Annotated in this window: 47 protein-coding genes (2 of these 47 cut by a window edge); 30 read left to right on the forward strand and 17 right to left on the reverse strand. The window is 42.6% G+C overall.

Features of this window, described 5'->3' with window-relative positions; all coding sequences use genetic code 11:
* The 3 genes from AC1XUD_RS15150 to AC1XUD_RS15160 form a co-directional block, all read right to left on the reverse strand.
* Nucleotides 1-39: the start of an Nramp family divalent metal transporter gene (locus AC1XUD_RS15150; protein WP_483361867.1), read on the reverse strand. 1,176 nt of this gene lie to the left of the window's left edge; the window shows 39 of its 1,215 coding nt (coding positions 1-39); its start codon is at nucleotides 37-39; the stop codon falls past the left edge of the window.
* 199 nt (nucleotides 40-238) lie between these two features.
* On the reverse strand, nucleotides 239-1,237 hold the full coding sequence (locus tag AC1XUD_RS15155; RefSeq protein ID WP_483361868.1) for a Gfo/Idh/MocA family protein: 999 nt from the start codon (nucleotides 1,235-1,237) through the stop codon (nucleotides 239-241).
* A gap of 294 nt (nucleotides 1,238-1,531) precedes the next feature.
* On the reverse strand, nucleotides 1,532-2,593 hold the full coding sequence (locus AC1XUD_RS15160; protein ID WP_483361869.1) for a LacI family DNA-binding transcriptional regulator: 1,062 nt from the start codon (nucleotides 2,591-2,593) through the stop codon (nucleotides 1,532-1,534).
* Nucleotides 2,594-2,970: 377 nt separating this feature from the next.
* Between AC1XUD_RS15160 and AC1XUD_RS15165 the strand changes: the two genes are divergently transcribed.
* The 7 genes from AC1XUD_RS15165 to AC1XUD_RS15195 all read left to right on the forward strand — a co-directional run bounded on the left by AC1XUD_RS15165 (nucleotide 2,971) and on the right by AC1XUD_RS15195 (nucleotide 11,844).
* Nucleotides 2,971-4,419 carry a sulfatase family protein gene (locus AC1XUD_RS15165; protein WP_483361870.1) on the forward strand — a complete coding sequence of 483 codons (1,449 nt, stop codon included), beginning with the start codon at nucleotides 2,971-2,973 and terminating at the stop codon, nucleotides 4,417-4,419.
* A 140-nt stretch (nucleotides 4,420-4,559) separates the two neighbouring features.
* A complete protein-coding gene (locus tag AC1XUD_RS15170; protein WP_483361976.1) occupies nucleotides 4,560-5,996 on the forward strand; it encodes an arylsulfatase in 1,437 nt (478 codons plus the stop codon).
* 36 nt (nucleotides 5,997-6,032) lie between these two features.
* Nucleotides 6,033-7,586: a sulfatase gene (locus AC1XUD_RS15175; RefSeq protein WP_483361871.1), complete on the forward strand. Its 1,554-nt coding sequence runs from the start codon at nucleotides 6,033-6,035 to the stop codon at nucleotides 7,584-7,586.
* 100 nt (nucleotides 7,587-7,686) lie between these two features.
* Nucleotides 7,687-7,944, forward strand: a complete 258-nt coding sequence (locus AC1XUD_RS15180; protein ID WP_483361872.1) for a DUF6364 family protein — start codon at nucleotides 7,687-7,689, stop codon at nucleotides 7,942-7,944.
* The gene (locus tag AC1XUD_RS15185; RefSeq protein WP_483361873.1) at nucleotides 7,941-8,363 is read left to right on the forward strand and encodes a type II toxin-antitoxin system VapC family toxin; all 423 of its coding nucleotides are present in this window, start codon (nucleotides 7,941-7,943) and stop codon (nucleotides 8,361-8,363) included. The genes AC1XUD_RS15180 and AC1XUD_RS15185 overlap by 4 nt, the downstream gene beginning before the upstream one ends.
* Nucleotides 8,364-8,402: 39 nt before the next feature.
* Nucleotides 8,403-9,866: a sulfatase family protein gene (locus AC1XUD_RS15190; RefSeq protein ID WP_483361874.1), complete on the forward strand. Its 1,464-nt coding sequence runs from the start codon at nucleotides 8,403-8,405 to the stop codon at nucleotides 9,864-9,866.
* A gap of 190 nt (nucleotides 9,867-10,056) precedes the next feature.
* Nucleotides 10,057-11,844: a S41 family peptidase gene (locus tag AC1XUD_RS15195; protein WP_483361875.1), complete on the forward strand. Its 1,788-nt coding sequence runs from the start codon at nucleotides 10,057-10,059 to the stop codon at nucleotides 11,842-11,844.
* Nucleotides 11,845-11,996: 152 nt separating this feature from the next.
* Here AC1XUD_RS15195 and AC1XUD_RS15200 read toward each other — a convergent pair whose 3' ends face one another.
* Nucleotides 11,997-14,219, reverse strand: a complete 2,223-nt coding sequence (locus AC1XUD_RS15200; protein WP_483361876.1) for a GH92 family glycosyl hydrolase — start codon at nucleotides 14,217-14,219, stop codon at nucleotides 11,997-11,999.
* 225 nt (nucleotides 14,220-14,444) lie between these two features.
* On the opposite strand from AC1XUD_RS15200, the gene AC1XUD_RS15205 reads away from it, so the two are divergent.
* A complete protein-coding gene (locus AC1XUD_RS15205; protein WP_483361877.1) occupies nucleotides 14,445-14,915 on the forward strand; it encodes an OsmC family protein in 471 nt (156 codons plus the stop codon).
* A 147-nt stretch (nucleotides 14,916-15,062) separates the two neighbouring features.
* Nucleotides 15,063-16,439, forward strand: coding sequence for a Gfo/Idh/MocA family protein (locus tag AC1XUD_RS15210; RefSeq protein WP_483361878.1), 1,377 nt, complete (start codon nucleotides 15,063-15,065; stop codon nucleotides 16,437-16,439).
* Between the two features lie 78 nt (nucleotides 16,440-16,517).
* Here AC1XUD_RS15210 and AC1XUD_RS15215 read toward each other — a convergent pair whose 3' ends face one another.
* Together AC1XUD_RS15215 and AC1XUD_RS15220 are read right to left on the reverse strand one after the other, a co-directional pair.
* The gene (locus AC1XUD_RS15215; RefSeq protein WP_483361879.1) at nucleotides 16,518-16,991 is read right to left on the reverse strand and encodes a DUF1579 domain-containing protein; all 474 of its coding nucleotides are present in this window, start codon (nucleotides 16,989-16,991) and stop codon (nucleotides 16,518-16,520) included.
* Between the two features lie 26 nt (nucleotides 16,992-17,017).
* Nucleotides 17,018-17,479: a hypothetical protein gene (locus tag AC1XUD_RS15220; protein WP_483361880.1), complete on the reverse strand. Its 462-nt coding sequence runs from the start codon at nucleotides 17,477-17,479 to the stop codon at nucleotides 17,018-17,020.
* Nucleotides 17,480-18,347: 868 nt separating this feature from the next.
* Here AC1XUD_RS15220 and AC1XUD_RS15225 point away from each other — a divergent pair.
* The 3 genes from AC1XUD_RS15225 to AC1XUD_RS15235 all read left to right on the forward strand — a co-directional run bounded on the left by AC1XUD_RS15225 (nucleotide 18,348) and on the right by AC1XUD_RS15235 (nucleotide 22,467).
* A complete protein-coding gene (locus AC1XUD_RS15225; RefSeq protein ID WP_483361881.1) occupies nucleotides 18,348-19,751 on the forward strand; it encodes a lipopolysaccharide biosynthesis protein in 1,404 nt (467 codons plus the stop codon).
* 46 nt (nucleotides 19,752-19,797) lie between these two features.
* A complete protein-coding gene (locus AC1XUD_RS15230; RefSeq protein ID WP_483361882.1) occupies nucleotides 19,798-21,132 on the forward strand; it encodes a Coenzyme F420 hydrogenase/dehydrogenase, beta subunit C-terminal domain in 1,335 nt (444 codons plus the stop codon).
* A gap of 111 nt (nucleotides 21,133-21,243) precedes the next feature.
* Nucleotides 21,244-22,467, forward strand: coding sequence for a polysaccharide pyruvyl transferase family protein (locus AC1XUD_RS15235; RefSeq protein WP_483361883.1), 1,224 nt, complete (start codon nucleotides 21,244-21,246; stop codon nucleotides 22,465-22,467).
* 29 nt (nucleotides 22,468-22,496) lie between these two features.
* Here the strand turns inward: AC1XUD_RS15235 and AC1XUD_RS15240 are convergent, their stop codons facing one another.
* Nucleotides 22,497-23,801 (reverse strand): glycosyltransferase, encoded by a 1,305-nt coding sequence (locus tag AC1XUD_RS15240; RefSeq protein WP_483361884.1) that lies wholly within the window; start codon nucleotides 23,799-23,801, stop codon nucleotides 22,497-22,499.
* A gap of 396 nt (nucleotides 23,802-24,197) precedes the next feature.
* Here AC1XUD_RS15240 and AC1XUD_RS15245 point away from each other — a divergent pair, with 396 nt between their 5' ends.
* Complete coding sequence (locus AC1XUD_RS15245) at nucleotides 24,198-25,154, forward strand: GlxA family transcriptional regulator (RefSeq protein ID WP_483361885.1); 957 nt, start codon at nucleotides 24,198-24,200, stop codon at nucleotides 25,152-25,154.
* 11 nt (nucleotides 25,155-25,165) lie between these two features.
* Here the strand turns inward: AC1XUD_RS15245 and AC1XUD_RS15250 are convergent, their stop codons facing one another.
* The 7 genes from AC1XUD_RS15250 to AC1XUD_RS15280 form a co-directional block, all read right to left on the reverse strand.
* Nucleotides 25,166-28,564, reverse strand: a complete 3,399-nt coding sequence (locus AC1XUD_RS15250; RefSeq protein WP_483361886.1) for a carbohydrate-binding protein — start codon at nucleotides 28,562-28,564, stop codon at nucleotides 25,166-25,168.
* Nucleotides 28,565-28,964: 400 nt separating this feature from the next.
* The gene (locus AC1XUD_RS15255; protein WP_483361887.1) at nucleotides 28,965-29,675 is read right to left on the reverse strand and encodes a phosphocholine cytidylyltransferase family protein; all 711 of its coding nucleotides are present in this window, start codon (nucleotides 29,673-29,675) and stop codon (nucleotides 28,965-28,967) included.
* The gene (locus AC1XUD_RS15260) at nucleotides 29,672-30,757 is read right to left on the reverse strand and encodes an iron-containing alcohol dehydrogenase family protein (protein ID WP_483361888.1); all 1,086 of its coding nucleotides are present in this window, start codon (nucleotides 30,755-30,757) and stop codon (nucleotides 29,672-29,674) included. Before AC1XUD_RS15260 ends, AC1XUD_RS15255 begins: the two co-directional genes overlap by 4 nt.
* Entirely contained in the window at nucleotides 30,754-32,277 is a 1,524-nt protein-coding gene (locus tag AC1XUD_RS15265) for a xylulokinase (protein WP_483361889.1), read from the reverse strand. The genes AC1XUD_RS15260 and AC1XUD_RS15265 overlap by 4 nt, the downstream gene beginning before the upstream one ends.
* A complete protein-coding gene (locus AC1XUD_RS15270; RefSeq protein WP_483361890.1) occupies nucleotides 32,265-33,113 on the reverse strand; it encodes a class II fructose-bisphosphate aldolase in 849 nt (282 codons plus the stop codon). Before AC1XUD_RS15270 ends, AC1XUD_RS15265 begins: the two co-directional genes overlap by 13 nt.
* 43 nt (nucleotides 33,114-33,156) lie before the next feature.
* Complete coding sequence (locus AC1XUD_RS15275) at nucleotides 33,157-34,419, reverse strand: oligosaccharide flippase family protein (protein WP_483361891.1); 1,263 nt, start codon at nucleotides 34,417-34,419, stop codon at nucleotides 33,157-33,159.
* A 21-nt stretch (nucleotides 34,420-34,440) separates the two neighbouring features.
* The gene (locus AC1XUD_RS15280) at nucleotides 34,441-35,676 is read right to left on the reverse strand and encodes a CDP-glycerol glycerophosphotransferase family protein (RefSeq protein ID WP_483361892.1); all 1,236 of its coding nucleotides are present in this window, start codon (nucleotides 35,674-35,676) and stop codon (nucleotides 34,441-34,443) included.
* A gap of 483 nt (nucleotides 35,677-36,159) precedes the next feature.
* Between AC1XUD_RS15280 and AC1XUD_RS15285 the strand changes: the two genes are divergently transcribed.
* Nucleotides 36,160-36,903 carry an SHOCT domain-containing protein gene (locus AC1XUD_RS15285; RefSeq protein ID WP_483361893.1) on the forward strand — a complete coding sequence of 248 codons (744 nt, stop codon included), beginning with the start codon at nucleotides 36,160-36,162 and terminating at the stop codon, nucleotides 36,901-36,903.
* A 90-nt stretch (nucleotides 36,904-36,993) separates the two neighbouring features.
* Here the strand turns inward: AC1XUD_RS15285 and AC1XUD_RS15290 are convergent, their stop codons facing one another.
* Nucleotides 36,994-37,455, reverse strand: coding sequence for a response regulator (locus tag AC1XUD_RS15290; protein ID WP_483361894.1), 462 nt, complete (start codon nucleotides 37,453-37,455; stop codon nucleotides 36,994-36,996).
* A gap of 357 nt (nucleotides 37,456-37,812) precedes the next feature.
* On the opposite strand from AC1XUD_RS15290, the gene AC1XUD_RS15295 reads away from it, so the two are divergent.
* From AC1XUD_RS15295 to AC1XUD_RS15370, 16 genes are all read left to right on the forward strand, one after another.
* Nucleotides 37,813-39,378 (forward strand): sulfatase family protein, encoded by a 1,566-nt coding sequence (locus tag AC1XUD_RS15295; protein WP_483361895.1) that lies wholly within the window; start codon nucleotides 37,813-37,815, stop codon nucleotides 39,376-39,378.
* A 72-nt stretch (nucleotides 39,379-39,450) separates the two neighbouring features.
* Nucleotides 39,451-40,491 carry a formylglycine-generating enzyme family protein gene (locus tag AC1XUD_RS15300; protein WP_483361977.1) on the forward strand — a complete coding sequence of 347 codons (1,041 nt, stop codon included), beginning with the start codon at nucleotides 39,451-39,453 and terminating at the stop codon, nucleotides 40,489-40,491.
* A gap of 16 nt (nucleotides 40,492-40,507) precedes the next feature.
* Nucleotides 40,508-41,062 (forward strand): RBBP9/YdeN family alpha/beta hydrolase, encoded by a 555-nt coding sequence (locus AC1XUD_RS15305; protein WP_483361896.1) that lies wholly within the window; start codon nucleotides 40,508-40,510, stop codon nucleotides 41,060-41,062.
* A gap of 58 nt (nucleotides 41,063-41,120) precedes the next feature.
* Complete coding sequence (locus AC1XUD_RS15310; RefSeq protein WP_483361897.1) at nucleotides 41,121-41,723, forward strand: YceI family protein; 603 nt, start codon at nucleotides 41,121-41,123, stop codon at nucleotides 41,721-41,723.
* 120 nt (nucleotides 41,724-41,843) lie between these two features.
* Entirely contained in the window at nucleotides 41,844-42,986 is a 1,143-nt protein-coding gene (locus AC1XUD_RS15315; protein WP_483361898.1) for a glycoside hydrolase family 130 protein, read from the forward strand.
* A gap of 218 nt (nucleotides 42,987-43,204) precedes the next feature.
* Nucleotides 43,205-43,966 (forward strand): 3-keto-disaccharide hydrolase, encoded by a 762-nt coding sequence (locus AC1XUD_RS15320; protein ID WP_483361899.1) that lies wholly within the window; start codon nucleotides 43,205-43,207, stop codon nucleotides 43,964-43,966.
* 60 nt (nucleotides 43,967-44,026) lie between these two features.
* Entirely contained in the window at nucleotides 44,027-44,881 is an 855-nt protein-coding gene (locus tag AC1XUD_RS15325) for a sugar phosphate isomerase/epimerase family protein (protein ID WP_483361900.1), read from the forward strand.
* A gap of 145 nt (nucleotides 44,882-45,026) precedes the next feature.
* On the forward strand, nucleotides 45,027-45,854 hold the full coding sequence (locus AC1XUD_RS15330) for a sugar phosphate isomerase/epimerase family protein (protein ID WP_483361901.1): 828 nt from the start codon (nucleotides 45,027-45,029) through the stop codon (nucleotides 45,852-45,854).
* Between the two features lie 75 nt (nucleotides 45,855-45,929).
* The gene (locus tag AC1XUD_RS15335) at nucleotides 45,930-46,733 is read left to right on the forward strand and encodes an alpha/beta fold hydrolase (protein WP_483361902.1); all 804 of its coding nucleotides are present in this window, start codon (nucleotides 45,930-45,932) and stop codon (nucleotides 46,731-46,733) included.
* 152 nt (nucleotides 46,734-46,885) lie between these two features.
* Complete coding sequence (locus tag AC1XUD_RS15340; protein WP_483361903.1) at nucleotides 46,886-47,908, forward strand: aldose 1-epimerase family protein; 1,023 nt, start codon at nucleotides 46,886-46,888, stop codon at nucleotides 47,906-47,908.
* Between the two features lie 59 nt (nucleotides 47,909-47,967).
* On the forward strand, nucleotides 47,968-49,182 hold the full coding sequence (locus AC1XUD_RS15345) for a class I mannose-6-phosphate isomerase (RefSeq protein WP_483361904.1): 1,215 nt from the start codon (nucleotides 47,968-47,970) through the stop codon (nucleotides 49,180-49,182).
* A gap of 151 nt (nucleotides 49,183-49,333) precedes the next feature.
* Nucleotides 49,334-50,368: a sugar phosphate isomerase/epimerase family protein gene (locus AC1XUD_RS15350; protein WP_483361905.1), complete on the forward strand. Its 1,035-nt coding sequence runs from the start codon at nucleotides 49,334-49,336 to the stop codon at nucleotides 50,366-50,368.
* Between the two features lie 179 nt (nucleotides 50,369-50,547).
* Nucleotides 50,548-51,711 (forward strand): Gfo/Idh/MocA family protein, encoded by a 1,164-nt coding sequence (locus AC1XUD_RS15355; RefSeq protein WP_483361906.1) that lies wholly within the window; start codon nucleotides 50,548-50,550, stop codon nucleotides 51,709-51,711.
* 97 nt (nucleotides 51,712-51,808) lie between these two features.
* On the forward strand, nucleotides 51,809-53,296 hold the full coding sequence (locus AC1XUD_RS15360) for a sugar ABC transporter ATP-binding protein (RefSeq protein WP_483361907.1): 1,488 nt from the start codon (nucleotides 51,809-51,811) through the stop codon (nucleotides 53,294-53,296).
* 153 nt (nucleotides 53,297-53,449) lie between these two features.
* Nucleotides 53,450-54,367 carry an ABC transporter permease gene (locus AC1XUD_RS15365; RefSeq protein ID WP_483361978.1) on the forward strand — a complete coding sequence of 306 codons (918 nt, stop codon included), beginning with the start codon at nucleotides 53,450-53,452 and terminating at the stop codon, nucleotides 54,365-54,367.
* 110 nt (nucleotides 54,368-54,477) lie between these two features.
* Complete coding sequence (locus AC1XUD_RS15370; RefSeq protein WP_483361908.1) at nucleotides 54,478-55,140, forward strand: thiamine diphosphokinase; 663 nt, start codon at nucleotides 54,478-54,480, stop codon at nucleotides 55,138-55,140.
* Between the two features lie 88 nt (nucleotides 55,141-55,228).
* On the opposite strand, the gene AC1XUD_RS15375 is transcribed toward AC1XUD_RS15370, so the two are convergent.
* Together AC1XUD_RS15375 and AC1XUD_RS15380 are read right to left on the reverse strand one after the other, a co-directional pair.
* Nucleotides 55,229-56,866 carry a M1 family metallopeptidase gene (locus AC1XUD_RS15375; protein ID WP_483361909.1) on the reverse strand — a complete coding sequence of 546 codons (1,638 nt, stop codon included), beginning with the start codon at nucleotides 56,864-56,866 and terminating at the stop codon, nucleotides 55,229-55,231.
* A 374-nt stretch (nucleotides 56,867-57,240) separates the two neighbouring features.
* Nucleotides 57,241-57,671: the 3' end of a Kelch repeat-containing protein gene (locus AC1XUD_RS15380; protein ID WP_483361910.1), read on the reverse strand. Its footprint extends 550 nt past the window's final position; 431 of the gene's 981 nt are visible here — the last part of the coding sequence; the start codon falls outside the window, past its right edge; it ends in the stop codon at nucleotides 57,241-57,243.

Genomic DNA, 57,671 nt, shown 5'->3' on the forward strand with positions numbered 1-57,671 from the left:
ACGCGCCCAGGATAACAGGTTGTATTTAAGTTCTTTCACTTGATTCGGTTGAGTAGGTTAAAGTTGGGAAACTGCAAGGGACTCTAAGAAATCAGGTTATAACCGTGGCTTTCACCTTGGCCAGTGTTGCCACAAGACTATTGTCGATACTAGCAAAGTCCCGTGAGGACACGAACCAAGGTTTATTGATATTGAAAATCAGTAGTTTACAACATGTTAATGTTTCAAAAACCAAATATCACTTAGCTTTCGCCAGTACCTGGGCTAACTCAACACTTTTTCCGCCTCTCCGTTTGCTCTCATCAGCCGCCTCCATGAACGTGAATATCTCGATCGTTTCCTGTGGCGTTACCGGCACTTCTCCTGTTTTGAAATATTTAATGATATCCACCAAGAGTGGTTCATAGCCAGCATATGGGCCTAGTATCTTGTTGCCGTCCTGCATAAAGACGGTTCCGCCGTAATCGTGTTTTCCGGTTCTGGTTCCTCTGAAAGTTCCCGTCCGGCCATCAGCCCATATACCAACGACAATATCGGTATCAGGAGTGCTCACTCTTGTCACGCTTTTGCAACCAGTGCCCATAACGGTATATAGTGTTTCAACTCCATGAATGCCATACCAATAAAGATCAGGGTGGGTCTTTTCCAAAGTCGCAGGACTGTACGTATCTGCTCCTAAAACTTTTGACTTATCTATACTCTCGATTCCTTTAATATAGCGAAGCGACGAGGCCGAGAATATGGGTATCCCATACTTTTCAGCGGCTTTAAAGATCTTAAGCGTATCAGAAAGCGAAGCGGCTACCGGCTTGTCTATAAATACTCGCTTGCCAGCTTTTAACACTTCCAAAGCCTGCTCCAGATGCAGACGACCGTCATTGGTTTCCAGTAGAATGACGTCGGTTTTTGATAAAAGCTCCTGAATGGAACTTGTGATCTCGACGCCAGCCTTTTTTACTTCATCAATATATCCCGGTATTCTTTTGGTGCTTGATTCAATATCCTTGCTGCCATAAGGATAGGCGGCAGTGACTTTATAGCCATCATATACCGGATCAGGTTGTTCAGCGTTCAACGCTTTCACAAAAGCAACGCTGTGTGACGTGTCCAATCCGATGATACCAACGCGCTTCCCATCCAATGAAAACCTGGCAAATGATTGCGCGTCAACCAGCCCGATTCCAGCACCAGCCAAGAGAGATGATTTGACAAATTTACGTCTGCTTAATGAAGTCATTGGTCGAAAATAAAGCGGTTAGGAATAGTTGATTATTAAATTTCGGGTACGTACCCGTAAATGTACAAACAAAAATATAAATTGAAAGTTAATGATTAAATTGTTTGCTTAAAATTTCGGATATTCTTTACAACACAATCATAAATTCTGCTGGACCAGTTTTTGGCTCGGATTGCAAAACTTTATCAATATTAAAATTGATGACTTGTCGTCTTCGACCCCGTCCTGGAATAGCCTGTATAAAATTTGACGCCGAAGGCCAAAAGCTCACAAAGCAAGCTTCCCCTTTATTTCCTAATTCTGATAAAATGCCTGATTCTCCTTCGTGATAATGTCAATCGGCATATAATTTACTTTCTCAACCGGTGCACCCACTATGAGTGCCTGATAGAGGAGCATAATCCCACGATATCCCTGGTCTTCCGGTTTGTGACAAATAAGGAAATCGATGTGTCCGGCATTTAGATGGTCAATATTATCCGTCAGAAAATCATAGCCGACCAAAGGAATATCTGTTTTTTGACTGTTGAACAGAAAAGTCGCGACAGAAGAAACACGGGAGTTGGTCACAAAAATCGCATCAATGGTTTTATGAATATGCAAAACATAAGTCAAATGCCTGGCAACGGAAAGATAGTCCGTGTCGCTGATATCAATCCTCACCACTTCGTTTGGTATCTGATGATCATTGAAATACGCGCGGAAGCCTTCCTCAATTTTCAGATAATTATAATTCTCAACTTCCTTGGAGATATTGACAACCAATATCTTATTGGTTGTTTTTAGTCTGTAAGTGAGCAATTTAGCGCCAAGATATCCACTTTGGTAAAGATTTGGACCGATATAGCTGAGCTTGCCGACATCAGGAATATCTGAATCAATAAACACAAAAGGGATCTTGGCTTTCTCGCATTCATTGGCAATATGAATCGATTGTTCCACAAAAGATGGAGCCATAACAGCGCCGTTAACAGCACTTTTCAATAATTGTTCACCCGCTTTAACAAAGGAAGAACGGTCGTCGAGATCAAAGAAAAAATAACGAAACTGTACCCCGTAATTCTTGATTTCAGCTTCCGCACGTTGGATTCCCTTTAAAGGTGCCTCCCAAAACGTCGTTTCTTTGGAAACGCGCGGAAGCATAATTCCAAGGGTAATGATTTTGCGGGAAGCAAGCCGGCTGGCAAGTATATTGGGTTGATAATCAAGATCTTTAATGATCTCGTTGATCTTGTTTTTTGTTTTTTCAGAAACGCCGGTCCGGTTATGGATCACCCTGTCCACCGTTGCGATGGATACATTTGCCCTTCTGGCAATCTCCTTTACTCCAAATAACGTCGGTTTGTCACTTCCCATTGATGAGAGATTTCGCCTGAAACTTGTAATTCGGCTATTCGCCGGCGTTTTTTCAAAATGATTATAAATACCGAAAGTAGAATATAGAGGACAATATACCAAAGACAGAGTTGCTAATACCATCTGTCACTTAAATCAGACATGATGGAACCTTTCAAATAGGAGCTAAAATTTCAACCATGTTAATATATATATTAAGTAGATTTTTCGTTACTTGGTCTTGAATTGAAAACACGAGGAGGAATGAGGCGAAGAGAACAAATGTGGAATGCCCGGACAATCAATTGGTATGTCTTAATATTCATCTTTCATATTCAGGTCGGTCGCGAAAAAGGTATAAATTTGGCCTCCCGGTTAATTCTTCTAAACTCTTAATTATGTCTCTTTTTAAAAAACTTAGAATTCTTATTCCAATTCTATGCGTATTTGCGCTTACGATTTTCATAGCTGCGCGTCCGAAAACAAAACCTGCAAAGTCGCCCAATATCGTTATTTTCTTTATTGACGACATGGGATATGGTGACATATCTGTGAATGGAGCGATGGGTTACAAAACTCCGAATCTCGATAAAATGGCGGCAGAGGGAACGCGTTTTACCAATTTTATGGCGGCGCAAGCCGTTTGTACTGCTTCCCGGGTTGGTCTGCTGACAGGCTGTTACCCCAATCGGTTGAGTATGTCAGGTGCTTTGGGGCCGGAATCAAAAGTCGGTCTGAATCCGAATGAAGAAACGATTGCAGAGGTAGTTAAGAAAAAAGGATACAAGACAGGGATTTTCGGAAAATGGCACTTAGGAAGCAAACAGGCTTTTTTGCCATTGCAGCAAGGTTTTGATGAATTTTATGGAATTCCATATTCCCACGATATGTGGCCATTGCATCCATGGCAGGACAAAGCGCATTATCCTGATCTATATTGGATCGAAGGAAATAACCCAGGCAAGCAGATCAAAGATTTGAACGATGCGAGTGAACTTACACCTACCATCACGGCAAAAGCCATTGATTTCATCCAACGAAACAAGAAGAATCCGTTCTTTTTGTATATCCCGTCGCCTATGCCGCACGTACCCTTGGCAGCTTCCGCCAGATTCAAGGGCAAAAGTCAGGCAGGAATTTTCGGCGATGTGATCATGGAGCTTGACTGGGCAGTAGGTGAGGTAATGGCTGAATTGAAAAAGCAAGGTTTAGACGATAATACACTAGTTATTTTCACAAGTGATAACGGTCCGTGGCTGAATTACGGTACCCACGCAGGGTCAAGTGGCGGGTTTCGGGAAGGTAAAGGAGTTTCGTTTGAAGGGGGGCAACGGGAGCCATGCATCATGCGCTGGCCAGGGGTAGTTCCTGCCGGAAAGGTTTGCAATAAACTGCTTTCGACGATTGACGTACTTCCAACGATTGCAAAAATAATTGACGCTCCATTGCCGGATAAAAAAATTGACGGTATTGAATTTACAGAATTATTGAAAGGTGATGAGTCTAAAACCCCACGCGAAACTTTCCTGTACTATTACCGCAAAAATAGTTTGGAGGCGGTCAGAAAACATGACTGGAAGCTTGTATTTGCGCATCCTGGCAGAAGTTACGAAGGACAATTGCCAGGAAGAGACGGCAAACCGGGACCGGCACCGGAAGACCATCAGTTTCCGCAAGCGCTATACGATCTGACCCACGATCCGGGCGAAAGATATGATGTTCAGGAACTTCACCCTGAAATTGTAACGGAGCTGAAAAAAATAGCAGCTGCAGCACGAGAGGACCTGGGCGACGATATCGAGAAAGTGAAAGGAAAAAATGTGCGAGAGCCAGGCCGTGTTGAATAGGTTACTCAAACGCCGAGTTTAAGAAAGTATACTCGGAGTTTCGCTGATATTTTTACCGCGTAACTCCGCGTAAAACTCTCAAAACTCCGCGTTTAAATTTTATATTAGTAACACCTGATATCCATACCAACGTGAATAAAATCTTCGTAAAAAGTCTGAGTATAATCTTCTTCTTGTGTATTCCCGTTTTGGGAAATGCTCAAAAATCAGCCCCACGTCCCAATATTGTGTTAATTGTCGCCGATGATCTTGGTTATGGCGATGTAGGTTTTAATGGCCAGAAACTGATCCGGACCCCTAATATTGACAAATTGGCTAAGGGAGGAACAATTTTCACTCAGTTTTATGCAGGTACAAGCGTGTGCGCGCCGTCACGTTCTTCCCTCATGTCAGGTCTGCATACCGGACACACTTATATCCGTGGGAATAAGGGTGTTGATCCGGAAGGGCAGGAGCCGATCGCTGATTCAGTTTTGACTATTGCCGAGGTTCTGAAAAAAGCGGGCTATAACACTGGGGCATTCGGGAAATGGGGACTTGGCCCTGTTGCATCAGAAGGGGATCCGGTCAAACAAGGTTTTGACCAGTTTTTTGGATATAACTGTCAGAGTATGGCGCATCGGTATTTCCCGGATCACCTTTGGGATAACGACAGGAAGATTGTGCTAGAAAAGAACCAGAATCTGAAATTGACAGAGGAATACGCACCAGACATCATTCAGAAAGAGGCATTGAAATTTGTTTCCAATCAAAAGAAAGATCAGCCGTTTTTTCTTTTTTTACCTTACATATTGCCCCACGCCGAGCTGAAGGCACCCGACGACGAGATCTTGCAAAGTTACAAAGGGAAGTTTCCCGAAAAGCCTTACAAGGGAGCTGATTACGGACCAAATGCAACCGATGGAGGGTATGCTTCGCAGGAATATCCACACGCAACTTTTGCAGCCATGGTAACCAGACTTGACGCATACGTAGGTCAGGTGGTTGCTAAACTGAAGGAGCAGGGATTGGATAAAAACACATTGATCATTTTCACGAGCGATAACGGACCGCATGTTGAAGGCGGAGCTGATCCTGTTTTCTTCAATAGCGGAGGCGGTTTGCGTGGGGTAAAAAGAGATTTATATGAAGGTGGAATCAGAGAACCTTTCGTTGCCAACTGGCCGGGAGTGGTTAAAGCAGGACAAAAAAATGACTATATCGGCGCTTTCTGGGACCTCTTACCAACCTTCGCGGAACTAGCGGGAGTAAAACTAAACAAACCGGTTGACGGCATATCGATTGCCCCAACACTCAAAGGAAAAGCAACGCAGAAAAATCACGATTATCTATACTGGGAATTCCATGAGCAAGGTGGGCGACAAGCGGTTCGGCAGGGCAAATGGAAAGCAGTAAGGCTGAAAGCGGCCGGAAATCCCGATACCCCAGTCGAATTGTACGATTTATCAAAAGATCTCGCTGAAAAAGACAATCTGGCAGCAAAATTTCCTGATAAAGCCAAAGAACTAGGGAATTGCATGAATCAATCTCATACCCGTTCGGCGATATTTCCTTTCGATGCGAAGGCGTCGAATTGAGGAGAGGCTTACACCACTGATAATAAGTATTTCAAGATGAAGCGAACGTTATTCCATGTATCCATTTTCTTCCTTTTATTAGGTTTTTCTTCCATAGTTTTCGCGCAAAAGTCGGCCAAAAAAGAACCCCCGAAACCTAATATCATTGTCTTTCTGGTAGATGACATGGGATGGCAGGATACCTCTGTTCCATTTTGGAAAGAGGTGACGCCGCTGAACAAGCGTTTCCATACGCCGAATATGGAGCGGCTGGCAAGGGAAGGCATGAAGTTCACCAATGCATACGCCATGCCGATATGCACACCGACCCGGGTTAGTTTGCTCACAGGCGTTAACGCGGCGCGAACGCACGTAACGCAATGGACGAGCCCTGATTCTGAAAAAAGCACCGACCATCCTGACTCGCTTTTTAACCCAGTCGACTGGAATATTAACGGATTCAGCCCAACGCCAAATGTGGCGCATACTTATTACGCAACGCCATTGCCTGCTATTTTAAAAGAAGCAGGTTACTATACCATTCACAGTGGAAAGGCGCATTTTGGTTCAAAAGGAGGACCAGGAGCGGATCCCTTAAATGTTGGATTTGATGTGAATATTGCCGGAAGTGACATAGGCCATCCTGCCAGTTATCTTGGAGAGCAGAATTATGATAGTCCTCGCGCCGGAAAACCGAATCGTAATGCGGTGCCTGGACTGGAAGCATATCATGGTACCCAAGTTTTCCTCTCTGACGCGATTACAACGGAGGCTCTGAAATCTGTGGACGTGGCGAGATCGTCTAAAAAACCTTTCTATCTGTATCTGGCCCATTACGCCGTGCATTTACCATTCGATGTTGATAAAAGATTCATTGACAAGTATTTAAAAATGGGTTTGGATAGCACCGAAGCCAAATATTCAGCATTGGTGGAAGGGATGGATAAGAGTTTGGGAGACGTGATGGATTATCTCGACAAAAATGATCTTGCTAAAAATACGGTTATTTTGTTTATGTCAGATAACGGCGGATTGACAAATCCTCGTTCGAGGGGAGGGCAGCCCGGTACTCATAATTTACCTTTGAAGGCAGGCAAAGGATCGGTATATGAAGGTGGTATCCGTGAACCGATGATCGTCAGATGGCCTGGACAGGTGAAGCCTGCGACGGTAACAGATCAGCCAGTAATTGTAGAAGATTTCTTTCCGACTATTCTGGATATTGCGAAAGCACAACAACCCAAACTGATCCAAAAACTGGATGGGCGAAGTTTCTATTCTGTTCTTGAAAACAAATTGGACAAGCAGACGGAACGCGAATTGGTTTTCCACCACCCAAATCGATGGGTGCCATTTGAGGGTCCGAAGATTAACTACGCCAGTGCATTTCGGAAGGGTGATTGGAAACTGGTATATGGCTATGCAGAAGGCAAACTTGAGCTTTATAATTTGAAAGAGGATATTGCGGAGCAACAAAATTTAGCGGATAAAAATCCTGAAAAATTAAAGGAATTAGCCGCCGGTTTCACCAAAAAGCTGAAGGATATGAATGCTCAGATGCCCACGTTTAAAAAGACAGGGAAAGCGGTGCCTTGGCCGGATGAGCTTTGATGAGGTATTGTAATGAGCAAGAAATCATAATCAGAAAAATGTTTGAATAATTGTTGTACGTGCAAATTTATTATATTTGTACGTACAACAATTGATGGTTATGGTGACGAAACTAACCTTGAAACTAGATAAGGCTGTTATTGAGGGCGCAAAGCAATATGCCTCACTTCAGCACAGAAGTTTGTCAGGTATTATTGAAGCATACTTGCAATCTTTAATTAATCCGCAAAAAAGCGTGGGTAGCACAGCGATTGAAATTTCTGATTTTGTGAAGAGTATGTCTTCCAAAACGGATATGCCTTCTGATCTCGATTATAAGGCAGAATATTTTGAACGATTGGAGGAGAAGTATAAATGAAAACCCGACTGTTTTTTGATACAAATATCGTCCTTGACTTATTAGCAAACCGTGACCCCTTCTACGAATCAGTTGCCAAAGTAGCGACCTTGGCGGATCAAGGCAAAATTGTAATCGTAGTTTCGGCTCTGTCTTACTCAACATTAAATTACTTTCTGACTAAGTACGAAAATGCTCAGGTAGCGCAGGATAAGTTAAGGAAATTTAGAGTTATCTCGGAGGTATCCGAGTTGGATGAATCCATCATTGATAAGGGTTTAAATGCCAGTTTTCGAGATTTCGAGGATGCATTACAATATTTTTGCGCTGTAAAATCATGCTGTGATATTCTGATAACGCGCAATTTAAAAGACTTTAAAGAGTCACACATTCCTGTGATGACCGCAGAGGAATATCTGGCCAGCATCGGTCGAAATTGATATAAAGTAGTAAGCAACGATATAATGGACGGCAAACTAATGAAAACCAAAATCATTACCATTTTCGCAATCCTTCTACTATGCTACTCACTCATTTCATTCAACAATAAAACGGCACCAGAGAATTTCCAAAATCGCGTTGCGCGCAAACCCAATTTCCTTTTCATATACACCGACGACCAGCGGTATAATACCATTCATGCGTTAGGCAATTCGGAAATTATTACACCCAATCTGGACAAACTGGTTCAGAGTGGAACTTCATTCACTCACGCATTTAATATGGGCGCCTGGCATGGAGCGGTATGTGTTGCGAGCCGTTCGATGTTAATGACTGGCATGTCGGTGTGGGATGTGAAAGAGGAGGAGAAAGATTTTTCTAAACTTCAGGCAAGGAACGGGTTCTGGTCTCAGTATTTGAAACAGGCTGGATATGAAACTTATTTCTCAGGAAAGTGGCATGTCAATATTGATGTCAACAAGGTTTTTGACCATGTCCGGAACGTACGGCCTGGTATGGCGGAACAAAATCCGGCAGGATATAACCGTCCTCTTTCGCCTCAGGATACCTTATGGCAGCCTTGGGATTCAAAACAGGGAGGTCAATGGCAAGGTGGTAAGCATTGGAATGAAGTATTGGCTGACGATGCAGAATTGTATTTAAGTGAAGCCTCAAAAAGCGATAAACCATTTTTAATGTACCTCGCTTTCAACGCGCCGCATGATCCCAGACAGGCACCCAAACGATGGATTGATCAATATCCGTTGGGTAAAATCAGTTTGCCTGAGAATTTCCTGGAGCAATATCCATATGCAGTGGAAATGGGCTGCGGGCCCGACTTGCGGGACGAAAAATTGGCTCCGTTTCCGCGTACGGCTTTTGCTGTGAAAAAACACATTCAGGAATATTACGCCAGCATATCCTATATGGACGAGCAGGTTGGCCGAATCCTTAATGCACTGAAAAAAAGTGGTCAGCTTGATAATACCTATATCATTTTTACTTCCGATCATGGTTTAGGACTAGGTCAGCATGGGTTAATGGGCAAGCAAAGTATGTTCGATCACAGCATGCGCCCGCCGTTGATTATCGCCGGACCAAAAATTCCGAAAGGAGAGAAGCGGGATCAACTGGTTTATTTGCAAGATGTTATGGCTACTACATATGACATTGCGCATATTAAGAAACCACAACACGTATATTTTAAAAGCCTGCTACCTTATATCTATGATAAAGGGCGAAAGAGCAGTTATCCGGAAATATATGGTTGTTATATGGACGCCCAACGTATGATCCGGACCGACCGATATAAAATGATCGTGTATCCAAAAGCTTCCAAAATCCTGCTGTTTGACCTCAAAAATGATCCACTGGAAATGACTGATATAGCAGGTATAACTGCAAACGCAGCAATTTTAAACGACCTGAAAACGAGGCTCATTCAACAACAAAAGCAACTCAATGACCCATTGAATTTGACAACGTTTTTGCGGGAAATATAAGGTCTTTTAATCCAAGAGAGCAAGTAACTGAATGTATACAAATCTCTTTATATTCATTTGGCTGGCCATGGTTAACGAGTTAGTAGGAGAAATTCGGGTGCGGTACGACTTGTCGCCTGCTGGAGGAGGATAGAGGTATAATAGATAGAGGAGACTCTTTACCTAGTTCATCGCAAAACGAAACCCAGCCATGTTGCAATTGTCTATCCATCAATGGAATCTGATGAGCTCGAGATATAGATTCAATTATTTAATCACAGCAATTTTCGTCCTGCTTTTTTCTGAAACAATTTTAGCACAGAACAATGCCTTGACTGCAAACCAGGCATATGATTACCTGCAGGATCAGCGAGCCGCTGCGAGACCATTTTACAATAATATCGAAAGGCCGTCGATTGACAGTTTAAAAAAAGCTGAGCAGATTTTGCTGAACGCACTGGATTATTATAGTCGTCCGGAAGTTCTAAAACTTGCTGAAAAGGATCAATCCTTATTTTATCGGAAAGGAGATATATCTTTCGATTTGGCCTATGTACAGGCAAAAATGGGGAAAGCTGCTTCGGCGGCAAGGATTTTAGAGTATCCCTTGAACGGCAAGTATGGCGCATCCTATGCTGAAATGATTTTTAAGGAACCCGCTTTTCAGGAAGTCAGGAAGGATTCGGCTATATCTTCAATGATCGGAAAACTTCTTGCCATAAAAAGGGTGTTCAACAGTGAAGCACTGAAAACGCCTTATCAGGTCAATATCAGTGAAGATGAGAAAGTGGCAGGTTTGTCAAAATTCTGGTCGGAAGTAAAGTATAATTTTGCATACTTTGACCATATTCCGGAAGTGGATTGGGACAGGCTTTATCTGGAATATTTGCCAAAGGTGAGAGCCACCAGATCGACAGTGGAATATCTCATGGTTCTAAAAGCTTTTTGCGCGCAGCTTCACGATGGGCATACGGATGTATATCCTCGCGATAAAGAATTAGTAAATCTTACTTCTTACAGCCCTCCAATTGCCCCTGTTTTAATCGGTGGAAAAGTTTTTGTGCAAGAGGTTTTTTCAGATAGTTTGGAAAAGACCGGAATATCACCCGGGTTGGAAATAATTAAGATTGATGGGACGCCTGTCAATGAATATGCCAACCAGTTTGTTCGACCTTATCAAAGCGGATCGACCATTCAGAATGTGGATGTGCAGACGTATACCTTTCACTTGCTTCGCGGATCGAAAAGCCAGTCAGTTAAAATTGAATTTCGTGATGCAAAGGGTAAAGCTCTCGAACGAAGTCTCCCTCGTTTTGGATATCGAAATGTAAAGCCTAGATCCGCTTTCGGATTTCAGATTTTGCCGGGTAATATAGCCTATGTTCAGCTCAATGAATTTGAAAGTAATAAGGCGCTGGATGGTTTCAAGGCCGCTTTTGACTCGATTTCCAAAACAACTGCCTTAATCATTGATGTGAGGAAAAATGGGGGCGGGAACAGCAGATATGGTTTCGAAATTCTCGGTTTTCTTACAGATAAAACTTTTTTTACAGGCTCGTATACATCCAGAATATACAGCCCGGTCAGAAGAGCTCGGGGTGAGTCGGTGCTGTTTGAAAAAGTGAATGACATTGAAAACGGTGTGGGGCCGAATGGCAAACATTTTTATCAAAAACCGGTCGTTGTTTTGACAAGTGGGCGTACTTTTTCTGCTGCGGAAGATTTTGCAGTAGCCTTCGATTCAATGAAACGGGGAACCATTATCGGTGAAGCAACTGGCGGCAGTACAGGGCAACCCTTGGGATTTTCATTGCCGGGAGGTATTGAGGCCCGTGTTTGTACTAAGCGTGATGCATATCCGGATGGGACTGAATGGAACGGCAAAGGTATACAGCCCAATATTGTTGTAAAGCCAACTGTCAATGATTTTCAATCCGGAAACGACACAGTTTTAAACGCAGCAATCACTTTTTTAAAGACAAATAATAAGTCTGAATAATAATAAAATGGGGATATATGGGTTTCAAGCCCATATATCCCCGTTTTATTCGTCGAAGTCAGTTAACCGTTGAACCCTTGACCGTTGACCCTTTTTTTCTTGACAACAGCGACCCTTTCCTCCCTTCATCCCTCCTCCCTTTCATCCTTCCCTCAGTCAATTCCCCAACTCTTATTAGGCTTCGGTCCCATTTCAAGCTCAAGTGTGCCGCCGGCTTGTAATTGGGCGTGGGTGAAAGTTGGAGTATTCAATGGCTTTCCATCGAATTTTGCGCTTTGGATATACTTGTTAATTACTGACGCCTGATGAGCCAGTACAGTAAATTTTTTGCCGTTTTCAAGGTCAATTGTAGCTTTTTCGAAAAGAGGGCTACCAATGGTATATTCAGGTTTCCCCGGCGTGATAGGGTAAAAACCTAAAGAAGAAAATACGACGAATGCAGTCATGCCACCACCATCTTCATCTCCCGGAATTCCGAAAATGTTGTCTTTAAACCATACATCCAGCAAAAAACGAATCTGCTTTTGCGTTTTCCATGGAGCAGTATAATTGTACAAGTATGGAATATGAAAACTCGGTTCATTACCCATCGAAAATTGACCAATCAGTCCGGTCGCGTCGGGAAATTTAGCCCAGAATTCATATTTACTGCGTCCCAAATCCTCTCTGAATAATTGATCCAGATCCGCTTCAAATTGTTTTTTGCCACCCATTAGCCCTATCAAACCCGGTATATCGTGTTGCACCTGCCATTTGTAGGTATATCCATTATTTTCGTCATAAAATTCTCTGCCGCCCATTCCCCCATCAAACTTCGGATCGATTTTAATCCATTCGCCTTTGCTGTCTTTGGGGATAAACATATGCTGGTCATTGTTCCACAGGTTTTTGTAGTTTAAAGCACGCGCTTCAAACACTTTAAAATCAGCGTCTTTTTTCAGGTCTTTGGCCATTTGCCCAACTGCCCAGTCGTCATATGCGCCACCAAGTGTCACTGCGACTGCCTGACGTTTTTCGAAAGGGGTTACCAACTCAACGGTTTCCTTTTCATCTTTTCCAAGTGCAGGGTAAAATCCGTTTTTGTGGTAAAAATCATCCAGCTCGCATTTCGGGCCGTTCACCCACGGCAACATCGTTGCTTCGTTCGCATTCTTGAGCATGCCTTCATATGCTTTCGAAACGTCAAAATTCTTCAATCCTTTCCGATAAGCGTCCAGAAAAACGATGGAGGAATGGAAAGCGTTCATACAAGGACTGTCCCCAAAAAGGACCGGGAAAGTAGGCACCCAGCCACTTTGCTTATACATTTCAACATACGACTGAAGCATGTCTTCTTCCTGCGCGGGATGCAGTATCGTGCGCAACGGGTGATGGGCCAGATAGGTATCCCAGCTCCAATCGTCCACGAAAAATGGTCGGGTTGTCTGATGGATTTTTTTGTCGTAACCGCTATAATATTGACCGTCCTCGGTGATATCCACCATACGTTCATAAGTTCGGTAAAGCGAAGTGTAAAAAGTCCTTTTCTGCGCTTCGGTGCCGCCTTCGATATTAATCTGACCTATCACTTTCGACCAGGCAGCTTCCCCATTTTTTTTCAGACTTTCAAAATCCGTTGATCGCAATTCGTTGTTGAAATTCTTCCGGGCCTGATCAGCAGAAACAAACGAAATGGCATATTTGAATTCTATTTTACCGGTTTTGTTGTCAGGGAAGCTGATATAAGCTTTCGCCTTTTTACCTTTAATGCTCTGGTCAGTTGCCAGGCCACCGTTTTGATTGATGCCGGCAGCTCCTTTTTCGCTGAACTTTCCATATAAGTAAATCGGTATATCGCCATTATATAGCTCTGTTCCAAGCACTTCTTTTCCGTCCACAAACTGCCAGCTTCCTTCGCCATTATAGAGATCGAAGAGAATACTTTTGTTTCCATTTTTTGGAAAATCAAACTGAAAAATACCGGTTTTTTTGCCGGGCACATAATTGACGGTTACATCATCATCAAACAGATAGGTTGAATAAAACCACGGGCGAATTTGCTCTAAATCATGATCGTAAGCGAGTTTTTGTGACCAGATGGCGTTATCCACAGGTTTCACGGAAGGCTTAATGGAAAATGCCTCTCCCAACCGATGCGAAACGATGGTCAGCGGAAAGCTTGAAATCTGATCGTCCAGATAATTGGCACGGATTGGTGCCATTCTGATCATCTGATTCGGAAGTTGCACCGTCGGCCGGGTCGGCTCGAGAAGCTGTCCGACATTCCCGATTTTTGGATCGATATACTTTAAATTTCCGGAAATATTTTGTGCCACACTCATCGCCGAAACCGATAGCGAGAGAAGAAACGTCTGTTTTAAGATTTTGTCGAGCATGGGTTTGGGATAGGTATTTCAGACTTAAAATCGAATGAAAAAGCGCTCATCAGATGAGACCGAAAAACGTTTGGATTTGAAATCAGGTAAAATTTAATAGTCATTAAAAACGAAAGTGCGAAGAAAGTAAATACATGTTAAAATAAGCTTAATATTTGGAGCTACATTATAAGAAATCACCGTTTATTAAGTTTTCGGGCCAATATCATACCAAATTTTGTAAAAATGAAAGGAGCGCATATCTACAATCTCAGGGTTCGTTGGACGGGAAACAAGGGAACAGGAACTTCGTCTTTTCGGGATTTTGAGCGAGCTCATACCATTGAAATTGACAACAAGCCCGACATTCTGGGTTCCGCAGATCCTTATTTCAGAGGTGACAAAACGAGGCACAATCCCGAGGAGTTACTATTGGCTGCGATATCATCCTGTCATATGATGTCGTATTTATTTGTCTGTGTAAAGGGCGGAATCGTTGTCACTGATTACATCGACCATGCAACCGGAACATTGGTGGAAACCACGGGAGGTGCGGGACATTTTTCCGAAATAACGCTACATCCAACGATCACCATCACGGATGGATCAAAGATTGAACTGGCATATGAACTTCATCAGGAAGCCGGAAAGTTATGTTTCATCGCCAACTCGGTAAACTTCCCGATATACCACGAACCCGTTTTTATTGTTGGATAACAGTTGTAACTGACTGTCATATTGATGTTTTGAATGTCACGTAAATGACTTTTGAGCAAGGCAATTCCTGCCTCCTTTTGTCCCCCACTAAAATAGTATATTTTGCACCCCCCCGCTTTCTATATACACTACCTAAAACCTGACAAAATGAAAGACAAAATTACGGACTTGAACAGGCGGGAATTTTTGCTGAGTGCCGCCGCAGCTGCGATCACGCCTTCATTTTTATTAAACACATCGGCGAAGGCTGGTATTAAAAAAGATAAGCTAAACCATGCCTCAATTGGCGTGGGAGGAATGGGTGCTCATGACCTCAAAAATTTCATGGAACACCCGAAGGTTAATATAGTTGCTTTATGTGATGTTGATGAAAATAATTTAAAAAAAGCGGCCGCATTGAATCCCAACGCCCGTTTGTATTCCGACTGGCGGGAGCTTTTGGAAAAGGAGGGAGGGAATATTGATTCTGTTAATGTAACAGTTCCTGATCATAATCACTTCCCGATTGCATATTCGGCTATAAAGGCTGGGAAGAATGTCTATTGTCAAAAACCGATGTGTCATGACGTTGCGGAGGTAAGATTGTTGACCCAGGCCGCTGTGAAAGCTGGTGCTATTACCCAGCTCGGTACTCAGGTAGCGTCCACTGCAGGTGACCGCACGGCGGTGCAATGGATAAAAGACGGGCTGATCGGAAAGGTAAAGAATGTATATCTGTGTTCGAATCGCCCTGGCGCAATCGATACTTACCGGCTTGTTGGCCCCCGTCCAAAAGAAACGGAAGCGCCGCCAGCTACTTTGAATTGGGACCTTTGGATTGGTTCAGCTCCGATGCGACCCTATGCTCCAGGTATATATCACCCAACTAAATGGCGTGCGTGGCAGGATTTTGGAACCGGTTGGTCCGGCGATATCGGCTGTCATATTTTTGATGCGGTCTGGAAAGGACTGGGGTTGAAATCGCCAAAATCGGTTGTGGCCGAGGTACAAAAGTCGTGGCAGGATTCGCCGGAGCGACGCGCAGACACCTGGCCGCAGGGAGATCATATCACGTGGGTATTTCCGGGAAATAAATTTACGGCGGAAAAAGAGCTCACGCTTGAATGGTTTGACGGAGCAATGTATCCGCCCGATGATATCAGGGCTTTGTACTCGATCGAAAATTATCCGGCTGAGTCGGCGATGCTCGTTGGTACCGAAGGTGCGTTGCTTATCCCGCACGGAGGTACGCCGGTTTTATTACCTGAAAGCCAATTTAAGGACAAGACGTTAAAACGTTTTGAAAGCCGCAACCACTATCATCATTTTGTCGACGCCTGTTTAGGCGGTGAAAAAACCGAATCCCATTTCGCACAATCAGGACCGATGACCGAGGCAATACTTTTAGGTACAGTAGCCATTCGGGTGCCCGGACAGCTGCTTAAATGGGATTCAGAAAATATGAAATTCCCGAATCATCCGGAAGCCGAACGCTATCTGAGCCGGATTTATAGGAAAGGATGGAATATTAGAGAGGCGTTTTAAATAAGATGCAGAAAAACACCTCAAAGCCAGCTGGTTTTATCCGGTTGGCTTTAATTCTGTATCCGACAAAAGCATGACTTAACTTCTATTAAATATAGTCTCCGTCGCCAGGTCTTCCTGACCCTCTGGCGAGATATTATAGGAAATGATATGTAATTCACCATTTTCAGCCAGTTGAAATAGGATTCGCCAGCCCCACGGTTCCGGCATTTGCGGAGAGGTATAGGTTCCTCTGACATCAAAACCATCAGGTTTGGGTACTCCCGTCAAATGCATCATACCGGTTCCCATATGAAAACTGTCAATCCACGAAACCTGAAAGATCTGGTTGGGAATATCAAAGCCACAAGTGTAGATACCTTCAAAATTTTTGCCCTGTATCTGCCCGGTATATTGCACGATTAAAAATGAACCGTTAAGAACCATTTTAGCATTTGCCGTCATGGGCGATTGGTCTGCCAGTACGTTTGGCTCAAACCAGGTTTTGGTTTCGCCTTTCCAGCTGCCCGTAAGTAATTCAAGAAAATGGTGAGTATCAGACTTCGCTGCCATTGTTTTGAGTCGGATTAGGTGAAGCGTTATTTCTGTCCGGTTTTTTGTTTCCCTTTTTCGGAAAGTGCATGTTCTGTCGAACGTGTCATTGTCATAATGAAATCTGCTTTTTTGAAACGTAGCGCACTCCAGTCGTCATCAATCGCCACCATTCTGACAGGTTCCAAATCGTAATTGCCCATAATATTCCAGCCGTTGTCTCGGTTGAAGTCGCATTTGTATTTTTTAGAAGTTCCTTTCGGATAGCACATCCACAACACGGCGTCTCCGGCCAGCCTGGGCACGATCAAAGGAACAATTGTTTCAGTTTCAGTCTTTTTTGTAACGAAAATCATCATAAACTCCACAGCATCGCTCGCGTCTGCTTTTCTCAATACCGTAGCTTCTGACAGTATGCTATCAATATTTACTTCAAATGACTCCGGCGCATTAAGAATAACGACTTCTTTCTGGTTTTTGAGGTTGAGTTTTTTGAATGTGGCGTCCATGGGTATGAATTTTGCTATTAGATAATGAATATATAAAACTTTCCCTTGCTCTAAAAAATGGCTGCTTAAACTTTTATCTAGCGGGATCTGTTGTTGACGTTTTGCTTTCCAGGCTCCGAAAAATCGAGACTGTATTTAAATTTATTGCTTTAACTTGTTGTTTACGTAACAATTTTGCAATTAGAAAGCTCCTCTAACAAATCTCGCCGATGGATCGATCACTTACCTGTTATTGAAAGGCAGTGAGGCTGCAAACACCAAAAATGATGATGGTATGGTCAGTAGTGTGAATGTCTCGGTGTTGCCTGAAGAAAAAGAACTGAGCGAAAATAAGTTTCTTGCTCCTGTTGCTCAGGGTTATGTTGCCTACATGAGCCGCTTGCAGTTATGGGCCTCTCGATCAAGCCCATCAAGCGAAATTTTCCTTAGTGAATGTGTGAAATCGGGGGATATTCTGATATGATCCCTACGATAAAGCGAGTCTTGATGACGGCAGCCTCGAAATAGGTAAATATGGTAAGATTTGAAAGAGAAGACAAAGCCTATGTTTGTGCTGATTATGATTTGGGTTTTTTGTAAAGACTGTATGAGCCATAAGCCTAAGTGCGGAAGAAGATTCGACGATACTCGATCACTCTAAACCAACTTTTTTTCTACCCTAAAAATGGTGATATTGCCTGGGAATGAATATATAAAGTGTGACATTGATTTATAATTATTAGGCGACGATATGGGAAGTGTTCTGTTTTATATGGATTTCCAGCGTATCGATAAAAGTAGTTTTCGAAGTGGCGAGATCGCTGGTAAAAAAACAAACGAAACCTTAAGTCAGTCTATGTTTTTGCAGTCACGCAAATTTAATTAGCAGATGTCAAAGGATATTAGTTTAGGGAAATTAACAGCAATTTATACCGCGGGTAATATCGTATCGAAGGTTATATCTTTTGCGCTGTTTTTTTTATATACTTTTTTCCTGACAAAGGAAGATATTGGCTATTTCGATTTGATCGTATCCACCATAGCACTACTATCACCCATTTTAAATTTACAAATTTATGACGCGTTGCTACGCTGGCTCATTCAGGATCATACGCCGTCGAAATCCGAAAAAGTAATTACCAATTCAATATTTATTTTAATATTGGGAACGATAATATCAATATTTATATTAGGTGTGCTTGGTTTCTTTTTCGATATAAATCATTACATTTTAATTTTTTTGTTGATTTTGTTGAACACGGCATATCCTGTAATCCAATATATTGCCCGGGGATTAGGAAAGAATAATGTGTATGTATTAAGTGGAATCTTATATTCCTCTATCTTCACTATTTCAACTTTTATTTCTCTGTATTATTTTGATTTAAAAGTCGAGGGATTGTTGTTCTCCAATATACTTGCAATTGCCATAACTATCCTTTTTCTGGTGGAGAGAATAGGTTTGATCAAGTATGTGAGGCTCGCATATATTGATAAAGCTCTGATGACTGAGATGGTTGCTTTTTCTCTTCCGTTGCTGCCCAACACTTTTGGGTGGTGGGCGATATCTATGGCAAACAGATACATTATTGTGTTATTTCTTGGTATTGGAGCAAACGGGGTTTTCGCATTGGCTATGAAATTCCCATCCATACTCATGATGTTGACAAATATTTTCTATATGGCATGGCAGGAGAAGGCGATGAAATACTATGAGGCAGAAAACAGAAATGAATATTATACTGAAGTGCTGAAAAAGTACTGTAATATTCTTTTCTGTTTTTTAATTATTCTTATTGCATTTACAAAGCCAGCGTTAAAATATATTGTGGCCTCTTCTTATTATGAAACGTGGAAATTTCTTCCTATTCTTTACTTGGCGATTGGATATCAATCCCTTGCAGGTTTTTATGGAACTGGCTATTTAAGTTCAAGAGATACTATCGGTGCGCTATCCACCACATTAGTAGGGTCAGTACTAACAATTGGAGCTGGTTTTTTACTAATTCCGAGCTTTGGTCTAATTGGTGCCAGCAGCGCTGTCTTAATCGGTTATGTTTTCTTATTTCTTTACAGGATTTATGATACAAAAAAATACTTTTCAATTACCTTTCCTGTGAATAAAGTTTTATTGCTGAATGCTTTTCTAATTTTAACTTCAATAATTACCATTTCTGAAAATGTATATATTCTTTATTCGAATGCATTGTTTTCACTGATATTAACATATATAGTAAACCGCGAAATACTTCACCAATTTGCGTTGAAATTTTCGCTACGACTTCAATCTTGATCTTGTTTATATTTATTGTTCAATCATTTGAATACCTTCTGAATTGATGGCAAGTAACCCAACAGACATTGTTGCACATGAATTATGTACAGGTTGCGGATGCTGCGTTTCCGAGGTCAAAGGAGCATATCGGATGAACTGGGACAAAAATGGTTTTCTGGTCCCCGAGGTGCTGGATCCCTCTTTGGTTAAGGGGGATATTTTGAGGGTCTGCCCTTTTAATCCAAAACCAGACCACGCGGTTGCAGATGAGGATAAATTGGCAGATATCTATTTAGAGAAAACCCCAAACTCTGATGAAAAAATTGGGAGATACGAAAATACCTATATTGGATATTCCCAGGAGTTTCGCGGTACTTCTTCCTCAGGAGGTATTGCAACCTACGTCTTCAAGAAACTGCTTGAAGCAAAAATAGTTGATTACCTATTTATAGTGAAAGAGGATCAGGGTACGTATAAATACCAGCTGGTCAAAGACATTTCGGATATCCGGACGATTTCAAAAACAAGATATATACCAGTCACCTTAGCTGACCTTTTTGAAAAAATCCAGGATCTCGATGGGAGGGTAGGTGTATCGGGCGTCGCCTGTTTCATAAAAGCGATTCGCTTGAAGCAGCATTACCATCCGGAATTACGGGATAAAATTCCATTTTTGGTTGGGATAATTTGTGGCGGACTTAAAAGCAGGTTTTTTACTGATTATCTCGCTCAGCGGGCCGGCATTGCAGGAGTATACCACGATCAGGAGTATCGAATCAAGGATGAGCAAAGTTTGTCATCAGACTACTCATTTGGTGCATTTGATCAGGAAGATAATTATCATCAGATGAAAATGAGGGAAGTCGGTGATTTGTGGGGAACGGGGTTGTTTAAGTCATATGCCTGTGAATTTTGCACAGACGTATTAACCGAGCTTGCAGACATCTCCGTTGGAGATGCTTGGCTTGATGAATACCGAGAAGATGGCCTGGGGAACAGTATCGTCGTGACTCGCTCCATTATCTCGGATAAAATTATCCGAGATGGGTTTAAAAATGAAGAACTGGTGGGTGCAGAGACTTCTAAGGATCTAATCATCAGATCTCAATTATCAAGTTTTCGGCACCGACAGGATGGATTATTATTTAGGGTCCGAGTTTTTAAGCTTGTAGGGGCATTTTTGCCATATATGCGCACCAGAATAATGAAGCCGGTTTCTTTGTTGTATTTGCCGGTGCAACTGGTCAGGTTGCTGACAAGAAAATTAAGTTTAAAATTTTGGCGCGAGAATAACAGTTCAGTAATATTTGACAAAAAAATGCGTGGTGCATTGTTTTTGCTTCATGTCGTAACGGGAACATATCATCGTTTGAACAGGTATTTTGGTCTCCGGAAATAGAAAAGATAAACTGAAAGGTCAGTTGTAAAATGAAAATGCACAATCTATGTTCGTTGACTACCGTCGTAAGCTTTGATTTTAAGAGCTTTTTGCGAATTATAATCTAAAAAAATGAAGATTATCAAATTTTATTTAAAGATCATTCCTGATCAACTTTTGTGGTTTCTGGCATTGATTATCGTGAGATTCATAAAAAAAAGTGAAAGTGAATCTGTGTTGATCATACCGGCTGCAGATTTGAACGGAGGCTTCGGCGACGATATTATGACTTTTAGCCTTATTTCTAATTTCTGTGTTGCGAAGGACGTAACTATCATGACGGCGAATTTGATAGACCGAAACGATTTTTTGAAAAATGAAAGAATTAGATATTGCGGTGGTTTCAAAGAGTTAAACTACTTGAAGATATTAAAAGTACTTAAAGGACATTCGCAGGTATTCGTGATCGGGGCGGATATTATGGATGGGACTTATGGATATTTTCCAACTGTGGTCAGACTACGCGTTATGAAATTGGCCAGTTTTCTAGGATTAGGCTGTAAGTTTACAGGTTTTAGTATCAGTAACAGAATTTTGCCGTCGATAAAGAGAGAGATGGCGAAGACTTCTGAGCTTGTTAAAGTGAAAGCAAGGGATATTGATTCTTTCGAGAGGCTAAATGAATTCATACCCGCTGAACGCCTGGTTTTAACTAATGACATTGCTTTCATTTGTCCCGATGATCCGCAAACTTACTTGTCAGCAGAATTCGTTGCCTACAAGTCCTGGTGCGAAGCAAGAGCCGGGAAGAAGATCGTGGCAGTTTGTCCCAATTCGATTCAAGCCAACAAAATAGGTTTGGAAAAATACCTGAAAGGCTTCAAATTACTTTTAGCTGAGTTTGTTAAAAGGGATGACTTATCGTTTGTATTTCTTTTTCATGACTTAAGGCCTCTTTGCGGAAAGGACAATGACAGATCCATAAGCAAAAAAATGCATGATCATTGTTTGGAAAATGAAATTGAATGCTTTTTTCCTGAAAGTCTTTCAAATGGTGTTAGTTTGAAAGCCTACTTGAGTCTGGTGGATTTTACAGTAACAGGAAGGATGCATCTCGGTATTTCAGGGGCGGTGTCTGGAAAACCGATGTTTGGCGTATGCTATGCCAATAAATTTGAGGGAATGCTAAAGTTATTCGAAATCAATCCCGAAAATAACCTGATCGATTATACTGCTTTAGAAGATGGCGCAAAGGTGGTTTCGTTATTTCTTGAGGAACTGGAGGACAGTAAAAACAAGATCGAGAAATACTTGCCACGTGTAAAACATCAATGTATGCTTAACGGAATTCAATAGTATTCTGTTTTCGTCGTGCCTGAGATTGTTTATCTGGCGGATTTCTGTGAGCTTAAATATGGAGTTTGGATCCCGTACGCCTGCAATCGCTTTGAGACAATGCTTTCGATTGAATATTCTCTCGCCAGCGTTTTCTGCGATTGCCAAACTAACCTTTGGCCCAGTTCATTATCTTTAATAATACGTTCAATCCCTTCATTGAACCGGCTTGGGTCGTCTGCAATTATGCAGTCGAGATCGTCCTGGAAATTAAGACCTTCAACGCCGATCGTAGTAGTCACAAATGGAATACCAATATTAATTGTGTCAATGATTTTCATTCTAATTCCGCTTCCTATGCGTATTGGGATGATCGAAATCGCGTTCTTTGCTACCTCTTCGAGGTTTTCCACAAAGCCTGAAAACTTGATTTGTGGGTCGTTCGGAAGCCAATTAATCGATTTTGGAGCCCATTGGCCTACTACAAGTAATTTTAAATTTGGGAAGTTCGCGCGCAAACGAGGCCAGCAATTGGTTACGAACCATCTGACGCCATCGGTGTTTGGAAGATGCCCTTGCGCTCCGATAAAGATTAACTGATTATTGAAGGAATATTCTGCTGGTTTGTCAAGCCTGCCTCTTATTACGAATGGAGATACGATAATCTTTGAAGCTTGAATATCGGGAACCAGTTTCGACTTGTCGTCTTCCGAAAGTGTTACAATTTTGTCGTATTCGGATAACATCTCGATTTCCCTGGATCTGTTTCTTTCCAGAAGACTTTTCAAATGGTTGGATGTCCGGTTGAGGATGTTTAATTCAGTCGACTCCCTTACAAATAGTAGCTCGTGATGTACAAATATCCTTTGGACTGTGGGCGGTAGTACTTTGCCCAATCCAAGATAGGTGGCAAATTCAACCTGTACCAAATCGTAGGTTCCTTCTGATATTAATTTAAGCACGTGGTCTTTAATGCCTGGATCAATGGTCGATGTTTTAAAAAGAGTAGTTGAAGTCAAAATGGTCCAGTCTTCCTTATCTGCCAATTTTCGAGCGCCTATCAGTGGGGCGATAGCTCTAAAGCGGTGGTGCCACCCATGGTAAATAGTTTTCAGGAGATTGTGACGGAATTTTTGAAAGATAGTAGGTGTATATGGCTGGAAGTGAACATTAGGCCAAAGTTCCTGCAATTCCTTAAAGTTGTCCCAATCCTTTTTCCCCACCGGGAATGTGATGGTGATGTCCAGAAAATTTCGAATACAGTCATTTATCTCGAATTGTGCAATGACTCCTCCACTTGTTGGCGGATATGGCATATATGGGGTTACAATGAGGATTTTTTTGTGCCTATTCATAATGTTGAGTTTTGCTGGTCGTTTGTCAGTATCGTGTCTTACGGCAGATATGATGTTTAAAACCGGCTAAAAATTATTATTTATAAGCTTGAACCGTTAAAGAAGTTTTTTCCTTACTTCGGAGAACACTTACATTACGGTAAGCGAGGTGTCAACTGAAAGTATTTACTTGTGATTTGATTTGCAGAAAGCTGCGCCTTCGAATAAAACAATTTTGGTAGAGATATCGCAATATATGAAAATGAGCCTTTAGTTTATTGAGTCAATGTAAAATATTAACTCCTTTTTTTAATATTTTCTTAATATATGCAACTGATGTTTTCGTGATGCCTCTCAGATTGTTTAAAATCATATTTAAACTAAGATTTTCACTTCAAAATAGTAGAAGTCAACCTTATGATAACACTTGCGTTACTTTTGACAAGGCGACATCGGTTGTTGAGTGTCGCGGCCATTTTGGATGTTTTTGAGTCGGTCAATCGGTTTTATGAAAGGGATGGATTAGATAGGAGATTCGATATACATGTTGTGAAGCAGGTTGAAGAAACGCTTCCAACTGACAGTTATAATGCGCTGTATTTGCCGCAGACAAAAATGGACCTGATTTTTGTGCCTGCTTTTCTAAACGACACTTTACCGGGTGCGATTATGGAGAATGCGGCTTGTATTCCATGGCTACGATCGCAGTATGAAATGGGTGCTGAACTGGCAAGTGTTTGTACAGGGGCTTTTCTGCTCGCTGCCACTGGCTTGCTAAATGGGCGGAAGGCGACAACACATATGGATGCGGTAGGAGAATTTGCAAATCGTTTTCCGGAAGTACAGTTGGAAGAACATGCTGTGGTGACGGAAGATCGCCGCATTTACACGAGTGGCGGGGCGACCAGTAGTTTCCATTTGATGCTTCATTTGATCGAATGTTATTGCGGAAGAGATATGGCCGTGAAAATAGCCAAGATGTTTGCCATTGACATGGACCGGATCCAGCAATCCTACTTCGGAACGTTCTCTCCGACTCAATCCCACGGAGATCATCTGGTGCTGATGGCGCAGCAAAAAATTGAAGAGGAGTATACCCGTACCACCACTATCGAAGAAATTATTCAGGATTTGCCTTCTAGTCGCAGGAATGTGGTACGCAGATTTAAGCATGCTACAGGCATTACACCTATTGAATACCTGCAGAAAACGCGTGTGGAAGCAGCCAAACGGCTATTAGAACGTACAGATCAGAGCGTGCTGGAGATTATGCTGAATACTGGTTATAATGATCTGAAAGCTTTCCGTCAGCTTTTTAAACGCACTGCGGGGATAACTCCGAAAGAATACCGTGAAAAGTTCAGCAGGGTTTAGACAGTTCGGGTCTACCTGATTTTAGCCAATTTTCTGAACGCATGAGTACTGCCCTGTTTTATTTCTACAATGTAATTACCTGCCGGAAGTGAATGGATATCAATTCGTTTTGTGGATCGGGCGCCGGCGTCAAACGTAGATTTTTTGAATAACCGACCACTATGCGCGTCAAATATATTGACCTCCGTTTTGGTCAATTGCCCAGGTTCGGTATTGATGATTAAATACTCTGCAGCAGGATTGGGATATACAAACGCCTGATCCATCGCTCTTTGAGACGGAGATTGATTTTCGAGACCCTTCTGGATCAAACCATTTTCGCCCGATTGTCTTACCGATGAGTGATAAACCGGGATGACGAAAACAGGTGTTTCCGAAACCCTGATGGCGGTTTGGCCGTCGACTGTTGGTAATTTTTGAAATATCATATCGTTCGCTCCAACTGCCGGAGTGTTTATGATCACAGAGTCCACTCCAGGCAAATTGAGGGTGTAGGTTCCGGTTCTGCCAACTTCATCGGGAATCGACATTACATATACCGACTTTCCATCTGTTTCATATCTGTCGACGATCGGATCATTGCTAATTGTTTCCTGGTATCTATAATTTCCAAATTTTTTGTTAACCTGATAAATAAAGTCAGCTGCTGGTCGTCTGGTCTGATTGGCATTTAAAAGCCCTGAAGTGCCAAACATGCCGCCGCCGTCATTATCGTCGTACATCTGGTAGAAAAATAATTTCTCGATACCATTTCTGGCGGCGAATAAGGAAGTTCGCAGCAACCAGTCAGCCTGTGTTAAAAGAATCGATTTGTTACCGATAGGAACCGCTTTCAATGGGCTTCCCTGATTGATGTCATAGCCAATTTCCGTAATCCAGACCGGCATATCGCCGCACAACTCGTAAGCAACTTTTCGGAAACTCTGAAGGTTTTCAGTAGCGTTTGTTACTTCAATAGCAGCTCCTCTGGTTGATGTACCACTTTGGGCGGAGTTTCCATTATCCGGATATAAATGAAAATTGATGATATCCCAGCAGATATTCACGCTTCCGTCGGCGTTATATCCGCGGAATTCTTTGCACCAATCCACCATCGCTCTCACATAATCCGGTCCGGTCACCAGTCCTGCAATAACTACTTTCATATTAGGATCAGCATTTTTGATTCCTACGCCGGGCCCCAGCGTATTTTTGTGACCATCATAGAAAGCTGAAAGATTTGCAGCATATTCCCGAGCTGTCTGATAAGCTTTTCTCCCTTTCCACCACTTGTCTCTTTCATTATCACACTCAATATATTTTACCAGATTCAGTCCGATTTTGACCGTATTGACAACATCCCCGTTCCATCTTGGTGTGGTATTCAGATGAAGAAGTGAAGGATCAACATTTGAATTGCTACCATATCTGGCTGCATATTGAAAACCAACTTTCGCCTGCTCGGTGTAAGAGGCCGGGTCAGCGAAATCTTTCCCAAACCGAAGCGGGACATTTTCTAAATCCCGATCGCCAACCGGATATGTTTCCTGGATCCAGTTCGGTATCGTTTTCAAACAAGCAAGTACTTCGATGTTTTCCGCTTTACAACGCTCATAAATAGCATCGTAATTCCAGCCACCGCTAATGGTCGGGTTGAAAGAATACGAGCCTTCCTGAGCTTCCAGTCTTTCCCAGTCCATATAATGTCTGAATCCGGAAAAGTTCTTGGCTGCGGCCATTTTAGATTCGTTGATTACCGACGGCGCATTACCATCCTCAAAATTCCACTCGTAACCATTGACACCAAATAAGCCGTCGAGCCTTATGTTTTTGACAGGTATAGGAGAATTTCCGGTGTTGTTTTCGATATGGGTACCATGTAATTCCATTTCAGTAGGCAATACCCCCTGAATTTTGAGGACAAGATACCGGACGTTGGTTATCGGGGCATCAAGCTGAAATCTGGCATCGCCAGTCAGATTGCGATCAGGGTATGGTCCTACCCAGGCACCATATTCATATCCTTTGAAAGTTGCAAGTTCAATCCTTTGCCACTGATCCGTGATCACCGAAAGTGTCATCGGATTCACGGTTTCCGAACCCTCCAAATCATAAAACCTGATCGCATTGATGGTGATTTCCTCCCCATCCTTCAGTGGATAATATGCTTCGTAAGTATTCAAAACTTTACCCCAACCGGTCTGGACGTTTTCGGAAGTAATCCCGTCAGATAATGCTGCCAAACTGCTGCTTGTATTGTTAAGTTGATACCAACGCGACCCATCCAGCGTGATTTTAGCTGGGTCAGAAGATTCACCAGATGGTGATTGGATGACCTGCGTTAAAGACACATCGCCAGACTTCGAAAATGAATTTGAAGCTTCCTGAGAGGCAGTAATCAATGCAGTACCGGCAGTTAAGGGTGTTGCTTTCCAAAAGCCGGCGGAGTCGCTGACTGAAATAACATCTGGGTTAGAAGTCGAAAAATGCACCGGCGACTCATTATTCGTACTCGTAGCGGTTAAAATAAATGATCCGCTGGCCACGGTTTTGGGTGTCAGGGCTTGAAATGTTATCACGCCTTTGGGCTTGATTGCCGTGCTTCCGCGAACCTCAAACCAATTGAAATTGAAAGCACCTCTTTGGGCATATATCCTCAAGATCTGGCTTCCTGCAGGCAGGGTAGCCGAAAAAGACAAGGTACTGTAGTTATTCCAACCTCCGGTAACCGGTACACTGATCTGAGACAGTTCGGTTCCGGAATTGTTTAAAAGTTTGATAAGTCCGTTCCCCCAGGCATTTGAAACACGGACGTCAAAATGGTAGATGCCTGCTTCGGGAACATTTACATTATAATCCATCCAGTCACCATCGTCTATATAGCTGACATTTTTTTGTCCGTCTACGTCGCTGGTCGGTTCGGTCCTGACCCCTGAGAATTTATCAAAAGATTCGGCCTCTATTCTTGCTGGAATGTTTTTTGGAAGATTTGTTTCAAACCAATTGACGGCGAAAACTCCTGTTTGAGCAAAAAGACGAATGGTTTGATCGCCAGCATCAAGGAATCCATAGGCTGCCACGGTTTCCCACGACTGCATTCCGCCCGTCCGGGGAAGGATCGTTTCGGTAATCAAAGAGCCTGATGAAGTGAGTAGCTGCAACTTGGCGTCGTCACTGAATCCATTGGCGATTCGGAATTTAAATGAATAATAGCCAGCCGCAGGAACGTTTATTTTGTATTCTGCCCAGCTGTTGGAAGGCATCCAACCGACATCGGTACCCCCGCCTTCGTCACTACAAGCCTCTGTTGATACGCCAGAAATATTAGTATAATTTTCAGCCTCATTTTTTCCAGGAATGGATTGGAATGACTGACCAAAAAGGTTGGTTGCAGCAAAAATGATTGCAATAAAGGAACAAAGAAGTTTCATCCGACGCGTTCGCGCATTTCCGTTAAGTATATTCTACATAGATAATCAAATTCTGCTTAATTATAGCTGTGGCTCTTATTTTAATTTCTTAGAAAAAGCAATTATTTTCTAAGAATAACCTCAGATCACACAAACAAAAATTCGATACGAGTAGATTATATAAGTATTTGATTAGTAATGTTTTACTTTTATAGTAAGGAGTATGATGCAAAGTAACATATACTTTTCAGGTATACCTGAAAATAATCGATATTACTTTTCTCAGATGAGGGCAGATAAAGGAGTATCAACTAACTTCGGTAGAACCTGAGTCAACAAAAACCCTATCTATTCAACTTGTGGGCAGACAAAAGTTTCAAGATTGCTTAGTTATTTTCTGAGCGCTTAGTGACGTTTGGCATTATAAACTAAATTTTTCTTTTGCCAGGATATAGTCTTCTTCAAAATCGATTTCAATGAATCGGGCATCGCCGATGTCAAACGATCTTACATCCTTACCCTCTAATATAGCTTCCTGCACAACGGCTTCCATGTAGTAATTCAATTTTCCGAGCTTGAACAATTTCTCGGCAGTCATCTGCATATATGACTTGATTTGGAACGAAAATTTGGCAATTCCAAGAAACTCCCCGTCGGCCGAAGCGCAATCCATTTCTTTCGTGATCTCGAGTAATTTGCCCGTTTCATCCAGCCTTACTTTCATCTCCTCTTCCCCGCAGGCTTTTTTGATATATGGCAGAACCATCTCTCCATCAAACTTCTGAAGTTTGGTCCAAACATCTATATCAACTAAAGTGTCCGCATGCAAAAACAGGAAATCTTCTTGAATGAAAGGCAGTGCCATATACAGCGAGCCCAAAACGTTACAGCAGTCCCAAAATGGGTTGTACACAAATTCTATATTGTTTTTCCGGGAAAGATGTCGTTCGATTTTTTCCGCATTAAAACCCGTTACGACCATAATCGTGGAGACACCAATCGTTTCGAGTATATCGATGTTGTAGTCCATAAGTGTTTTTGATTCGTTCAGAGTTAGTAAAGATTTCGGAAGGTCAGTGGTGTGTTCTCCTAATCGGCTTCCTTTTCCAGCCGCCAGTATTACGCCAATCATAGTGAGTTAGTCAAAATGTTAATTATTGTTTCTTTCGATTGATAGCAGGGATCATTGAACAGATTTCCCGTCACATCGTTTGCAATTGACTCAATTGAATCTTTGCTTACTCCGAATTGAGATATGGAATAATCAATTCCCAAAACTGTTTTCAGATCCTTTATTCTTTCAACCAGCTTTCCTTTTTCAGGGTCGATCTCATAGGCCAATTCGCGAAAGACATCAGTTTTGGAAATTTCTTCTAACCAACCTTTATATAATGCGATTAACCCCTGAGCGTGAGATGTGTCAGTCTTCGGGCCCAAGCTGTATTGTATTCGATGGGGGAGGCAAGTAGAGCTTAGTGCCAAATTCTGCCCCATCATAGTGGCAGCGATAGCCATCTTTTCCATATCAGAGACGCTCCCTTTCACCGCTCCATGCAGGTGATTAAGAACTGTATTTATGGCCGCCACTGATTGATATCGAACCAATGCCGTTGCCGCCGTGGATACGTAAGTTTCGATAGCATGAGTAAGTGTGTCGAAGCCCGCTTCTGCGATCAATATTTTGGGCGCAAAAGTGTAAAGCTCAACATCCAGAAAAGCAATATGAGGTTGCAAAATGCTTCCCCGGATTCCACTTTTAAACTGTTTTGGAACATCAAACAAAATTGCACCATAAGAAAGCTCAGCTCCTGTGCCAGCCGTGGTGGGCACCGCTATTACCGGGATTTTTCCAGCAGGAAGCCCTTTTATTCGATAAAAGAGTTCGTTGATGGTTGCGGACTGCCAACCTAGAGAGAGCGCTTTGGCGGAGTCTATCACTGAGCCGCCGCCGATGGCGATAATTAAATCAGGTTTCGGATTGTGGTCAATAATTCCGTCCAGATAATCAATTGGGGCATCAGGCTTTACATCTGCGTAAGATGCCACCTGGTATTCTTTTGAAAGCTGGTGGACAAAAGCCTGTACTTTTGAAATTCTGAATACAGTCGGACTGCTGACAACTGCAATATTAGTTACATTTAATAAAGCGATCTCGCTGACGAGGGTTGTTAAATCTGCGATGAAAATTTTCGTAGGTATATTGTAGAAACTCATAAGTTTTTCACTATCTCATTTTTAAAAGATACCTGACCTGACATCACTTCTTTATGCAATTCGTACATCGGGAGGAGTTGCTGATTTAGTTCTCGGTAGAGTTTGAAACACCTGTCATACATCTGATAGTTCTTCTTCGAGGGGTAAATCGTTTTTCTGATTTTGGCTACTTTGGAACTCGCTTCTTCTAAGGAATCATATTTCTTGATAGCGAGCGACAGCAATATAAAAGCACCTATGGAAGTGCTCTCAAAATTTTCTGTCACATGCACTGGTTTGTTGCATACATCAGCCTTTATTTGGTTTATAGTATCAAAGCGTGCCAGGCCACCGCTCACTGACAGGCTTTCAATTCGTATGCCATTATCTTCAATTAATTCTAACAAATCCCTTGTGACGAAGGCGGTAGATTCGAATACAGCTCTGGTAAAATCTTTGATGTTTGAGCTTCTGTTTATACCGAAAAATGTACCCGAGGCATTGTGAGCGGTGAAAGGAGACCGTTCTCCGAGAAGAAATGGCAGAAAAACGATGCCTTTGCTCCCGATACTGGACTGTTGTGCGTAATTCTCCATTTCGTAATACACCTCATTTTCATCAGATTGAAAAAAGGATTGTTTAAACCATTCAATTATTCCACCGCCCAGATTATTAGAAGATCCAATTATATATTTGTTCAGAGACGGTAAAGACTGGATAAGAAGATTGTCTGATCTCGTTGCAACGCCCTGATCGCTCAAAATCCGGACAGAGGTTACAGTTCCTGAGACATCGCATGCATTTCTATCGCCGCCGGTGGCAGAGCCAATAACTGCACAAATTGCATCATAAGTGGTCACGATAAATTTGCAGGCAGAAGACAGCTTGTATTTGTCTATTACTTTCCCGGAAACATCCAGACAAGTGCCAATCTCAACAACCTTTGGTAAGTTATCACTCGTCAGACCAATTTTTTCTAACAACGAATCTTCGTATTGTGATCCGTTGTGAAGAAACTTTGCAGCGTTAATCGGATCCGTCACCAATTCTTTGGTAAAGTAGTGGTTGATGATCTCTCCGGCTCCCAACCAATATTTGACTTTTTTAAAGGTTGAAACACGGTGTTTCAAAAACCACAATGCTTTCGGCGCAAGGCAGGATGTTGAGTTAAGTAACCTTTGAGTAGTATTATTCTCAAGTTGCCCGATAAATTTATTGATCTCTTCTACTTCTACGGATGCTCTCTTATCAGAGACCATCAAAACCTGAGTTTCGGGTTCGAAATGAGCGTTTAATCCCAGAATGCAAGATGAACTTGTTGTGGCTGCGATATGCGTTATCCTCGAACTAAGGTTTGTCTGTCCAGCGATTTCGGAAAGTATTTTTTCAAGGCAGCATATCCATTCGGACGAATCCTGTTCCACCTTGTCTTCAAATAGCGACGTATGGATTGGATATGAAATGGCAAATATTTGCTCTCCTAATTCATCAAAAATAATCCCTCTGATAGATTTTAGTCCCAGGTTTATTATGAGATACATATTATACTAAATTTATCAAGAAATTCTTGAAAGAATGGTGTGACAGTGTGCATATAGTAATCAATAAATTTTAGTTCGTCGAATGATTTATTTTCCCTGCAAAAATTGGTCATAGTTTCTAAATGTTTGATCTTAAGGGCGGTTGAAATGTTAATCTTAACAATTCCGTGTTTAATTCCTGTTCTGATCATCTCGTCAGTCATACCCGTTCCGCCGTGCAATACAAAGTGCGTATTGCCAATCAAGTCCCTTGCTTCCTTAAGTTTGTCAATTTTTACATCTGATAAATTTTCATAAACACCGTGGGCATTTCCAATTGCCAGAGCCAACAAATCAAACCTTGTATTTTCAACTAGGTATTTTAAGTCCTTTTGTGAATAGAACGATTTTTGATCAGTTCCAAATCCGTCTTCAATACCACCAATTGTACCTAGTTCTATTTCTAATAGTGTGCCGTTTTGACTGGCATATGAATATAATGTATCGCTGATTTTTGCGTTTTCTTCGATTCTTAACGTCGACCCATCAAACATTACGGAAGCAAACCCAGATGCAATGCAATATTTGATTATTTCCTGGTCAATACAGTGATCTAAATGAAGAAATAAACCATTATTTTGATATTTTCTTACTAATTCAAGTAATCCAAATAAGCTATCAAAATATGGTATATATTTTGCAGAAAATTGTGCAATTGCAGAAAAATTACTCTCCGCGCATAACTTTGAAAGGCATTCCAGTTGATAAATATTCTGGATATTAAATGCCATAACAGCCGCCCCTCTTTCATAGTGATCATGTAAGATTTCTTTCAAGGGTAATATATGCTCTTTCATTTTCTTAAAATATATTGATATCGTATACTATTTTTTTAATATCTCAGTTGAAATGTTTTCCTATATATAGTTTTCTTGACCAAAATACTCTCAATGAAAGCACTGCAATTTCAATTATCAATACGGTACAGGCGACATAGAATCCAGAAGTCAATTTCATAAAATAACAAAACGCCAGGAGGAGAATCTGAATCAAACCGGCGAATATTACACTCCTGTTAGCCAATCTGTTTTGGCCTAGTGCACCTAAGAATGGATAACCGAGAAGTACCGAAGGGGCGTTGGCCGCTATGGCGATCAGGAATATTATCAAAATGGAACCGCTCCCTTCAAATCCTGATCCGAATACAAAGCTTACTACCCAGTCGGACAGGTAAAATCCTATTAATGAGCCTGATATACAGATAGCAATCACTACTTTTATAACTTTGAAGAAAAGTGGGAAGTTTCGATGTTGAACCATATGAGGATATAAAGCCTGACTCACCGGCGCAAAAAGCGATTGCGTTCCGCGGTATATTTGTTCCGCAGCAGAATAATAAGCGATCTGAAGGGGAGTTGAGAAAAGGCCTAGAAAGAATGCCCCTCCTGAGGTGAATGTTGCCAATGCTGCACGTGACCAAAAATACTCTGTTGAATTCACCATGGAAGTTTTTACAAAATTCCATCCCGGCCAGATTGGTCTGAACCCTAATTTGTAAAATAAGGCGATTCCAACAACAGCTGCAGCGATATGGGCAATCCCGTTCGATATGGCGACCCATTTTAAGTCGTCAGGAGATGTAACAAATAATACTACTAATCCTAGATATAAAATTCTCGACAATATCGTGTAAATGGTTATAGGGACCATTCTCTCGATTCCCTGGAAAAGCCAGATGGGTTGAAAGGTTTGTCCAAAAACAGGGAGTGTCAGAAATAGAAAATAGGAGGTGTAAGTTTCATATTTATTCTCAAACAAACTAAAAAATACTATTCCAATCACAACGACGAGCAGTATTATTGACTTGCAAGCGAAGACTGCTGCTATTGTTTTGTTTACAAATAATTTATCTTCCCTTTGTTTCGAGATTTCGTAAGTGGCAGATAGATTAAATCCATAGTCGGTAATCATCGATGAGATTTGGACAATCGATAGGCCAAATGCTGCGATACCGAAAATATCGGTACCTAGGATACGTGTTAAATAGGGAATTAATAAAAATGGTAAAATGTAGCTTGCTATCTGTATAAAGAATAGTGCCGATGTGTTGGTAAAAAAAATATGAGAATTACTTTTGGTATTTCCTTTCAAATTAGCATTCATATTTATTCATATTGAATCAGTTTACTTATTCCTGATTTCAGAACTTTCTTTAATTGGATTGCGTAGAATTGTGCCATTAATGTATGCTAACATTTTTGCGCCAGTAAGTCCCTGGTTACTGGTTGAATAGAATAAATCTCTGACCCGTTTTCGTTCAGGGCCAAAATGGTCTTGTTGATTTTCTATGGAATTTATTAATGCATCGAAAAAGTCATCGAACGTTGATACCTTCGGCCCTGGGGTCACTTCATCATACGGGAAATATAATTCACGGTCGTTTATCAGATAATTTTCGAAATCGTAATTGTAGAATATTACCGGACGATCCAGTAACAGATAATCGATGAAGGCACTTGAATAATCAGAAACTAAAATATCCGCATGTTTGAGTAGAACCTGACTATCAATATCCTGATGGGTAATATCACATATATTGGAGAGTGCTGATATCGAAGGTTCTTCTTCATGGAGGTGATAATAGTGCTTTTTAACAACAAACAGGATGTTGTGATATGCCAGGTAAGCGTTGAGTTTTTCGAGATCTAGTATTTCAGTCAGCGATATTTTTTGAGCTCCGCTATTCCGGTGAGTGGGCATGTAGAGCACAATACGATCGAAGTTCTCTTTCAACTTGAATCTCTCGATTTCAAGAGAGTCATCGTAAAACACATCGTTTCTTGGTTGTCCCAGATTCAATATCTTGCTTTTGTCCTTTCGAAAAGCACTTAGGTAGATAGTGGCCATCGCTTCACTGGTTGCGGCAACATACTCTTTTCTAAAAGGAATATTGAAGATTGCGGTTCGAACGTTGAACAGAAGGGATTTGAGTGAGCCACCAGCCATTATTCCTGAAATCAGATCATCAAATACTACCTTCTTAAGCGAAACCCCATGCCAAAGATTGATATGAACTGCGTTGCCGAGCAGATATATAAAAACATCACCTGGATGTGAACAAACAACACAGGCTCCGGCACGAAGCTGATAGTAAATGCCTTTGATACTGAGCTGTTTGTGAACCGGCAGGTTTAAGTCACATAACTGTTTATAAACGTTTTCACTACGAGTAACCCATACTGCCCGGAGATCGGGATTCTTCAACGTCTGGAGATATAGATATTTGGGGTTGTCGGCGAACTTATTACCATCCCACGATCCAAATACAAAAAGCTTTTTATCTCTTATACTAAGCATAGAAATATAAGCCAATATCATTTTGAACGGTACTGTTACAGCTTTATATAAGTAATATTTCATATCGAAAGAGTTTCAAGGTATCTTAATGAACAAAATCTCTCATTTCCTATGATGGGGCACTGATGCTGTTGTTTGGTTGATTGGTCGGGGCGAATAGATCTATTGGACGGGAAAGTAGCGTACCCGCAGGAGGAGATGTAAAGTTGCGCTTCGGACTGCCTTTTTTTCATAACGATACTGTCAAATGTTGAATCATTGATACGAAGAAATTGATTAGAAGTTTCTCCAATGTTTCAATTACGCAACCTTTTTTCCCGATACATAAGGCAGTTGGTGTATCGCTGAGTTAGAATATTACAATGTTGTAGTAGTGAAGTGATATTTTACTGAGGAGGGTGGAGAATAAGTCTGCACATACCGCAAACAGCTCGGTCAGTGAGGTGTAATAAAATAAAGAGTTAATGTATTCTATTTTCAAACAGTCTCAAATTGGCACGATTTTTACGCTTTTAGCATTGATTATCAGATCAAAAACTCAATAAAATGAAAAAACTGACAGAAGAGGGGCAAAAAATCGTTGAAGAAATTGCCTCAGAATATAAAGTGAAACCAGAGACTGTCCGCGATTTGCTATTAGCCATTCAGGCTGGAAATGGTAGCATGGCACAGTTTAATATACCCGAACTGGGTGGCAATGGGCAATGGATGAAAGGTGGAATGACGATGGTCGGAGATATGTTTAACAACAGCCTTAAAGCCAGGGTCGATAATTTATCTTCTGCATTGGCGCGGAAGCTTGAGTCGGGCGGTCTTTTCGAAATTGAAAAAGATAGCGTGGGAGAAATTCATCAGGGACAATCCACTCATTGGCCGGCGGTGTTCGGGCAGCCGAGCGCGTCAGGCTCTCAGAATAATTTCAGATATGCTTATTTTCCCACAGTAAAGCGCTTGGTTCTTGATAAAGAGGGTAAGCGTTATATCTATGATACCAAGCATCACGTGATCTCCGGCGTGTCTCAGCAACAAGGGAGTACGAATTCGTTTATCGTCAGCAGCCAACATGGGGCGGTAGATATTGGAGAGCTTTCTATCGTTTCCGAGCCGGAAAAGCAAGCCACTCCCGAGCCACTTTACGATGTTCACTCCAAGATCGCTCCCCACACGTCGAGCAGTGAGGAAGATGCCATATATGGAAAGATCGCACGGTTGAAGACCTTATACGAGGACGAATTGATTACAGAGGAGGAATACAAGGAGAAGAAGAAGGAGTTGCTCTCGCGGCTTTAATAAATACTTTTAAGCCCATATCCCGTTTCGCTTTTAACGGGGTATGGGCTTTTATAATGGACATCCGGTTGAGCTACAGTTTCTGAAATTTTAATCGGATAGGTTGTTCGTTGTTCTGATAAAAAACTGCTCCATGGATTGCATGTCGCTGCTATTCGTTTGGGCGAAAAGACTCTTTTGAATAATCTCAACCAGGCTGTCAAAGCTGTTGGGTTTTTGAATATAATAGTTAGCACCCGCATCGAAAGTAGATTCAAGCAAGTATTGTTGCGTTGACGTTGATAAAATGACAACAGGTGTTTCCTTGAAAACAGGTGAATTACGAATTTCCAACAGGCACTCCAGTCCATTCTTAATTGGCATATTCATGTCCAAAAAAATGATGTCCGGCGCTTCGCTTTTTTCCCCCAGCATGTTAATTAGCGCCATTCCATTCTCAGCTATTTCCAGATTGGTTTCAACAGAAATCTGCGAAAGTGCCTCCCGAAAGAGGAATATATCGTCTTCATCGTCGTCCGCCAATATGATTTGGTAATTCTTAGATTGCTTCATGCAAATGCACAAATGAGTTGTGCTCCCTTAATAAAATGGACAAATCCGCCAAAATTGTTTTAACCCATCACCAGCAACAGACCGGATCCCCGGAAGAGTTTTCAATGGTAAAATTTGTGATGAGATATCTGTCGGATCAAAGCGGGATACCTGAGCTGCAAAGGTAAGTATACAAATCTAAAAGTATGAATTTTCTCAAAATCGTTAACGAGTGTTTCCTCTCTGAAATAAAATAGCTATCTTTAAACTATACTTAATCAATAGACATTATAAACTTGTAATTTCTTTGAATTTCGACTTTCTTTATGGTCTGATGAAATTTCATCCTAAACCATTTGTCATAGAAAATATTTAATAATGCTTAAATCGTTTAAAATTCATTCACTGAGTGTCATTTTGTTGGGGTTTTTAATCGCTAATGATCTTCATGCGCAGGCACCGAAGGCCACAGCGGAATCGAAACCCAATATCATCTTTATATTTTCGGATGACCACGCCTACCAGGCTATAAGTGCGTATGGTAGCAAATTGATGCAAACACCCAATATTGACAGGATTGCAAGGGATGGTGCAATATTTTACAATGCGCTGGTTACCAATTCGATATGCGGGCCGAGCCGTGCAACCTTGTTAACGGGCAAGTACAGCCATTTGAACGGATATAAAAGAAACGATCGTACGAAATTTGACACAGATCAGACTTTGCTTTCGAAGGAAATGCAAAAAAACGGGTATCAAACGGCGTGGGTTGGTAAAATGCACTTGAATAGCCTCCCAACCGGGTTCGACTACTGGAATGTTTTGCCAGATCAGGGGCATTATTACAACCCCGATTTCATCAGTATGCCGAACGACACAACGAGATATACCGGATACGTATCCAATTTAATTACGAAATTCTCGATTGACTGGCTTAACAAACGGAATACAGCGAAGCCGTTTTTCATGATCGTTGGCCATAAGGCAACTCATCGCGAGTGGCTCCCTGACCTGCAGGATCTGGGTGCTTTCGACGACAAGACTTTCCCGATGCCGGCCAATTTTTATGATGATTACAAAGGACGGGCAGCAGCGGCAGATCAGGACATGACGATTGAGAAGACGATGAGGCTTCGTGAAGATCTTAAGGTGAATCCGAACTACGACAAAGGTTATATATATAACCGTTTCAATGATGAACAAAAGAAAGTATTTAAGGCATATTACGACAAAATAGGCGCTGATTTCGAATCCAAAAAGCTGAGTGGCAAGGCGTTGGTTGAATGGAAGTATCAACGTTATCTGAAAGATTATCTGGCCACTGCGAAGGGGCTTGATCGTAATATTGGTAAGTTGCTCGACTATTTGGATGAGAGTGGTTTATCTAAAAATACGATCGTGATTTACGCTTCAGATCAAGGCTTTTATTTGGGTGAGCACGGATGGTTTGACAAACGCTTTATATATGAAGAATCGCTGAAAACACCCTTTGTGATCCGTTATCCGGGAGTGGTAAAACCTGGTACCAAAATAAATGATTTGATGTTGAATATCGACTGGGCTCCGAGTATTTTGTCTATGGCAGGAGCAAAAGTTCCGGCCGAAATGCAGGGTACATCTTTCCTTCCGTTATTGAACAAGAGTGTTACCGCGAAAACTCCCTGGAGAAAAGAGGCGTATTATCACTATTATGAATTTCCACAGCCCCACCACGTGTATCCTCATTTTGGTATCCGAACCTCGCGTTACAAATTGGTATATTTCTATGGTGGCGCCGATTCGTGGGAGTTATACGATCTGAAAACAGATCCGACGGAAATGAAGAATATCTATGGCGTAAAGGAAAACGAACCGTTGATCAAGGACCTGAAAGGAAAGCTGAAAACTTTGATGACCTCATATAAAGACGTGGAGGCATTAGATGTTCTTGCGAAGGCAAAGTGAAATTTTAACAAGTGAGTAGTGAAAAACCTAAGGATTAAGAATCAGGGGATAAGTCTGGCTGTGGTTGGTATCATGGCCTTCCTCCAGTTTTCGTGCCAAAGCAAACAAACCGCCGAAGAAAGGAAAGCGGATAGCCTTGCGCATTGTATAGCAGAGAAAATTCCTTCGCGAGGAGCTGCGATATCGAACGCGTCATTGGTCACAGAAGGAACTGCCGATAAAAAGGATATGGTGTTCATTCAGGGCGGATCGTTTTTAATGGGTTCAGATGAATTTACTGATTCAAGACCTTTGCACCAGGTTTCGGTTGCATCATTTTACATGGACGACCATGAAGTGACGAATGCGGAATTTGCAAAGTTTGTTGCAGCTACGAATTACAAAACATATGCAGAGCGCCCGTTAAATCCAGCGGACTATCCAGACGTTCCTGCCGATAAGCTGGTTCCGGGATCCGCGGTTTTTACGCCAACGCCAGGGCCGGTTTCGTTGGAAAATCCATTGGTTTGGTGGAATTACGTCGCAAGTGCCGATTGGGCTCACCCCGAAGGACCTAAGAGTTCTATCAAAGGACGGGAAAATTACCCGGTCGTACATGTTTGTTACGAAGATGCTACAGCATATGCCAGATGGGCAGGAAAAAGATTGCCAACCGAAGCGGAATGGGAATATGCAGCCAGAGCGAATAAGGGTAATCATACCTACTATTGGGGTGACGAACTGAAGCCTGGAAATAAATGGATTGCCAATATTTATCAGGGACATTTTCCGGATAAAAACAGCAAGGAAGACGGATATGCTGGCGCAGCGCCCGTTAAATCGTTTCCGGCCAATGCATTCGGATTGTATGACATGGACGGGAATGTATGGGAATGGTGCGAGGATTTTTACAGACCAGACTATTACAAAGGCAGTCCGAAAAGTAACCCGACTGGGCCTTCCGACAGCTATGACCCTGATGAACCGGGTGCTGTGAAAAAGGTACAACGTGGAGGATCATTTTTGTGTAGTGATGAATATTGTATCCGGTATAAGGCCGGCAGCAGAGGTAAGGGAGAAATTTCGAGCGGAACTAATAATTTGGGTTTCAGGTGTGTTGCATCAGCAAAATAAGAGGAGAAATTAATATATGAGTTACAGGTTTTTGACGGTTCCGGGACTGGCCAGCTCTGGCCCTGGCCACTGGCAAAGTATTTGGGAACGCCAGTATCCACAGTATTTTTCAAGAGTAAAGCAAGATAACTGGGATTGGCCCGTTAAAGATGAGTGGGTAGCCAGATTACAGGAATATGTTTCGAAACTGACTGATCCTGTGTATCTTGTTGCTCACAGTATGGGCTGTGTAACAGTGGCGCATTGGGCACAGGAATTTTCCTCACCATTTGTCAAAGGAGCGTTGCTAGTGGCGCCTGCTGATGTGGAGTTGTCGAAGAGACTAACGTTTGTAGTGGGTTTCAGGCCTATTCCTGAGAAAAAGCTGCCATTCCCATCGTATGTTGTTGCAAGCACCAATGATATATATGCATCCATTCAGAGAGCTGAGAAATTTGCAGAAGACTGGGGAAGCGAGTTAATTAATATAGGTAAAAAAGGTCATATTAATGCGGTCTCCGGTCTGGAAGACTGGAGGGAAGGTAAAGTAATTTTGCATAATATTAGTGGAGTAGAATTACCCCAAGTTTAGTTTTAAACGTGATTGATAACTTTAACCAATTTCTGAATCTTAACTTAATTACTTGTTTATGAAAAAATTATTTGTGTTTGCAATGGCAGGACTTTGGTTATCAACTGCGGCGATGGCAGGAGACGATAAGGCCAAGGATAAGACCGTACAGATTGATACGAAGAGCAGTAAGGTCGTATGGAATGCAAAAAAGGTAACCGGAACCCACCAGGGCGTTGTACCTATCAACAGTGGAACGATCATAGTTGATCAAAATAAGATTAAAGGCGGTACGGTGATCATGGATATGAAATCTCTGACGGTAGAGGACGTGAAAGATGCTGACATGAACGGAAAGTTGACGAATCACTTAAAAAGCGATGACTTTTTCTCGGTTGAGAAATTCCCGCAGGCGAAATTGGTAATAACCTCTGTGACGCCAAAAAGCGGAAATGAATATACTGTTTCTGGAGATTTGACTATCAAAGGCATTACCAAGCCAGTCACATTCCCGGCAACGATTACCACAGACGGTAAAAAATTGACTGCTGTTTCAAAGGTGGCGATTGACCGCACCAAATACGATATTAAATTCAGGTCGACGAACTTCTTTGAAAACCTGGGAGACAAGGCGATCATGGACGAGTTTACTTTGGACGTAAATGTGGTAGCCAACTTGTAATCTATTATTTTTGAATATCAGGAATCCGGAGCAGTCGCTGTTCCGGATTTTTTGCTTCAGGCCAAAAAGGGTAGTACAGGACCTTCACCGACTTTCATATATATCAACCATTATACCTGTATGGCACACTTAAGAATTATTGCCTTTTTTCTGCTTCTTACCTTTCAGGCCAGTTTTGGGCAGAAGGCGAACACATTACCCGACTGGGCCTTTGGCGGTTTTGTCCGACCGGCCGGTGTCAACCCGGTTATATCCCCGGATAGCACGACTTCCTTCTTTTGCCCAATGAACAAACGGAAAATTGATTGGGAATCGAACGATACTTTCAACCCGGCTGCAACAATTAAGGACGGAAAGATCGTCGTATTATACCGGGCAGAGGATAAGGCGGGAAAGGCAATTGGTAAAAGAACTTCAAGAATTGGATATGCGGAAAGTACTGATGGAATTAATTTTTTGAGAAGCAAAGAACCCGTTTTATATCCTGCCGAAGATGGTCAGAAGGCAAACGAATGGCCGGGAGGATGCGAAGATCCGCGGGTTGCCGTCACAGAGGACGGTCTGTATGTGATTGCATACACCCAATGGAATCAGGACAAGGCACGGGTGGGTATTGCAACTTCCCGAGATCTTAAGATATGGGACAAACATGGCCCGGCTTTCCAAAAAGCATATGGCGGTAAATTCAATGAAATTTGGTCTAAATCGGCTTCGCTGTTGACAAAAGTGGTGGACGGTAAACAGGTCATTGCGAAGGTCAATGGGAAATACTGGCTATATTTTGGAGAGTCTAATGTCAATGTAGCCACCTCGACGGATCTTGTCAATTGGGAACCGCTGGTGGATAAGGATACTAATCTTGTCAATCTGATATCACCAAGAAAAGGGTATTTTGATAGCGATTTGACGGAATGCGGTCCACCGGCAATTCTTACAGAAAAAGGAATTGTGCTACTTTATAACGGCAAAAACAATAAGGATCACGGAGACAAGCGTTTTACTGGCAATAGCTATTGCGCCGGTCAGGTGCTTTTTGATAAAAATGATCCGTCAAAGGTTTTGGCCAGGATGGACGTGCCGTTTTTCAGGCCAATGGAGGCATTTGAAAAAAGTGGTCAATATGTAGCAGGGACGGTATTTATTGAAGGGATGGTCTATTTCAAAGAAAAGTGGTATCTCTATTATGGGTGCGCCGATTCGCGCGTGGGAGTCGCAGTTTTTGATCCTAAACTGAAAACGAACGGAGATCCGTTACCATTATAACTTCGGCGACCTGCTTTCGGCATTCGTGGCCGATTGCTGAAAGCCGATGGCCGAAGTAAAAAACAAAAGGCAGGTTAGTACAGGATAGTCGTATAAAGTATTTTAGGAATTTTTGGATATTATTTTCATCTTTTTCGAGAGTTTGGACAATTTCGTTCGTTCTTGGCATAAGGGGAGTCGCAGAGTTCAGAGTCCTAAACCTATAATTTTTTATCATAATGAAATTTAAATTCGTTAAAGCCGCTTTGATGCTGGCTGTTGGGTTAATTGCTACAGGCGAAACTTGCTTGGCTCAAAAAAAGGACAAGGAAGGTTTCGTTAAGATTTTTGACGGAAAATCGCTCAAAAACTGGGAAGGCGACACGAAGTATTGGAGCGTCAAAGATGGAAATCTGGTAGGAGAAATTACCCCCGAAACTTTGCTGAAAACCAACTCTTTCATTGTATGGCAAGGAGGTAATCCCGGAGATTTCGAATTGAAAGCTGAATTTAAAATTACCGAAAAAGGTAATTCAGGAATAAACTACCGCAGTGAACAATTGACAGATATCCCTAACGCATTACGCGGATATCAGGCTGATATTGACGGCGCTAATCGCTACACTGGCCAAAATTACGAAGAACGTAAAAGAACAACATTAGCATATCGCGGTGAGATCGTCACTGTCAACGACCCGACCGACAAATCTGCCGAAGCGTTTAAAGCTAATCTTAAAAACAACGCCTGGTTGGGAAGAACCGTGACAGGATCGTTGGGAACTTCAGACGAACTGAAAACCAAAATCAAAAGTGAGGAGTGGAACGAGATCCGCATCGTAGCAAAAGGTAACCGTCTTCAGCACTATGTCAATGGTATTTTAATGGCTGACGTGACTGATAACGATTCTGTGAATAGCAAGGCAAGCGGAAAATTGGGTGTTCAGGTTCACGTGGGACCTCCGATGCGTGTGGAATACAAGAATATCCGAATCAAACAATGAATTTTCTTTGAATAAAAATTGACCATCGGCTCGCCGCCGGTGGTCTGATACCATTTAACAATGAATAAGATAGGATTTAATGTTTTAGCTTGGACCGCAACAGTTTCAGACGATGTTTTTCCGATCATCGACAGGCTCAAGAATATTGGCTACGACGGTGTTGAATTTTATCTCGGAGGCTCCGATACGGCCGCTTTTCAGAGAATGGGGGCATATACAAAGGACGCCGGACTGGAAACAACAGCCGTGATGACTTTGGGAAAAGACGATAACCCGGTCAGCGAGTCTGCTGAGGTACGGGCCAAAGCCATTGACAAGATCAAGTGGGCTGTGGATCGGGCATATGACCTGAATGCGAAGATAATTTGCGGCCCGTTTCACTCTGCACACACCGTATTTGTCAACCGTCCAGCCACTGACAGTGAATATGCCCTTGCAGGTGAAGTTCTCAGCGTGGCGGGAGATTATGCGGCTCAGGCTGGCGTCACCTTTGCGATGGAAGCGCTCAACCGTTTTGAATGCTATTTGTGCAACACAACAGTGCAGCTTCGGAAGCTGGTGGAAGCAGCAGCTCACCCCAACGTGCGGGCAATGTTTGACACCCATCATGCCAATATTGAGGAAAAGAAATATAGTACTGCACTTGAAATAATAGAGCCATATCTGGCTCACGTACACATCAGCGAGAATGACCGTGGTACACCCGGCGACGGTCAGGTACTTTGGGACGATGCCTTTTCTTCTCTCGCTCATATCAAATATTCCGGCTGGCTTACGATTGAAGCTTTTTCAAGAAATGATCCTGACTTTGCCAACGCGATTGGTGTGTGGCGTGAGTTTTCGGATCCATGGGATATCGCTGAAAAAGGATACAAATTTATTCGTGAGATGGGCGTTAAGCATGGCCTTTTCTAATTGGTCTTTCAAAACGATTGCGACAAGAGTGAACGAATGAAACAAGCCCGATGGCTCTCATTTTGATGTACCGTTTGTTAACAATGCAGAGTTGATAACTACTAATACCAAACGCTAACCGCTAAAAGCTAATAGCCAAATAACAATGTCACAAGAACTTCCATTTCGTTTTGGGTCTGAGGTATATACATGGTATATGAGTGGCAATGGGGAAACCCATAAAGGCCGCCTCGGTCATATGATTGAAATTATTTCCAAAGCAGGTTTTTCAGGGATTCAGCCCATTTTTACATGGATGGGTGATCTGATCGATCCTGTTTTGTTAGAAGCAAAATTGAAAGAAAATGGGATCCAGCTTGCGGCTTTGGCGCTTGCGCTGGAATGGAATGGCGAGAACGAGACCGAAAGAGAACGGGAAGTCGCCGACCATGCCATCAGTTTATTGGAAAAATTTCCGGGTGCCGTTCTTAATACGGTCCAGATTCCAACGGGGCGACACGACCTGGCCGAACGTCAGCAAAGACTGATTAAAACGGTAAATGCTGTGTCACGTAGAGCGGCAGAAAAGGGTATCGCCTGCAGTTATCACCCCAATTCACCGCATAGTTCGATTATCAGAACAGAGGAAGATTACAAAATTGTGCTGGAATCGCTGGACTCGTCGGCAACGGGTTGGACGCCCGATGTGGGCCATATCATCAACGGCGGTATGGATCCTTTGACCAAAATGAAAGAATACCAATCCCTGATAAATCATGTCCATTATAAAGACTGGGACGGAAATCCTGAATTTGCTTTGATGGGAAAAGGGAAAGTGAATTTGCTGGAAGTGACGCAATGGTTGAAGGATATCGGATATTCCGGATGGATTATATGCGAAGATGAAGGCGTTGAAGCATTGGAAGATCCAGATTTTGTGACTTTACACGACGGTCAATGGATTCAGAAAGATTTAATTCCGCAATTAAAATAAAACCTCGGCTTCTGGCTATCTGCCATCGACTCATGACCGATCGCCGACTGACGAAAGCCGACAGCTTAAAATGATATGCCACTGATAGCAACCAACGGAATTAATTTTTACTATGAAGAAAGAGGTTCGGGCGAGCCGTTACTTCTTATTATGGGCATCACAGCAGCGGGGTCCGTATGGAATGTCCATTTAGCTGACTGGCAAAAACATTTCCGTTGCATCGTTGGAGACAACAGAGGAGTTGGGCAAACGGATAAGCCATCAGGAGCATACACAACGGAACAGATGGCTGACGACTATGCAGGCTTACTGGATCATTTAGGTCTGAGCAATGTCGCGGTGGTAGGTTGTTCCATGGGTAGCACCATCGCGCAGCAATTGGCCATTCGTCATCCGGAAAAGGTGAAATCGTTGGTATTGATGTGTCCGTGGGCAAGATGCGACGATTATGCAAAAGGAATTTTTGAACATATGAAACTGGCGAAAGCCCGTTTCAGACCCGAGGAATTCAGTCTCCATATTCAGCTGCTGATATTCGCGAAGCAGTCCTGGGACAATGCTGAAAAACTGGCCGAGCTGGAAACTGGCAGGAAACAGGATGCCGTGAATCCCTGGCCACAGCCTTTACATGGATTGGAAGGACAAGCAGCGGCATGTGTGAATCACAATGCTTTGGATAAACTTGGCGGTATTGACAAACCAACATTGGTAATAGGAGGACGGGAGGATATTTTCACCCCAGTTTGGATGGCGGAGGAAGTTGCTGGTAATATCCCTGGTGCGGATCTGTTTCTGTATGAAAACCTGGGCCATGCTTTCCATTTCGAAGATACAGAGGACTTTAACCCAAGAGTGAGAAATTGGCTCTTGAAGCATTAGTTTAAAAGGTTAAACGCAAAGTTAACAGAGGAAACGCGGAGTTACGCGGAAAGAAACTCAGCGAAACTCAGCGCTAACTCCTGAAAACTCTGCGTTAAACGAATTAGGATAAAAGCCGTATTTAATACAAAAAATCAAAGAGTTTAAGTCGAATGTCATATAACTGGAAAGATAAAATTTCGAATCATCAGCAGCTTGGGGGTATAGAAACATCGGTTTTGGATAACGGCTCAGGTCGGGGAACCAGAATTGCGTGGATTAATACCGGCACAGGGCTGAGATTCAAAGTTGTGCTGGATCGTGGAATGGATATCGCAGATGCATTTTATAATGAGCACAGCCTGGCATGGCTGAGTCATGGTGGCGTTACTTCTCCCCAACCTTTTACAGATAAAGGCATTGGTTGGCTTCGAACTTTTGGAGGCGGTTTGCTTACAACTTGTGGATTGTCTCATGTAGGCGGTCCGGAAGAAGATCGTTTTGGAAGTAGAGGTCTTCACGGACTGATCAGCAATTTGCCGGCCGAAATAGAATCCATCATTCAGCCTGATCCGAACCGGGGAAAGCTGGATATGAGCATTACCGGAATCATTAAAGAAACTGTTCCTTTTGGTCCAAGTCTCGAACTGCGCCGTACGATCAGATGTACATTGGGCAGTGCCGAGATATACATTGAGGATGAAGTAATTAACCGGGGAAATATGCCGGCTCCACATATGTTGCTATATCATTTCAACTTCGGCTGGCCGTTGGTCGACGAGGGAACAGATATACTTTGGGAAGGGAAATGGTTTCCACGTCATGGCGAGGAAAATGCGAGGATCTTTAAGGAAGGAAATGCTTTTAAAAAGTGTCCGGCTCCATTGGAATCGCATTTAGGTTCAGGAGAGGAAGTTGCACTGGTGGATATCGAGGCAGACGAAGCGGGTATATCAACATGTGGTTTGAAAAATGACAAGCTGGGATTAGAACTGCAAATCAAATTTCAAAAGGAACAACTACCATGGTTTGCCAACTGGCAGCATTGGGGCAAGGACGAATATGTAACAGGTTTGGAACCGAGTACTCATCCGCTCACCGGACAAGCGAGCGCCCGCGCCGACGGAACTCTGATTTTTATCGAGCCAGGTGAAAGTAAAAAATATGAAGTAGTGATGTCAGTCAAGCAAAGCTGAAAAAATAGAATAGTTTAAATAAGTTTCTGAATCCAAAATCTAATATCAATTAAAAATCAATGGGAATTTCAAGTATTGCTCAAAAGGCGCTAGAACAAGGAAAGGGGATATTACGACTGGCTCCAACCTGGGTACCACGTTCATTCTGTGTGCCTGGAAGAAGAATAAAACTTCACCCGGATGACTATTATGTGTTAGGTGGCGAGCGTGGCGGGATTGACGAACGCTGGTTGTCTTCAACAACTCCGGCCGAAAACGGACCGCTTACCGGAGAAAATGAAGGTTTAAGCCAAATCGTTTTCAACGACGGGTCGGGAGTTCAAAAGGTAACACTGAAAGATGCGGTTGAAGAATTAAAGGGAGAAATCATCGGAGACAGACTGTGGGATCAATATAAAAGCTGGCCGATGTATTCCAAGTTTTTTGACAACATGGGCCCACTTCCGCACCATATCCACCACAGAGACGAACACGCTGCAATGGTGGGTCAGAACGGAAAGCCGGAAGCATATTATTTCCCGCCACAACTCAACAACCACGGAGGCGATTTTCCATATACATTTATCGGAATTGCGCCTGGTACCTCAAAAGAGCAGATTAAAGAGTGTCTGATGAACTTTACCAAGGGTGATAATAAGATCACCAACTATTCCCAGGCATTCCGTTTAGAGCCGGGAACTGGCTGGGATGTACCTCCTGGCATGTTGCACGCACCTGGTAGCTTGTGTACTTACGAGCCGCAGAAAGCATCGGATATTTTTGCAATGTATCAATCGCTTGTTAATGAGGCGATTATTCCGGAAGAGTTGCTTTGGAAGGGTACTCCGAAAGACAGAATAGGTGATTACGATCTATTAATGGAAGTAATCGACTGGGATTTAAATGTGAATCCTAATTTGATGGAAAAGCATTTCATGAGACCAAAACCAGTGAAAGACGTTGCTGAAATGGCGGCTGAAGGTTATAGTGAAAACTGGATTTGCTACAAAAATGAAGCATATAGTGCCAAGGAACTTACTGTTTTCCCGGGCCAAACCGTGACTATAAAAGACGGTGGTGCATATGGTTTGATCGTAATGCAAGGTCATGGAAAGCTGGGTGATTGGGATATCGAAACACCGGCGTTGATTCGGTACGGACAGTTGACAAACGATGAGTTTTTTGTGACAGAAAAGGCAGCCCAGGCTGGGGTTACAATTACAAACCCATCAGCCAATGACCCTATTGTAATGTTGAAACACTTTGGTCCGAACAACCCGGATCTGGTTTTATGATACTGCGGCTTTCAGCAGTCGGCCTTGATGCCTCTGCCGAAAGCCGACGACCTAAGTCATACTAAGTATCTATTCTTTTTTGAAATATAAATTTTCTTACAAGATGACTGGTAGCTAATGGCTAACAGCTAATCGCTAAAAGCTTTAATCTATGCCAAATAATTATCCCAAGCTTCATAATGCCACCTGGCCTGGTATTGTGGGCAAAGGTTCCGATTCGGAACCGCTTATTTCTTTTGACACCATGCTGGAAAAAACGGTTGCCGCTGAGGTGAACGGCGTGAAATTCGATGGTGTTGACATTGGTCTTTTTGATGATCACATCGGTGATTACCTGAATTCTGAAGATGGTGCAGAACGCCTTGCAGAAAAACTCCGAGGCCTGGGTCTCGAAGCCGGAAGTCTCGTTGCCAATGTATGGGCGGGTTCGGCAATGGGAAGTGAAGAAGCACGAAACGAATTCATAGAGCAGGTTCGCAAGGCATGTATTTTTGGAAAAAAACTGCGTGATTTGGGTATCCGGCCAAATGGAGTTATCCGTGTTGACTCGGCGGTTTCGCCTGAGGCATGGTCAGCCGATCCTGTTGCCAATACGCAGCAAATTGCCGAGACATTTAGACGTGCCTGTGACGTTGCGGCTGAGTACGGTGAAAAATTGGCGGCAGAAGGTGAAATCTGCTGGGGAGGCATGCATAGCTGGAAGGCAATGCTGGATACCCTGGAAGCAGTAGATCGTCCGAACATGGGCTTCCAAGCCGACATGTCCCATACTTTTCTTTATCTGCTGGGCTACAACAGCCCGGAGGACCGCATCCTGCCTACCGACTTTGAGTGGAGTGATAGAGCTGCTCTGGAAGAAGGACTTAAGGCAATGACAGCAAAACTGCGTCCCTGGACATTTGACTTCCACGTTGCACAAAATGACGGCACGGTCCACGGAACAGGCTCGCACGATAAAACGGGTCGTCATTGCCTCGCAACAGATCCGAATGGTAAACTGGATATCACCCACGATGCGGGCTATTGGTTGCGCGATGAAAATGGGGAATTGACGAAGGCGTTTCGACATATTTGCTGGGATGGATGTATGTTTCCGAACTCAGTGATGGGAGATCAGCAAACCTGGAATGATATCCTTGCAGCGTTGATTAAGGTGCGTGAGGCCCACGGCTGGTCTGAAGCGTAAAAGTATAGTTAGCTATTACGGACTGACGGGTTTTAGATGTCAAAGGGAAGTTTTTGACGAAACCAAAAGCGCGAAGATAGTAGCTGGGAATATTGAATCATTAAAACGAGTTATTGACAAAAGGCTAAAAGCTAAATGCGGTTTGCCGCCCAGCTAATAGCCAATAGCGTTAAAAGAACATGGCTGCACATAAAGAAATAAGAATTGCGTTGATCGGGACAGGTCTTATGGGCCGTACCCACACCAATGGATATAAAAGAATAGGCGATTTTTTTCCTGAGTTTGAATATCGCCCAGTACTTAAAGTATGTTGTTCGCGCAATGAGGAAAAAGTAAAAGCCTTTGCCGAACAATGGGGCTACGAGTCCTATGAAACGGACTGGAAAGCGGTTATAGCACGCGATGATGTGGATGCTGTCGATATTTGTACTGCAAATGACACGCATGCGGAAATAGCGCTGGCAGCAGCTGCGGCGGGTAAAATGATACTTTGTGAAAAACCGCTGGCAAGAACGCTCGCAGAAGCCAAAACCATGGTGGATGCAGTCGAAGCTGCAGGTGTAAAAAATACGGTTTGGTATAACTACCGTCGTATCCCCGCTGTAACGTTGGCAAAACAAATCGTCGATTCTGGTAAATTGGGTAAGATATTCCATTACCGTTCTAACTTCCTTCAGGACTGGACCATCAGTGAGGACTTACCACAAGGAGGTACTGCATTATGGCGTTTGGATGTTGCGGCAGCAGGTTCTGGTGTAACGGGAGATTTGTTGGCTCACTGTATCGATACGGCAATGTGGATCAATGGCGGTATTAAGGATGTTTCAGCAGTAACCGAAACGTTCGTAAAAGAGCGGATGCACAACCTGACCGGTAAAGTCGAAAAAGTGGGTATTGACGACGCATGTCTGTTTCACTGCCACTTTGACAACGGGTCCCTGGGTCTTTTTGAGTCTACGAGATATGCGCGGGGGCACAAGGCTTTGTATACCTTCGAAATTAATGGCGAGCATGCATCCATTCGTTGGGATTTGCACGACATGAACTATATCGAGTATTTCGACCATAATGATGATTCCATCGTTCGTGGCTGGAGAAGGATTTTGGTTACCGACGGCGATCAGCCATATATGAAACGTTGGTGGATTCCGGGGACCAGCATTGGATATGAACACTCGTTTATTCACCAGGCGGCTGATTTCTTTGAAAGCCTTCAAACCGGAAAAGAATGCCATCCGACATTCCAGGACGCCTACGAAACGCAGAAGGTTTGCGATGCGGTCATCAACTCCGCCAATAGCAGAAGCTGGCAGGATACAAATGTCAGCTGGAAAGAAGACTAGTCGTCTGTGATTGAAATTTTTGCCGCGCTGTCTTATGCTAATAGGGCAGCGCGGTATTTTTGAATAAAGTCTTGATATTCAGCTTTGAATACACAATATGCCTGCTGATTTTATTCTGGATATATCCAATCTGTCCAAATCATTTTCTGGAGTCAAGGTTTTGCATGATGTCAATCTGAGCATCAGAAAGGGCGAAGTGCACGCGTTGATGGGAGAAAATGGCGCGGGCAAGTCGACGTTGATGAAGATACTGATCGGTATGCTGAAAGCTGATAGCGGCTCTGTTGCTCTGGATGGCGAAAGTATTATCGACAAACGTATCCTCGAAATCCAGAAAATGGGGATATCGATGATTCATCAGGAATTATTGGTAGTGCCCGAATTGACCGTCGCTCAAAATATATACTTAGGCAGGGAAAAGCTCATTCAGAATGTCAGATGGCTCAATGACAATAAGTTAAAAGAAAGTGCTGGAAAATTACTCGACCAGCTTGGGCTGAATATTCGAGCAGACAGGCAGATGAAATTTCTAAGCGTTGCGGAAACGCAAATGGTGGAAATAGCCAAAGCCGTGTCAAACGACGCAAAGGTGATTATCATGGACGAGCCTACGTCTGCTATTTCAGACAAGGAAGTTTCCAGTCTTTTCAGAATCATTGCTGAATTAAAAAGTAAGGGCGTTGCTATCATTTATATATCTCACAAAATGGATGAGATATTCCAGATCGCAGATACGATCAGCGTCCTTCGTGATGGTCGTTTGATCGGAACGAGCCCAGCAAGCAAAACGAATATTCAATCGCTGATAACTATGATGGTGGGTCGGGAAATCACCCAGTTATTTCCGGAAACAGAGTCAGGAATTGGTGACGTGATGTTGGAAGTGAGAGATCTTTGTGTTTTAAATGGCCCTCAAAATATTAATTTCCAGGTTTGTGCCGGACAAATATTGGGTATCGCAGGGTTAATGGGCGCTGGCAGAACTGAGATTGCGAGGGCAATATATGGGCTGGACAAAATCACGAGCGGTGACGTCATTTTAAAAGGTAAACGAATTCAAATCGATTCAGTGAAACAGGCTATTCAAAATGGAATCGCCTACGTAAGCGAGGATAGAAAGGCATTGGGCTTTGTACCGGAAATGTCGGTGAAAGAAAACGTGACTTTATCCAGTTTAGCCATACACACAAATGGCATTTTTGTAAATGAAAAAAGTGAAGAGATTGCCGTTAACGATATGGTATCAAAACTCAGAATCAAGTCGGATGGTATTGATCAAAAATTGAAGAATCTGAGCGGTGGTAATCAACAGAAAGTGGTGATAGCGAAGATATTGCAGTCATCACCGGACATTATTATGCTCGACGAACCCACACGCGGAGTAGATATCGGGGCAAAATTTGAAATATATAAACTGATTCACGAACTGAAAGCGAACGGAAAAGCGATTATCCTAATCTCATCAGAACTCCCTGAAATACTGGGTATGAGCGACGAAATAATGGTACTGGCCCAAGGTTCACAAACAGCAATTTTATCAGGTAAAGAAGCGACGGAGGAATTAATTATGAAGCATGCTTTTTAACGGAGGAAAGGGAAAAAAGGGACAGGAGACGAAGCGAGAAAACTCCGTGTATCCAGCGAAAACACTGGGCTTGCCCATCTCTTAACTCTGCGTTTAAACATTTAAAACCAAAACTCCTCAGTGGAAAATAAATTAACTGGCAGGCTCTCCAACATGGGACGATATGGAATCTTCCTGGCATTTTTGTTGATATGCGTTATACTTGCAGTTTCGACACCACGATTTTTTACATTGTCCAATCTTTTGGTGATTGGTAATCAGGTGTCTATCAACGCGTTGCTGGCATTTGGCGTTACGTTTGTGATTATCGCCGGAGGGATCGATTTGTCACTCGGATCTATTGTCGCGGTGGCTGGCGTTACGGCCGCAATGATGGCGCATCCGGATACATATCCTGTCTTCGTGCCCATATTAACCGGATTAGTGGCGGGGCTGGCGATCGGGTTATTCAATGGCCTGATCATTACCAAAAGTAAAGTGCCACCGTTTATAGTTACGTTAGGAACCATGACGATTGGCCGCGGACTGGCATTGATCATTAGCAAAGGCCGACCCATATCCAATCTTTCTGATTCTTTTAATTTTATTGGTGGTGGAAATATCTTCGGGATTCCGTTTCCCATTATTTTGCTTGTCGTTTTTTATATCATTTGTTCGCTCATATTGAACAAAACCATCCTTGGCCGATATGTATATGCAATCGGGGGCAACGAAATGGCGGCCAAAGCATCCGGTATAAATGTCAATGGTGTTAAGTTGTGGGTATATAGTATATGCGGTCTATTGGCTGCTATGGGTGGAATTCTGCTTACTTCAAGAATCACAACGGGACAACCGAATATAGGCGCAGGCTTTGAACTCGATGCTATTGCCGCAGCGATTATTGGAGGAACGAGCACCTCAGGGGGAGTTGGCAAGATGTCCGGAACGCTGATCGGAGCGCTTTTGATAGGGGTGATCAGCAATAGCCTCGATTTACTCAATGTTACTTCTTATTATCAACAGGTTGTGATGGGAGTTATTATCATCGGAGCGGTTGTGTTGGATGGGCTGGGTAAAAGTCGTTCGTAGATCTATACTTGTTTTTAAACGCAGAGCCGGAGGAGTGGAGCGCAGCGTTTCGCAGGGAAAAAAACTCCGCGTAACTTAGCGTCCAAATCCCGTTAACTCCGCGTTTCAACATGTCTTCACATCATATCGTCAAAGAAAAACAAGAACCGGCGCTCATTATTGCCAATGGCGAATCCTGCAGCGAGGAACTGCTTGGACAATTGCTTGAATGGAGCCCCTTTGTGGTAGTGCTCGACCATGCAATTTACCGGGTATTGGATCTGGGTATAAAAGTCGATGTGTGGATGGGGGATTTCGATCAGCAGCACGATTTTGATATGATACGCAGTCGTCAGGAGCCGCTGGAAATTATCAATACGCCTGATCAGGAAAAGACAGATCTCGAAAAAGCTATTGATTTTCTGATCGACAGAGGATTTCCGGCAGCCAATATCGTTTGGGCAACAGGCCGTAGAGCCGATCATTCTGTAACAAATATGACCAATATAGTCCGTTACAAAAACAAGATTCGGTTGGTATTGTTCGATGACTATTCCAAGATTTTCCCACTCAGCGGTACTTTTGCAAAGTGGTATGTAGCGGGTACACCTATATCACTCATTCCAATCGGCACAGTGACCGGAATCTCGACAAGCGGTCTGAAATATAATCTCAATAACGAAAGCCTGCAACTAGGCTACCGAACAGGCAACAGCAACGAAGCTGAAAGCGACGGATTAGTTAAAATCTCAGCGGGTGAGGGAGATTTGTTGATTATGGAGTGCTGGGATTGAACGTTAAAATTCATCAATTGTAATGAAATGAGGTGAATTCTATAAAGACTCTCCTCGCCCCAAATTGTATTTTTTGTTAAGACAATTACTAGTTGATTCTGTTTTCTTTCGCCTCCACATAAAAATTTCGATCCACAATCAAATTTGTCGCTCCAGTGGCAGGAAGCGTCTGGGAAGTGGTTGATGGATGCAGCCAAACATCTTTGTCGTTGATTTTTACCTTGACTGCCATATTGAATCCATCCACTACATTTACCCAACGATATTGAAGGTCATTTCCTTTGAATGAATATTCCAATTCGGGAATTCGGATGTCTCTCAAGTATTGGTCAAATACTTTTGAAAAATTAATCCCGGATTGTTCGCTTATATATTGCTCAATCTGCGAGCTTTCGACGGTTTGGTGATAAAAGGTTTTATTCAGACCCCGAAGTATATTTCTCCATTTTTCATCATTATTGATAACCTGTCGAATGGTGTGCAGCATGTTTCCGCCTTTGTAATACATATCCCGCGAGCCTTCACTGTTCACACCGTAAGTACCAATAATCGGGATATCATTAGCGATGTTTGCGCGGGTGCCGATTACGTAGTCCGAACCTGCCTCTTTTCCATAATAATATTCGGTATACAGGTTTTCAGAGTAGTTTGTGAAACTCTCATGAATCCACATATCCGCCGCGTCTTTATATGTGATATTGTTGGCAAACCATTCGTGACCACTTTCATGAATAATTATAAAATCCCACTTCAACCCCCATCCTGTTTTCGATAAGTCGCGGCCGAGGTAGCCATTTTTGAACTTGTTGCCATAGGTTACTGAACTCTGATGTTCCATTCCCAGGTATGGAACCTGAACGAGTTTGTAGCCATCTTCATAAAACGGATAGGGTCCAAACCAGTGCTCAAACGCCTTCATCATCAACGGTACCTGCTTGAATTGCTCTTTGGCTTTATCCAAATCCTGGCTTAAAGCATAATAACTAATATCCAGCGGTCCTTTTTCTCCTTTATATACCTCTTTCCATTCCACATAATCGCCAATATTCATATTAACGCCGTAGTTATTGATCGGATTTTTGACTACCCAATTGAAGGTACGGGTATTGTCTTTGTTGGTTGTCACGGATTCGAGTCGGCCGTTCGATACGTCCATGAGTTTTTCTGCCACCGTGATGCTTATGCGCATACCGTCTTGCGGCTCGTCATACATATGGTCTTTGCAAGGCCACCAAACACTTGAGCCCAGACCCTGGCATGAAGTCGAGATAAAGGAATTGCCTTTTGTATCATATTCCCACTGCACGCCTCCGTCCCATGGCGGTCTTTTAGCCAACTTCGGTTTGCCTGAATAAAAGACTGTAATGGATTCAGTTTTGCCCTTTACCTGCTTTTTGCTTAACGTCACAAAAAATGCATTGCCGTCTCTTTTAAAAGAAACCTCTTTACCATCCTGCGTGATTTTGCTGATCACCAAGGGTGTTTGCAGATCAACTTGCAAAAGCTGATATGGGTCAAGCACTTTATAGCTGATCGTATTGCTGCCGGTAATTGTGCTGTCTTTTTCGTTCGGAGTGATTTTTAAATCATAATGAGTAAGGTCCCACCATTTACGTTCAGGGGTTATAGCTCCACGCAAAGTATCGGCATGAGTAAATGTTTGGGTTTGAGCGATGGACGAAAACGAGATCAACGCCAACAGCAAGGCCAGGGAATACTTAAACATATTTATGACGAAATGATGGTTGGATGCAAAGGTAATGGTTGAATTGAGCGTAATAATAATGGTTTTTCAGTTTAAAGGGCTGCTGCCGGCGTATTTTTAGGCCATCATTCCACCAAATGATAATCCGATGATGATATTGGGTTGGGGGAATCTACCTGGCCCGCCATTCGAAATGCATACTCTTTGATCCTCTCATTGTATGTAGGAAGAACCCATTTGAGGAAATGGGGCGTATAATCTGAAAAATCTATCTTTTGAAAAACCCTTTCGTCAGCTCCCAGGCCACTAATAATATTGATATCCTTTTTCAAAAATTTGGATTTTACGAACCCCTTACATATTTGGCGATTTGTTGGATTGAATTTATTGAAAAATTACCTATCCAAAATCTCAGTATCATTCAACTCCGGACCACCACCTCTGTTGGCTGAGCCAGCTGCGATGTATAACTTTTTGTTAATAACCGCGGCACCGGTTCCGTGCCTTCCCTGATGCAGAGAAGGCAGTTTTTCCCAAACCTGCAATTTTGGATTAAAGGCTTCTACCTCACTATGCGCGGCTTCCTGAGCTCCACTTTCGCCGCCGATTACTAAAATCAAATCGTTCCAGACCACAGTCGTATTCCCCGCGCGTAGAGTAGGCAAATTTCCTGATTCACCGAGCGTTGTCCATTTGCCGCTTTTAAAATCATATATATCCACCTCTTTTATGGTAGTATTCAAAACCTGATTAATTCGGGCCGTTGAAAGTCTTCCGCCAGCCACGTACAATTTGTTATTATGAACGGCTACCTGTACATGATCTC

This window comes from Dyadobacter sp. HNCC25DJ184, from assembly GCF_056895215.1.

Bases quoted from the DNA above. Each gene is read 5' to 3' on its own strand.
- AC1XUD_RS15155 (WP_483361868.1), bottom strand. From the start codon at position 1,237: ATGACTTCATTAAGCAGACGTAAATTTGTCAAATCATCTCTCTTGGCT.
- AC1XUD_RS15160 (WP_483361869.1), bottom strand. From the start codon at position 2,593: ATGGGAAGTGACAAACCGACGTTATTTGGAGTAAAGGAGATTGCCAGA.
- AC1XUD_RS15165 (WP_483361870.1), top strand. From the start codon at position 2,971: ATGTCTCTTTTTAAAAAACTTAGAATTCTTATTCCAATTCTATGCGTA.
- AC1XUD_RS15175 (WP_483361871.1), top strand. From the start codon at position 6,033: ATGAAGCGAACGTTATTCCATGTATCCATTTTCTTCCTTTTATTAGGT.
- AC1XUD_RS15180 (WP_483361872.1), top strand. From the start codon at position 7,687: ATGGTGACGAAACTAACCTTGAAACTAGATAAGGCTGTTATTGAGGGC.
- AC1XUD_RS15185 (WP_483361873.1), top strand. From the start codon at position 7,941: ATGAAAACCCGACTGTTTTTTGATACAAATATCGTCCTTGACTTATTA.
- AC1XUD_RS15190 (WP_483361874.1), top strand. From the start codon at position 8,403: ATGAAAACCAAAATCATTACCATTTTCGCAATCCTTCTACTATGCTAC.
- AC1XUD_RS15195 (WP_483361875.1), top strand. From the start codon at position 10,057: ATGTTGCAATTGTCTATCCATCAATGGAATCTGATGAGCTCGAGATAT.
- AC1XUD_RS15200 (WP_483361876.1), bottom strand. From the start codon at position 14,219: ATGCTCGACAAAATCTTAAAACAGACGTTTCTTCTCTCGCTATCGGTT.
- AC1XUD_RS15205 (WP_483361877.1), top strand. From the start codon at position 14,445: ATGAAAGGAGCGCATATCTACAATCTCAGGGTTCGTTGGACGGGAAAC.
- AC1XUD_RS15210 (WP_483361878.1), top strand. From the start codon at position 15,063: ATGAAAGACAAAATTACGGACTTGAACAGGCGGGAATTTTTGCTGAGT.
- AC1XUD_RS15215 (WP_483361879.1), bottom strand. From the start codon at position 16,991: ATGGCAGCGAAGTCTGATACTCACCATTTTCTTGAATTACTTACGGGC.
- AC1XUD_RS15220 (WP_483361880.1), bottom strand. From the start codon at position 17,479: ATGGACGCCACATTCAAAAAACTCAACCTCAAAAACCAGAAAGAAGTC.
- AC1XUD_RS15225 (WP_483361881.1), top strand. From the start codon at position 18,348: ATGTCAAAGGATATTAGTTTAGGGAAATTAACAGCAATTTATACCGCG.
- AC1XUD_RS15230 (WP_483361882.1), top strand. From the start codon at position 19,798: ATGGCAAGTAACCCAACAGACATTGTTGCACATGAATTATGTACAGGT.
- AC1XUD_RS15235 (WP_483361883.1), top strand. From the start codon at position 21,244: ATGAAGATTATCAAATTTTATTTAAAGATCATTCCTGATCAACTTTTG.
- AC1XUD_RS15240 (WP_483361884.1), bottom strand. From the start codon at position 23,801: ATGAATAGGCACAAAAAAATCCTCATTGTAACCCCATATATGCCATAT.
- AC1XUD_RS15245 (WP_483361885.1), top strand. From the start codon at position 24,198: ATGATAACACTTGCGTTACTTTTGACAAGGCGACATCGGTTGTTGAGT.
- AC1XUD_RS15250 (WP_483361886.1), bottom strand. From the start codon at position 28,564: ATGAAACTTCTTTGTTCCTTTATTGCAATCATTTTTGCTGCAACCAAC.
- AC1XUD_RS15255 (WP_483361887.1), bottom strand. From the start codon at position 29,675: ATGATTGGCGTAATACTGGCGGCTGGAAAAGGAAGCCGATTAGGAGAA.
- AC1XUD_RS15260 (WP_483361888.1), bottom strand. From the start codon at position 30,757: ATGAGTTTCTACAATATACCTACGAAAATTTTCATCGCAGATTTAACA.
- AC1XUD_RS15265 (WP_483361889.1), bottom strand. From the start codon at position 32,277: ATGTATCTCATAATAAACCTGGGACTAAAATCTATCAGAGGGATTATT.
- AC1XUD_RS15270 (WP_483361890.1), bottom strand. From the start codon at position 33,113: ATGAAAGAGCATATATTACCCTTGAAAGAAATCTTACATGATCACTAT.
- AC1XUD_RS15275 (WP_483361891.1), bottom strand. From the start codon at position 34,419: ATGAATGCTAATTTGAAAGGAAATACCAAAAGTAATTCTCATATTTTT.
- AC1XUD_RS15280 (WP_483361892.1), bottom strand. From the start codon at position 35,676: ATGAAATATTACTTATATAAAGCTGTAACAGTACCGTTCAAAATGATA.
- AC1XUD_RS15285 (WP_483361893.1), top strand. From the start codon at position 36,160: ATGAAAAAACTGACAGAAGAGGGGCAAAAAATCGTTGAAGAAATTGCC.
- AC1XUD_RS15290 (WP_483361894.1), bottom strand. From the start codon at position 37,455: ATGAAGCAATCTAAGAATTACCAAATCATATTGGCGGACGACGATGAA.
- AC1XUD_RS15295 (WP_483361895.1), top strand. From the start codon at position 37,813: ATGCTTAAATCGTTTAAAATTCATTCACTGAGTGTCATTTTGTTGGGG.
- AC1XUD_RS15300 (WP_483361977.1), top strand. From the start codon at position 39,451: ATGGCCTTCCTCCAGTTTTCGTGCCAAAGCAAACAAACCGCCGAAGAA.
- AC1XUD_RS15305 (WP_483361896.1), top strand. From the start codon at position 40,508: ATGAGTTACAGGTTTTTGACGGTTCCGGGACTGGCCAGCTCTGGCCCT.
- AC1XUD_RS15310 (WP_483361897.1), top strand. From the start codon at position 41,121: ATGAAAAAATTATTTGTGTTTGCAATGGCAGGACTTTGGTTATCAACT.
- AC1XUD_RS15315 (WP_483361898.1), top strand. From the start codon at position 41,844: ATGGCACACTTAAGAATTATTGCCTTTTTTCTGCTTCTTACCTTTCAG.
- AC1XUD_RS15320 (WP_483361899.1), top strand. From the start codon at position 43,205: ATGAAATTTAAATTCGTTAAAGCCGCTTTGATGCTGGCTGTTGGGTTA.
- AC1XUD_RS15325 (WP_483361900.1), top strand. From the start codon at position 44,027: ATGAATAAGATAGGATTTAATGTTTTAGCTTGGACCGCAACAGTTTCA.
- AC1XUD_RS15330 (WP_483361901.1), top strand. From the start codon at position 45,027: ATGTCACAAGAACTTCCATTTCGTTTTGGGTCTGAGGTATATACATGG.
- AC1XUD_RS15335 (WP_483361902.1), top strand. From the start codon at position 45,930: ATGCCACTGATAGCAACCAACGGAATTAATTTTTACTATGAAGAAAGA.
- AC1XUD_RS15340 (WP_483361903.1), top strand. From the start codon at position 46,886: ATGTCATATAACTGGAAAGATAAAATTTCGAATCATCAGCAGCTTGGG.
- AC1XUD_RS15345 (WP_483361904.1), top strand. From the start codon at position 47,968: ATGGGAATTTCAAGTATTGCTCAAAAGGCGCTAGAACAAGGAAAGGGG.
- AC1XUD_RS15350 (WP_483361905.1), top strand. From the start codon at position 49,334: ATGCCAAATAATTATCCCAAGCTTCATAATGCCACCTGGCCTGGTATT.
- AC1XUD_RS15355 (WP_483361906.1), top strand. From the start codon at position 50,548: ATGGCTGCACATAAAGAAATAAGAATTGCGTTGATCGGGACAGGTCTT.
- AC1XUD_RS15360 (WP_483361907.1), top strand. From the start codon at position 51,809: ATGCCTGCTGATTTTATTCTGGATATATCCAATCTGTCCAAATCATTT.
- AC1XUD_RS15365 (WP_483361978.1), top strand. From the start codon at position 53,450: ATGGGACGATATGGAATCTTCCTGGCATTTTTGTTGATATGCGTTATA.
- AC1XUD_RS15370 (WP_483361908.1), top strand. From the start codon at position 54,478: ATGTCTTCACATCATATCGTCAAAGAAAAACAAGAACCGGCGCTCATT.
- AC1XUD_RS15375 (WP_483361909.1), bottom strand. From the start codon at position 56,866: ATGTTTAAGTATTCCCTGGCCTTGCTGTTGGCGTTGATCTCGTTTTCG.